The sequence below is a fragment of the Desulfovibrio sp. genome, from assembly GCF_034006445.1.
Lineage (GTDB): Bacteria > Desulfobacterota > Desulfovibrionia > Desulfovibrionales > Desulfovibrionaceae > Desulfovibrio.
This window is the reverse complement of sequence record NZ_JAVESS010000001.1, coordinates 573,480-631,150: the sequence shown is the minus strand read 5'-3', so window position 1 is coordinate 631,150 and position 57,671 is coordinate 573,480. Positions and strand designations below refer to the sequence as shown.

Below are 57,671 nucleotides of genomic sequence, written 5' to 3'. Positions count from 1 at the left end.
TGTTGCGTTGGTTATCACTTGGCCCGGAGTAGTTTTGGGTGAACACTCAAAATGACCATGGCCAGGCGATCGATATGACGCGTGAGACGACAGGCCGGTAGTTCTTTTTTGGAGCCGGGTGTCTTGTTGGTGAAAAACGGCCGGGGGCAACCGGGCGTTTTTGCCAGAAAACCAGGCGGGAGAAGCGTAGATCCGTACCGGTCTATGCCGCTTGCAAGATATCTGTAGGCTTTTGGAACTGGGGGCCTTTTGTTCCATGCCTCAGCGGAGAATGAAGGAGAACGTGAAGCCTTCGAGCCGAAGCAATGCTGACCCTGGCTATGAGACAGTTTAGGGGCACGGTTGCCAGCGGGTGCGTGACGCCCGTGGCTGCAGTTCATTGGTTACGCTTAGGTTCGAGGCAGAGCATGAGGGTGGGGGAAACGGGCGCTCTGTGGCAACATTGCGCTCTGTTAAGGGTTCTGTGTTCAAACTCAAAAATATCACTGCAGGTTATACTAGGGTAAAAGCATCAGACCGTCATGTCGGCGTGTGTGTTGCGTTGTTTTTATAAGGCTCTTGATTAACAGCCTTTTTAAATAATGACAGGCACATGATGCGCGCTTTGTACAAGGACGCGGCTCCAGACGATATACGGTCGCATGGTGTGAGACTCAGGCTTTTTCGCTCAAGACAACCGCGTAGCAGCGTGACCGTGAACCGCGATCTTTGATCTCGGTTCAATTCAAGCCATAGATTCGGTCATTCTGCTTATTGGACCCAGATAGCAAAAAAAGAATGCTTTCTGGGTGAAATGGGCTTGACAGTATCCTGCGGTAACAGTAATTTTTACTATCAAATGGAGACCGATATGGCCCAAATTCAAACAAGAATGACCCGGCAGCGCGCGGTGATTTTGGAAGAACTGCGTAAGGCAAAAACGCACCCAACCGCAGATGAGCTCTACAGCATCGTGCGTGAACGCTTGCCCCGCATCAGTTTGGGGACTGTGTACCGCAATCTCGACTTTTTGGCGGATAGCGGTGAGATCCGTCGCCTTGAAGCGGCTGGTTCCACAAAGCGTTTTGACGGCGATATTTCCCGGCATCAGCATGTGCGTTGCATCCAGTGCGGCCGCATCGGCGATGTAATGGAACCACGAGAGGCGCCTTCAGTTACGGGCATGAGTGTTGATGGCTTTTCTAGCATTCTGAATTCGCGCATCGAATATGACGGAATTTGCAAAGAGTGCGCTGGCCGCATTCGCAGCACCAGTCATTAGGAAACCTTCGCTGTTTTTTCGCCTTTCAGGCGAATAAAATTTGCCCGTCGTTGAGGAGTTGCCTCGAGGCGGGCAAATTTTATATACTCATGTGCGGGATAAGAGAACGTGCCGTAACGGGCAATTCTTGCTTTCTTAATCCTACGCATTCCAGAGCCTGTCTGGCTTGTGCGTTTATTCAAATCGGTTTATAAATGTACCATACCTGCTTAACACCAAGGAGTTTTGGAATGGCAGAAAATAGAGATAATCGTAAGGCCAAGGTGATTGAAGTTCTTAACAAAGCTCGCGCCCTGGAGCTGCACGCCATTCACCAATACATGAACCAGCATTATAGCCTGGACGACATGGACTATGGTGAACTGGCTGCCAACATGAAACTTATCGCCATTGATGAAATGCGCCACGCTGAAAATTTTGCCGAACGCATCAAAGAGCTGGGTGGTGAGCCCACAACCAATAAAGAGGGCAAAGTCGTTACCGGACAGGACGTGCCCGCAATCTATGAAAGTGACGCAAATCAAGAAGATGCAACCATTGAGGCGTACAGCCAGTTCCTTGCAGTCTGTAAGGAGCAGGGCGACATCGTCTCGGCGCGTCTGTTTGAACGTATTATTGATGAAGAACAGGCACATCTGACCTATTACGAAAATATTGGCAACCACATCGCCAAGCTGGGCGACACCTATCTTGCCAAGATTGCCGGCACGCCCTCGACCACCGGAACCTCCAGCAAGGGATTTGTTACCGGGACTCCGGCTGCTTAATAATTGTTTACAAGGGAGGCTCCATGGCTGATCCTCATGACATGTGGCGTTGCCAGATGGTGAACTGTGGTTACGTATATGACCCCGATCGCGGTGACAAGCGCCACAAGATTCCGGCGGGAACCAAGTTTGAAGATTTGCCGGATGATTGGCATTGCCCGGTTTGCGGTGCTGGTAAAAAAAGCTTTCGCAGGTTGAGCGACGAGGCCTAGGCATCGTCGCGGGATCGGTGCAAGCGCATTGATTGTTGAATAATCCCGGCCAATGGGCTGCCCCCACAAACCGGCAGGTAAAACGACCCTGAGGCCATACGTTGGCGGCCAGCTTTTCCCTTTGGGAAGCTGGCCGCTTTTTGTTGCAAGCATGTAATCTTTGAAAAAGCGTACGTGCGCAAAAGGCAGGGGAATGTGAAATTCAGCGGGGCAGGCTCCTGCGGATTTTCCCAAAAAATCTGCTTCAGATGCGCATAGATGACTGCACATCCAGGACGTAGGGCTTACTGCCAGGACGTCGGGCTTAGTGAAGCAAATTTTCGAGGATCTGTGGTTTCTTGCCTGTTCATGTCTGCCGCGTTCAGTACCGACTTTTTTTCTGGGCGCCTGGAGCCAATGGAGCAGCCTCAAAGTGCGGCAAAGGCCCAGTACCATGCCAGGACAAGAACCGCCACAGCCAGTGCTCCGGCCAGCAGTTGAGGAAGGGCGGGCCAGTTTTTTCCCAAGCGCCAGGCCTCCCATGCGCCCAAGGCCATGCCGCTGCAAAGGCCTGCAATATGCGCAGCGTAGTCAGTGCGTTCGCCTTCAGTGCCGAGCATGGCCAGGATGGCGATTCCCGCCGCGATTGGCAGGATGGCCTTGCCGCGCTGGCTGTGTTGCAGGGCCATAAATCCGGCCAATGCCCCCACTGCGGCAAAGAGTGCGGTGGAAAAGCCCATGCTAGTGACCAGGCGTGGGCGAAAAAGCACTGTCAGTCCGTTGCCCAGGATGCCGCCAGCCACAGTAAGCCACAGGGCGCGACCTATTCCGGTGAGCCGGGCAAGCAAGGGGAGGAAGATGGCGCCAAAGGCCAGATTACCGCATAAATGCGTCAGCCCTGCATGCAGGGTCAGTGCGGTGGCCAGTCGGTACCATTGTCCGTAGATGCGTACCAGAACATTATCAAGCATGCCCGCCCCTGACCATGTTTCGGGCGGAGGCAAAAGACGGGGTGCTGGCCACCAGTCCACGCGCCAGCCATGCCAGACAAGCAGGGGCAAAAGAAAAAGCGCGGCAAAGGCATAATGCCTGTGCATGCGCAAAGGCTTGGGAACTGGCGCAGGCCTGCTGCTTTCAGCAGAAAACTCGCCAAGCTCCGCAAGGGCGATGCCTTCGAGCAGGGGAGGAACATAAATTTGTTCCCTGCCCGACAGTGAAACTGTTTTGTGAGGAATGGCGCGGGCATTGAGCACCAGCAGCCAGTCGCGAAAGCGCACGTAATTGTCCGCTCCACTGGCCTGGCTGATGTTTCGCCAGAACCGTGGCAAGCTGTTGGGTCTTCTACGAATAAGCCAGCGCCCGCTGGTGGGCTTTGAAGCGCGCGAAAATGTCGGCGGCATATAGCAAAAAAGGCCCCGACAGAATACTGACGGGGCCTCAGATGCGAAAAAAGGTGCTAACCCTGCTTGCGAACCAGGGGCTTGGACACCACGCCAGAACGGATGCAACGGGTGCAGACGGTAAGGGTCCGCACGCTGCCATCGGCGAACTGGTGCCGAACGCGCTGGAGGTTGGGGTTGAAGCGACGCTTGGTCTTGATGTTGGAATGGCTGACGAGATTTCCAACCTGGGGCTTTTTGCCGCAGAAAATGCATTCCTTGCTCATACTATCCTCCGTATATGCAAAAAAGTTGTTCACTTCACATGCGGCAAAAACGAGGCCCTGCGCCGGAAGATGTTCAGCGTATGAGTGGGCGTAACCGCGCGAAGAAGTGCTATAGCTGATGCAGCACTAAAAGGCAAGAAATTTTCTCGAAACCGATGGGCACAACGGTGTGGTGTCGTTATCAGGAAAAGTTCTCTGCATCATATACCTGTCAAACTCTGGCTGATGAAGCGGGCTGCTTGCTTTCTCCTGCCGGAGGAGCCATGGACGACGCCTTGGATGTGGCCATCAGATAGATTTCATGTGGATCCAGAATCAGGATAACAGAACCATCACCCATAATGGTCGCGCCGGAAATGCCCTTGAGATCCCCAAGGTAGGCTCCAAGGGGCTTGATGACGATTTCCTGCCTTTCCAGCAACCTGTCCACAACCAGGCCAAGGCGGCGGTCATTATCGTGAATGACCACAACGGAAAGCACATCGGGGAGGGGATCACTGGCGCGGGGCAGTCCAAGCATTTCTGCCATTTCAACAATACCAAGCACCTCACCGCGCAATGTGACGGCCTTGCGGCCCTTTACGTCGGTAAGACGCTTGGCCTCGATCTTTGTCGTTTCAGACACCGCATCAAGGGGGATGGCATACATCTGGCCTGAAACATTAACCATAAGGGCATCAATAATGGCCAGAGTCAGCGGCAGGCTGAGGGTGAAGCGCGTTCCCTTGCCGACCTCGGAGTGGGTGCTGACGCTGCCCTTTAGGTTCTTGATATTGGTACGCACAACGTCCATGCCAACACCTCGGCCGGAAATGTCAGTGATCTGGTCGGCAGAGGAGAAGCCGGGCGCGAAGATGAGTTCCACAGCCTCTCGGTCGTCAAGCTGGGCGGCTTCTTCTGTGGTAATCAGGCCCTTGCGCACGGCGATTTCGCGCATCTTGACCGGGTCTATGCCCTTGCCGTCATCTTCAATTTCAATGGCAACAGAATTGCCCTTGTGGAAGGCACGCAACGTGACCTTGCCCTTGGGGGGCTTGCCTGCGGCAATGCGCACATCCTCAGGTTCAATGCCGTGATCGACAGAGTTGCGGATAAGGTGTACCAGCGGGTCTCCGATAACTTCCACCACGCTTTTGTCCAGTTCTGTTTCCTCGCCTTCCATGATCAGGTCCACTTCTTTTCCGCTTTTGCGCGAAAGGTCGCGCACGAGGCGGGGGAAGCGTGAAAATACAGAAGAAACCGGAACCATGCGTACTTTCATGATGGTGTCTTGCAGATCATCAGAAATACGGGCCATGGCATAGGTGGTTTCAGAAAGGCTTTGCGCCACGTGCGAGATGTCCACCTTTTCGCTGCTGTCTTCAAGAGAGCGGGCAATGAGGGTGTACCGGTTACGATTGATAATAAGTTCGCCGATAAGGTTCATGAGGTGGTCGAGGCGTTCGTGATCCACTCGTATAGTCGAGGAACTTTTGTGATTTTCAGCAGCAGGCGCAGCCCCCTTGGTCTGGGGTGCAGCCGGACGCGGCATGGCAGCCGCAGGAGCAGGCTGTGCGGCCGGGGCGACAGTTCTGGCGGGGGCGGCAGGGGCCACGGGGGTTGAAGCCGCGGCAGGTTTAACGGCAGCGCTTTGCCCTTCACGACTTGCGACGGGCTGGGATGCCTGGGCCGGAGCGACGCTGGCCATTGCTGTCGAAGTTTTGGGCTGGGTGTGGTCTGCGTCAGATGCCGTGGACGGGCTGTCAGATTCGTCATTTTCATCCACCGCTTTTTCAGCGCTGGAGCAGACGTCCGCCGCAACTTTGCCCTCAGCCAGCGCCTGGCGGATCATATCTTCAATGATACTGACTTCCTGACTGAGCAGGTCGATCATAAGGCCAAAATCGATGTCGCTGATGCGCCCCTGGTCAACGATGCCGGCGGTGCGTTCCGCGTAGGTCTTAATGTCGGCTAGCCCCACAAAGGCGCAGGCGTTCTTTATGGCCACAAGGCAACGGAACAGGGCGTCGATGGAATCTTTGTGGCTGCCGTTTTTTTTGAGTGTTTCCAGAGCGGCGTGTATGATTTCAATCTGCTGCTGCACGGTAACGCGGAACGCTTCCGTGTCGTCGCTTTCGGAACCGACCGGAATAATTGTGGGGGTGACCACTTCAACAGAAGAGGCCTGGTTAGCCGCCTCTGTTCCGGAATCCCTGGGTTCTTCGGCAGGCATATGGGCGCGCCCTTGCGCCGCCAGCAGTTCTTCCGGCAAGGCAATGGGGCCGCCTGCCAGGGCAGCCTGGAGCTGTCGTACCACGGCATCGGTTTCAAAGGGAGTGGCCTGCCCGGAAGCAATATCAATATTGCGAACCAGGGCTTCCATTACATCCACAACCAGCAGGAGCAGGTCGATAAGATCGTGGTTCGGAGTTATCTTGCCCTGCCGTACATTGTTAAGCAGGGTTTCCGCTTCATGGGTCAGCGCATTGAGCTCATTATAGCCAATAATGCCGCTATTGCCCTTCATATTGTGGAAAAAGCGGAAAAGGTCATTGACCAGATCATTCTGACCTGTGGGATTTTCTTCAAGATCCAGAAGCCCATTGGTGAGATTTTCTATGATCTCAATGGATTCGTCGATGAAATCTTTAAGATGTCCTTCGCCGAAGGCCGTAAGGGCATAGGGCTCGTGCGCAGGCAGGGTGCCCACCCATTCCTTGCCGGACATGCCGTTGGCATTGTCGGGCGCAGAAACGGAATCAGCCTGGGCATTCTGAGGCAATTCCGCTGCGGGGTACCCGCCAGCACTGGTTTCAGCCGGAAGGGCACCTTGTGCCTGAACATCCGTGACCGCAGGGGCGGCAGCGGTTTCGGCAACAGGAGCAGCGTCAGCGGGCGGGTTCAGAGCGGGGCTGTCGCCAGCCATAATGGCGTCGATCTGCGCCATAATGTGACCGGTTTCAACCTCTCCTTCAGAATTGTTGGCCTCAAGGTTGTCGATCATCTGACGCAGGGCATCGGTGGAGGCCAAAATGACATCCATAATTTCCGATGTGACCACCATGCTGCCTTTGCGCAGTTCGTCAAGAATATTTTCGGCCTTGTGCGCAAGCTGATTGATACGGTTTAGCCCAAGAAAGCCTGAAGCTCCCTTGAGGGAATGCATGGGGCGAAAAATATCATTGAGCAGGGCCAAGTTTCCTGGGGCCTTTTCAAGCTCCAAAAGATTGGGCTCGATGGTCTCAAGATGCTCTTTTGCCTCTGCAATAAAGTCGGCAAATAATTCTGGGTCAAAAAAATCTTGGCTCATACCCCATACCCTGCTTGACTGAAAGCGCTGTACCCTGACGGGTAATGTTGTCTTTCTTATCGGCTAACCCAAGAGCATCTTTATATTACGGACCATTTTTTCGGGCTGGGCGGGCTTGACCATATAAAGATTTGCCCCAAGGCTCATGCCGGTCTGTATATCCTTTTCCTGTCCTTCCGTTGAGAGAACAATAATGGGGATGTCCTTGTAAGCGTCCTGCGCGCGGATGGTTTTAATGAACGTGAATCCATCCATGCGAGGCATGTTGACATCGGAGACGATCAGATCAACGGGGTCCAGGCTGTACAGCTTTTCAATGGCATCAAGGCCGTCTTCAGCGGTACTGACCTTAAAGCCTTCTCCTTTTAGCACAAAGGCCACCAGATTACGGATGGTCTTTGAGTCATCGACGACCATGATATGTTTTTTCATAATATCCGTTCCTGTCCGTCAGATGTTGACTGCCGCTTTATCGGGCAAACCTGGGTGTTCGATTGTCCGATTATGCTGAAAGCAGCCGCGCACACAAAGAATGTGCGCCATAATAAAGGGCTGAGCCCTGAAAGAGCACTCAAAAGCTTGCCACACGTCATATCGATGCGAACTGTTTAGAGGTTATTTACACTTTTTGCAACGGCACAATTTTATTACAAATTTAGTGTATTAAGCTTCAAGCAGCTTTTCCACGATCATTTGTGGGTCAACAATGCCGTGCAGGTGGTCATTCACTTCGGCAAGTCCGCAAAGCAGGTCTGCGCTGGCTCCCAGTTGGACCTCGGCATTCCAGTTGATCTTGGCCTGATCCAGCATATACATAGTATGAATCTTATCAACGATAAGGCCAAGCTGCATTTCTTCACTGCCGCACACCACAATGAAACTTTCGGGTGTGTAACGATGCTGCTGATCAAGGGTCAGCAGGGCATCAAGGTGCAGCAGCGGGGTGACGCGCCCCCGCAGGTTGACGACGCCAGCTACAAAGGGCGGAGCCATGGGCAGCCGTGTGAGCGGCATATGCCGCAACACTTCAACAATCACGCAAACCGGCAGAAGAAAAATCTGTTCGCGCACATAGAACGACACCATCTGCACTGTGGGCAGTGTGGTCAATTGCGTTTTTAAACTGACGGCGGAATGCGCGGGGCGCACTGCATGATCCTCGCGCCCCTCAACGCCGGGGGTGGATATACTGCCCAGGGCTGCGTCCGGCGCTGCATCTGCGGCATCGGGCGCGTATATGGACATATCCGCCAGCGCATCAACGCCAAGATACTTTTGAACAAAAGCCTGTTCAGCGGCGCTGAGCGCAGACGATGACCCTGCCATACCCGGCGGGGTAAAACTCTGACCAGAGAAATATTCTTCAGGCGTTTTTACCATAGTTGCAACACTTCCTGCGCAAGAGCTTCATAGCAGCGTGCCCCTCGCGAATGCTGGTCAATGTCATAGATACTGCATCCCTGAGCGCTGGCTTCACGAAAACGTGTGTCAATGCCAATAATGGAGTTGAACATAGCGTGATCCATTTTTCGCTGCAAAAGCTCCAGTACCCTGGTGCATGCCTTGGCGCGCTTGTCATACATGGTGGGCAGGGCCCGGTAGAGAATGGGTCTGCCCAGCGCCTTGTTGAGTGTATGCAGCGTGTCAAACAGCAGCTTCAAACCGTGCAGCGCCAAAAAATCTGTCTGTATCGGAATTATCAGCAAGTCGGCCGCCACCAGTGCGTTTACAAGAAGTATGCCTACATGGGGCGGGCAATCCAGAATGATAAAGTCATAATCCTTGCGCACGGCCTCCAGGCTTCTGCCAAGTATGCTGCCTTTGGCGCTTCTGTCTTTAAAATCAACTTCAAGCTCCGACAGGCGAATGCTGCCAGGGGCCATATCCATACCGTGCAATGCCTGTGAGCGCAGCAGAAGCGGCCACAGCGCGGGCCAGCTTTCTTCGGAGGCCATAAAAATGTCATGCAGGCTGTAACGCACGTCCTCTGGATATATCCTGGCGTGCAGGGTCGCACAGGCATGCGGATCAAGGTCCAGCAACAGGATTTTTTTTCCCGCCCGTACCAGCGCACAACCCAGGGTCACAGCGGTTGTGGTTTTTCCCACGCCTCCTTTCTGATTGGCAACAGCCAGGATCTTGGCGCACATGTCGTGCCTAAGCCAGCTTGCGGTAGACGATGGTGCCTTTGAAATGCTCCAGCTGGAACGCACGGCTGATATTGTGCAGCGACTCTGAATGGCCGATGAGCAGTGCGCCATTGACCTCCAGGTTGTCATAGAAGGCATTGATGACTTTGCGCTTCATTTCATCGTCAAAGTAAATGATGACATTACGGCAAAAAACGATCTGCGATTTATCAACACGCCTCAACTGCTCTTTGTCGCTAAGATTTATCTGCCCAAAAGAAACGAGGTTCTTCAGTTCGGGCTTGATCTTGTATACACTGTCCTCTTTAACGAAGTAGGTGTCTACGATGGATTTTGGCGTGGTGCGCAGTGCATACTCGCTGTAGATGCCACGCCTTGCGGCGGCAAGTACGGCTTCAGAAAGATCGTTGGCCGTTATTTTGATATCCCAGCTATGGATTTCACTTCTGAGAACTTCGTGAAGAATGATAGCGAGGGTATAGGGCTCCTCACCTGTGGAACAGCCTGCCGACCAGATACGTAATTTTTTTTGTCCTTTTTGGCGGCATTGATCCAGTATATCAGGCAGCACGTTTTTTTGAAAAACTTCCAGTTGCGGCGGATTGCGGAAAAAACTGGTTTCGTTGGTAGTAACAACCTCAAAAAGCTTGTTTAATTCAGTCTTTCGACTGGCATCAAACCGGAGGAAATTGTAGTATTCGTTGTAACTTTTGAGGTTCAAATCCTTGATGCGATTGGAAAGACGGTTTTCAACCAGATATTTGCGGTTTTCGGCGATAAAAATGCCGCATTGCTGGTAAATAAAATCACGAAGCTGCAAAAATTCCTCATCCGAAATCTGCAAGTCCTTGCGAAAGGGCGAAGTAGCCTTTGTGTTTTCAACAGCAGGGGTGGGCGTGCGAAAGGCCGAACTTGGGGTGAGGGGTTGACGCAAAGGCGTGCCGGGCTGCGTGCTGCGGAAAAGAGGTGCCTTTGGCGGCATTGCCGCCTGCGGCGTCGCATTGGCCCCGGACTGGAACGCGCTGGTTCTGTTGCCCGCCGCGCCTGCCGAAGGAAAAAGGCTTGAGCCTGTCGTGCCGAAAGCGGATGCCTGCTGTGCCCCGGCGGGAGATCTTTGCGCAGCGGCGTCTTTTGCGGCAAAGGGGCTGGAAACGGAGGTTCCTGGCGGCGTCTGGGCTGCCTGGCGCAAGGGCGACGTCCAGGTGGACTGCCCCAGATTGGGTTGTCCCAGGCCAGACTGACCAACATAGGGGGAGGTGGCGCCGCCAAATGCAGAAGGCTGGGTTGGCGTGGTGCCAGCAGAACTGAAGGGACTGCTTCCCGCAGTGGTGCCAAATGCAGGTCGCGCCGGAGACGCAGCGGGGTCTGTGGGGCGTGGGGCAAATCCGGAGGGTTTGAAAGCAGATGTCGGTTGTGGCGGCTGCGTCAGACCTGCGCCAAGGCGTGACGTTTGTTCGTCAGCCGGACGCGAAAAAGCCCCAGACTGTGTAGGAGGCTTGCCCGTCGCGGATGGAGCCGTGGAAGTGGACGTTCCGCGATTTTCTGTATCGTTGGCGTTTTTGTTTTGCACGCCGTTGGGGAAAAAGGTCGGAGGCTGTGACATGGCTACTCCTGTTCTGCCTGGATGGCTGCCACCGCTTCAGCCGCAGCGTGCTGTATTTCCGGGTCTTCACTATTCATCAAGCCAAGAAGCACACTGAAGGCCACATTGCCGCCGATCATTCCCAACGCCTCAATAATCTTGTAAGAAACCATGGGATTGGCTGTTTCAAACAGTTGAGTCAGGTAGGGAACAGCATCGGCAAGTTTGTGTACGCCCAGAGCTTCAATGGCTCTGATTTTGACCCAGTCATTCTCGTCAGCAAGGGCAGAGACAAGGTGCGGCATGACTGCTGGGGTGCCTATCTGACCAAGCAGATCCACCAGGGCGATCCGCACGTCCTTGTCTTCATCAATCAGGCGGGGCAAGAAGTGGGGCAAAAAGTCTTCAGCCTGTGGCCCCAGATTTTGAAAGGCCTCAATGGCAACCTGTCGCACACGGGGCGAAGGGTCTTCAAGAGCCTGAAGTATTTCATCAAGATTTTCAGTGACACTATAGCGGCCAAGAGCGTAGATGGCCATCATGCGCTGCATGGGGTCTTCGCTGCGTGCCCTGATCTTGAACTGGCTGTTGAGTTTGGGGCTGTGAAGATTGATGCTTGCTTCAAGAGCCATTTCCTGCACATCAACATACCGGTGGTCAAGCTGGGCAAAAACGATGTCTTCCACTTCGGGGCAACCATGCTGATTACCGAAAAACACCAGTGCGCTCTTTAAAACTTCCGCGTCGTCAGAGTGTTCAATAATGGAGAGAAAGAACGGGGTATCCGTGCAGGTGCCCATCTGCGCGAGTTCGGCCACAGCCTCCCGTCGCAGATCGGGGCTTACCCGCCAGAAAATGTTTTTAAGCTCCTCAACCGGGCGTTGATCCTTCAAAAGCCGACAGGCTTCCATTGCCACGGCAATATGCTTTTCATCGTCGCTGCGCAGGGCGTCGCGGAGCATGCTGTTGTACCCAAGGGAAGCAATGGCGTGTATGGCAGCCTCATAAAGTTCGGACTGCCGCTCCACATCAAGGCCCACGGCCAGATTGATGATGGCCTCGGTGGCGTCCTCGTTGCCAATGGCGCTCAAGCCTTGCAGAGCAGCCAGCAGAATGTCTTCATCATTGTCGGTAAGCGCCTCAAGCAGATAGTCGCGCAAGCGTTCTTGTGATTTGGCGGCCAGCAGCGACAGGGAGCGCACGCTCAGAATCTGCACAATGGCTTTGACGATTTTATGCCGCAGAGGCACGCGGACATTTTCAAGCGAGCTGAAAAGCAGCGGTATGGCTTTGACATCCCCCATATCGCCCAGCGCGTCAATGATGGCGGAGCATACAAGTGGCGAGGCCTGCGGCAGCAACTTTACAAGCCCATTGGCGGCGGAAGGATCCTTGATCTTCGCCAGGGCTTCCACCACTGCGAACTGCACCCATTCTTCATCGTGCATGGCCTGGCACAGAGCGGGAACCGCCTCGGGAAAAGCAAGGTTGCCCAAACTGACGGCCGCCTGATAGCGCACGTTTACTTCCGGATCTTTAAGCAGCGCCTTTGAGAGGAGCAGAACCGCCTGGTGCGTCGGGCTGTACCCGAGAATGTCGGTAATAAAGATGCGCAGATCCGGGTCTTCGTCCTGCAGATACGGCTGCATGCTCTCAATGCTGTCACTGCCGATTTCACGCAAAATATCCATGGCCACATTGCGCACAGGGGCCTCATCGCTACGTAGCAAGGGCAGCAGGGCAGCCACCACCTGGGGGCCCCGGATTTTGCGCAAGGCGTATTCTGCCGCTTCCTGTATGCCGATATTGCTGCTTTTGACAAGCGAGCAAAGCAAAGGGATAGCTTCAAGCAAGGCCATGTCGCCAGCATTGAAAGCGGCACTGCGAATAGTGGCGCTGTCATCTGACTGCAGTGCTTCAAGTACTTGCGGAGCCGTGTCGAGCAAATTTTCCATAATAGTGCTTCCTGCTGCGCTACTGGTCAGCCCTTGACAATTGTCATGATGGCTTGGGCGATATCATCTGCATCAAGAATCTGATTGGCCAATTTGGCATCAATGACAGCCTTGGGCATGCCATATACCACGCATGAAGCCTCATTTTGGGCAATGAGGCAGCCGCCTTTTTCTCTCAAAACTTTTGCGCCTTCGCATCCGTCCGAACCCATGCCGGTCAGCATGACACCCAGGGTACGGCGGCCCATGTTTTTTCCGGCGCTTTCCATAAGCAGGTTGACGGTGGGCTTGTACAGCGCGTCACGGGGTTCCTCGGTGATGGCGACTTCAGGCAGGGGGCCGCGCATGCGCACGCTTATATGCTTGCCGCCAGGGCAGACATAGGCATGCCCGTTTTTTATGCGGTCTCCATCCACTGCCTCGGAGACGCTTATGTTGCAAACACTGTCCAGTCTTTTGGCAAAGGGGCCTGTAAAGGCGGCTGGCATGTGCTGCGCCACAAGGATGCAGGCTGCCAGATCTGCGGGCAGGGCGGACAGGATCTTTTGAACCACTGGCGGTCCCCCCGTGGAAACGCCCACAACAACGAGGTCGCGTGGTCCATGGCAGGGTGTCTGAACATAGTCCGCCGGTTGTGAATGCTGTATTCGCGGCAAGGGAGAGGCCGGCATGGGAATATTGTTGATGCGGCGGTACTTGAGACGGATGATGGCCTTACGCCGGGCCAGTGCCGTTACTTTGCGGCGCAGTTCCGACCCGAAAGAATCACGGTCATTGCTCATGTTCTTGGGGATGAAGTCCAGCGCCCCGTATTCCAGAGCCTTGAGAGTGCTTTCAGCACCGCTCTCAGTCAGCGAACTGATCATGAGCACTGGCATGGGCGTTGTCTTCATAAGGCGCTGCAACGTGCCAAGGCCATCAAGGCGAGGCATTTCCACATCAAGCGTCATGACGTCAGCATCAAGCTCTTCGGCTTTTTGCAGAGCTTCCAGCCCATCTCTGGCAGTACCGACAACCTTGATTTCCGGGTCCTGCTCCAAAAGAGAGACAATAGCGTTGCGCATGAAGGTCGAATCGTCCACCACTAAAACACGGGTCATACAGGTCGTTCGCTCCGCAAAGAATTTGTCCTTCTAAGGACGGATGTTATGTTACGTCAGCCCAAATTTTTTTACAAATAAAAAATGGCTTGCCAAAATTCAACGTCTCGCATATGTTCCCTTTCTCAACGGGATGTGGCTCAGCTTGGCTAGAGCGCAGCGTTCGGGACGCTGAGGCCGCGCGTTCAAATCGCGCCATCCCGACCAGAAAAATCAAGGGGTTACAGATAACATCTGTGACCCCTTTTTTTATCGGGGCACAGGGCGGATCTTTGCGCACACACGCAGGACCAACATTTATAATTGTTGCCGCTTGAAACTGGTGTACTATGTTGACATTGATGCCGTCATCCTGCATAGTGCCTCAACAACTGCTTCTACATTCCCTGATTGCCCCGGCATCCCCGGGGCTTTCCATTTTAGGGCTACTGGTAACGCGCTGCTTTATTGCGCAAAATTTAAAAATGGACTTCTTGGTGCCGCAGAAAAACTCACCTGCGGCCTCTGCGGTTCATTTTATTATTTTGTAAAAGCAGAACTAATTGTTTTGTTACGCGCGGCGTGTGAACAAGGCGTAGCGGCCAGGCACTGTTTATGGCTGAAAAGGCGCTTCGGCGGCTGACTAGAGCAGTTTGCCCTTGATTTCGTCAAAGCTGTCGAACAATTTCATTGCCTGAGGATTTTGCTGGGTTTGCGCGCCGTAACGCGCCACAAAGCAGAGGAACAACAAGGCTTCTTCCGGATCTGACATGCTGTTGCAAACGATATCGTAATATTCGCCCCTGTTTGCGGAGTCGAATTTTTTTACGCTTTCCGCAGCCTGGTGAAAAGTTTTAAGGAACACTTCACACATTTCGTGCCGAAACACGCGACGGGACAGGGTTTGCAGCAAGGGCGTTTCGGATCGGGTGCCCACAAGTACACCTTCCACCTCATCAATAAGCGCTGGCACTGGTGAATCTTGATCCGGACTGCCCACATCGTAACCAAGACAGTCATAGATAATGCGGCGTACGTCGGCAACAGTGTAGCGATGTTCCCTTGACTTTTTGAACTCATCCATCAGCAAAAGAAACATTCTTTCCCTGTGGTATAACAAAGCATTTTTCTTCTGCTTTTGTAGTTCCTTACGCTGTTCGCGCATTTCATCATTCTGCATTTTTATTGAAACGATGATTCCAGCAAATGCAAGACCGGAAAACAGCGTGTTCAGCACGCCGAAAGAGTCACCGAACGTGCCGGATTTGCTGAAATCTGACGTGAACAAATATAAACCCAGGGCAGAAGCAGACCAGATACCTACTACAAGCAGGGCCGCTTTCATAAAGAGTGACCATGTCACCCGATCCTGAGTCGTTTCTATATCGTGCGAGCGTAAATGGTGCGCGGCGGTGTGTTCCGGGGCCCGCCGGTCTTCAGCGCCGGAAGCGGCTTTGTCTTGTGTGCGTGTTCTCATGATTCCGTATTGTGTCTCCCGTTTCAGGTGGCATTAATATTGGGAACATAGCCTTTCGCCATCTGGTCTGCAATCCTGAATGGGCAGGAGGCGTTGTTCCTTCTGTTTTTTTGCCAGTACCCAGGTGGTTTGTCACTCTGGGGGAAGCGCATTTGCCTTGTGTGCACCCACCATGCCACTAATCCCCATATTTCCCCGGAGTACACTCCAGAATCTGACCAAAATATGGACAGGTGATCTGTATTTCACTCAAACAAAAGTATCTTGTGCGGTATGATGGACTGAATATGCTGGCATCAGTTGTCTGGGCGGAGTAGTGGTGCAAGAAAAATATGGACATTGATCCGTTCTTTGTCTGCTGTATCTATTCCCACCGTATGCCTTTGCTGATATGCTTTTCCGTGCCCCAAGCAACAGCCGTTCAAAGCACACTTGCTCCGCATGACGACGCAGGCAACCGCGCGTATGGTGCGGTTCCGCATTCGCACGGCGGGCATTGGAGCAACCATCAGTATGCCGTGTGAGGCTGTGCATGGCCAGCGGATTGCGGGCGTGGACGGACAAAGGAGCCATCAGAATAAATTCGTCAGTTATCCTACGTAAACATATAATAAACAGGAGACGCAATGGCGGCAGAAGCATGGATAGGCGCGGGCATCGTCACCGCCACGATCGGGCTTTGGGCCACGGCGAGGTTGCCGGAATACCTCGTCGCTTTACTGTTTTTTGCAACAGCCGCCATCTTGCATCTGGCTCCGCCCGACGTGTTGTTCTCGGGTTTTTCTTCGGGCGCGTTCTGGCTGGTGCTCAGTGGCTTTGTTCTTGGCGTTACTATCCGCAAGGTCGGTTTGGCAGACCGCATCGCCCGCAGTCTGGCGAGCCGGTTGACTGGATCATGGCTCCATATGGTCGGGGGCGTGGTGTTGCTCACCTATGCCCTGGCCTTCATCATGCCTTCCAACATGGGGCGCATCGCCTTGCTGATGCCCATCGTCCTGGCTCTGGCCGACCGCGCTGGACTGGTAGAGGGCAGTCGCGGGCGCACGGCACTGGCATTGGCGGTCGGCTTTGGCACCTTCCAACTGTCAGCCAGCATCCTGCCCGCCAATGTGCCCAACCTCATCATGGCTGGCGCAGCCGAAAGCGCGTATGGCATCCACCTTTCCTATCTTCCCTATCTGATGCTGCATGCGCCCGTACTCGGGCTGCTCAAAGGACTCGCGCTTGTGGGCTGGCTGTGTCTGCTGTTCCCCGCAAAACCGCAAAAAATTGCGGCATCCGGGCCCTCCCAACCGCTGAGTCCAGCCGAAAAACGCCTGAGTGTCTTGCTGCTTGCGACGCTGGCGCTGTGGATAACCGATGCCGTGCATGGTATATCGCCAGCCTGGATAGGTTTGGCGGCTGCCTGCGTTTGCGTGTTGCCCCGCATTGGCTTTCTGACTGGCGACGAATTTGCCGCTGGCGTCAACATCCGCACCTGTCTCTATATTGCCGGCATCCTGGGGCTGGCGGCGTTCGTGAACTATTCCGGGCTGGGAGCCATCATGGGCTCGTGGTTGCTGCACAGGCTCCCGCTCGATCCGTCCAGCCCGGCCAGCAACTTTGGAGCCTTGATCGCGCTGACCAGTGCGTTAAACTTCACCGTTACTGCCAATGGCGTACCAGCCTTGTTCACGCCCCTCGCGCAGCCCCTGGCAGAAGCTTCCGGTCTGCCTTTGCTGACCGTGCTTATGGTGCAGGTCATCGGCTATGCCACGCCGTTGCTTCCCTACCAGGCATCTCCCGTCGTCGTTGCAATGGGTATGGGTCAGGTGCCCGCCAGGGATGGCATTCGACTTTGCCTGGCGCTTGCAGCGACCACCTTCTTGATGCTGGTGCCGCTCGACTATGCCTGGTTCAAACTGCTGGGCCAGATTCCGCACTGAACCACTTCCCGCAAAAGCCTCAAGCGTGATATCAGCGATCGGCTCTTATCGTGGGCAGAGAGGGGGAACATTACAATAAGGCATATCCAACCGCTAAAACTGCAGCATGCCCTCGCGGATGATGAAAGTGATCACAGCCTCAATACCGGCCCCGGAAAGCATTTCGGTCAGCACATAGGGGCGTTCGCCGCGCATGCGGCGGGTGTCACGCTCCATCACGTCCAGCGAGGCATGCACCATGGGCGCGAGGTCAACCTTGTTGATAACGAGCAGGTCGGACTTGGTGATGCCGGGGCCGCCCTTGCGCGGGATTTTATCGCCGCCGCTTACGTCAATGACATAGATGGTGAGGTCGGCCAGTTCCGGGCTGAACGTAGCGGACAGGTTGTCCCCGCCGCTTTCCACCAACACCAGTTCCAGGCCGGGATGACGCGCCTGAAGCTCCTCAATGGCCTGAATGTTCATTGAGGCGTCTTCGCGGATGGCAGTGTGCGGGCAGCCGCCCGTTTCAACGCCGATGATGCGGTCGGCTTCAAGGGCGTTGTGCCGCAGCAGAAATTCCGCATCTTCGCGGGTGTAAATGTCGTTGGTGACGACGGCCATATTGTAGTGCTTGCGCAGCCGCAGGCACAGGTGGCGCAAGAGTGCCGTTTTGCCGGAACCCACAGGGCCGCCAACGCCCACTCGCAGGCAGGGTCTATTGGTCATGACGTTCAACTCCTGAAAAGTCGGGTATATTGTCGTTCGTGTCCGGCGCTGCACAGGGCAAGGCCGGGGAGACTGGAGCCGATGCCCTCATCGGGCAGGGCCGCTGCCTGAGCCGCCAGTTGCGGCACGGCAGGCATGAACTCCAGCAACAGTTTTTGCGCGGCGGTCTGGCCCAGAGGCACGGTTTTGCAGGCCACGGCCACCTGGTTTTGCAGCCAGCTCCACACATAGGCGCAGGCCGCGTCCAGCCCGGCGCGCTGCTGCGCGGCAGCATCGCAATACGGCTCCATGCTGCGTGCGTGCTGGTCGAGCATGACGGCGGCAACGGCAAAACAGGCCGTGTACCCCGCAGCGTCAGGCAGCGGCCAGGGCGGCAGCATGTTCTGATCATGCAACATACGGCGCAGGGCGCGCCCCATCTGAATTTCTTCCTGCCACAGTTCGCGGCTCTCACGCCCGGCAAGCATAAGAGCGTTCCAGCGGGCCAGCGCATCGGCATCGGCGCTGCATACTGCCGCATGCATACGCAGCAGAAGGGGCAGATCGTTGCGCGCAAAGCCCAGCCGCAGCACGCCCCAAAGCCAGCGGCGCACGCCTTCCGCAGTGCCTGCATGTCCCCGCTCCACGGCGGCAGCAAGGCCTTGCGACCAAGCAAAACCACCAACAGGCAGGGATTGCCCCGACAGATAGAGCAGGGCTGTCAGACCAAGGTGCGGCCCTTGCCATGCCGAGTAGCCACCGGTCCGGCCATCATGCGGACCGGCCTGGCCTGACAGATCTTCCGCTTGTCCCTGCATCGCGCACTGTTGAACTCGGCAGGTTCCGTCTGCCAGCGTTTTTACAGTAAGCGGCGGCTCGGAGGCCAGATCCGTCGCAAGTCCAACCGCCAGTTCAGCCATGACTGTGCCCGTGCCCGCCGTAAGCGCCGCCTTCGGGCTCAAAGGGCAGATTTTCGCGGCGCAGACGCAGACCCAGATTTTCCGCCAGTTCTTCAAGCACGTGGTCGGGCATAAAGCGCAGCCACTTGTGGCCAAGCTGCATGGCGGTGTGGCGGTTGCCAAGGTGATAGCAGGCGCGGGCCAGAGTTTCCCAGTTGGGGGCAATGCCGGTCACCACAGGTTCCGCGCGGTTGCGCACAATTGCCAGCACATCCCCGGCGCGCAGAATATCGCCCTCGCGCAGAACCTGCCCGCGCGTGAGAAACAGGCCTGCGTCTTCGCCGCTGTCCAGCCGCAGCCGCTGGCGGCATTTGCCGCGCTGCTCCCAGGTCAGGGTGAGGGTGACCGTAGGCTCCAGATTGGTTCGCTGACCCATGTTTTCGGTAAATTCCAGCATGGCCGCTCCTTCAATTTGTGTATATGCACAAGATTTGAACCAGCCTTGGGCATGGTTTGAACAGTATGGCTAGATAGTGTTGTCATGATCGTCTTTCCGCTTATTTATGCGTAAAATTTCGCCTTTTATTCCGGTTGAATAGCATTTGTGACGACACTTTCTAGAACAAAAAATACCGTTGCGCCAACGGGAGCACCTCCGCCGGAGCGCAGGTGAGTATTTCACCGTCAGCGCGGACTTCATATGTTTGCGGATTCACAAAAATGGCCGGAGTGGCGCAGTTGAGCAAAAGGTCGCTCTTGCACAGGGCGCGCGTACCCCGGCATGGGGAAAGCCCGCGCAGCAGCCCCATCTCGCGCAGCCGCTCTTTGCCGCCGTTTTCCATAAAGGCGCGCGAAACGAAGCTCAGGCTGGCGGCAGCCGCAGCCTGGCCCAATGCGCCGAACATGGGCCGGTAGTGCATGGGCTGCGGCGTGGGGATGGAGGCGTTGGCATCGCCCATGGGCGCGGCGGCAATCTGCCCGCCCTTGATGACCAGCGAGGGTTTGACCCCAAAGAAGGCGGGCTTCCACAACACGAGGTCGGCCAGAAGGCCGGGGGCCACGGCGCCGATGGCGTGGGAAAGGCCGTGGGTTACCGCAGGGTTGCATGTGTATTTTGCCAGATACCGGCGTACGCGGAAATTGTCGTTGCCGTGCCCGTGGTCTTCGGGCAGGGGGCCGCGCTGCACCTTCATCTTGTGGGCGGTCTGCCATGCGCGGGTGATGACCTCGCCCACGCGGCCCATGGCCTGCGAGTCGGACGAAATCATGGAAATCACGCCCATATCCTGCAGGATATCCTCTGCGGCAATGGTCTCGCGCCGGATGCGCGAATCGGCAAAGGCCGCGTCTTCCGGCAGGGAGGGGTTGAGATGGTGGCAAACCATGAGCATGTCCAGGTGCTCGTCTACGGTATTCACCGTATAGGGCCGGGTGGGATTGGTGGACGAAGGCAGCACGTTGGGCAGGGAGCAGGCGCGCAGGATGTCGGGCGCGTGACCGCCACCTGCGCCTTCCGTGTGGTAGGTGTGGATGGTGCGGCCACAGAACGCGGCCAGCGTGTCCTCCACAAAGCCCGCCTCATTGAGCGTATCGGTATGGATGGCGACCTGCACATCGTATTCGTCAGCCACAGTAAGGCAGGTGTCAATGGCGGCCGGGGTGGTGCCCCAGTCTTCGTGCAGTTTCAGGCCGCAAGCGCCTGCCTCAAGCTGTTCGCGCAGGGCCTCGGGCATGGCGGCATTGCCCTTGCCCAGAAAACCAAAGTTCATGGGCAGCGCGTCTGTGGCGGCCAACATGCGCTCCAGATGCCAGGGGCCGGGAGTGCAGGTGGTGGCGTTGGTGCCCGTGGCAGGGCCGGTGCCTCCTCCAAGCATGGTGGTGATGCCGCTGGCAAGGGCTTCTTCCACCTGCTGCGGGCAGATAAAATGGATGTGCGAATCCATGCCGCCAGCGGTGAGCAGGCAGCCTTCACCAGCGATAATCTCCGTGCCGGGGCCGATGATCACGTCCACATGGGGTTGCACATCGGGGTTGCCCGCCTTGCCGATGGCGGCGATGCGGCCATGGCGTATGCCAAGATCAGCCTTGATGATGCCAAGGGCCGCATCCATGATGACGGCATTGGTGATGACGGTGTCCATAGCGCCGTCAGCATTGCTGATCTGGCTCTGGCCCATGCCGTCGCGAATGACCTTGCCGCCGCCAAAGCAGACTTCATCGCCATAAACGGTGTGGTCGCGCTCAATTTCAATCCACAGTTCCGTGTCCGCAAGGCGGATTCGGTCGCCCGTGGTGGGGCCGTACAGTTCGGCATACTGGCTTCTGGGGATGCGGATCATGCTTTTTCCTCCCTGCGGATTTCGGCATCAAGCGCCCCCATGATCTGGGCGCGAAAGCCGAACACACGGCGGGCTCCGGCGTAAGGCACGAGGCGGACCTCGCGTTTCTGCCCCGGCTCAAAGCGCACGGCTGTTCCGGCGGGTATGTCCAGCCGCATGCCGCGCGCTGATTCGCGGGCAAAGGTCAGAGCCGGGTTTACTTCAAAAAAATGATAGTGCGAACCCACCTGAATGGGTCTGTCGCCGGTATTGGAAACTTCCAGCACCACCTCGTGTCCTTCCGAAAGTGCGTTGAGGGTTATGTCGCCCTCTGCCATATGGATTTCACCGGGAATCATGTGCCCCCCTTGTGTGTTCGTGCGGGTTGCCATTGCGGGTTGTTAGTGCCCGGCCCTGACTACAGAATGGGGTCGTGTACGGTCACAAGCTTGGTGCCGTCAGGAAAGGTGGCCTCCACCTGCACTTCGTGGATCATCTCGGGCACGCCGTCCATGACGTCCTCACGCGTGAGCAGGTTGCGGCACGAACCCATGAGTTCGGCCACGCTTTGCCCGTCGCGCGCGCCTTCAAGCACCGCCAGGCTGATGTAGGCCACAGACTCGGGATAATTGAGCCTGAGTCCGCGAGCCCTGCGCCTTTCCGCCAGCAATCCGGCGGTGAAAAGCAGCAGCTTGTCTTTTTCTCTGGGCAGAAGTTCCATGATGCCTCCAGTGTACGCGGCACGCCGCACTAATTTCGTCAAACAGTAAAACAGTGTGGTCACAACTTGGCTGCAAATTTTTTCAGACCAGATAACCTTTGAAATGCTACACATTTCAATTTGTCTTTTTGCCGAAAAATGCGATTTTTCGGCAAAATCCACGCCACGATGTGGCGCGCTGCACGTGGTGCAGCGTTAGGGCATTTAACACAGTTTCAAAGTGAAAATGCCCTAAAAAGCTCCGTACCAGATGCGCGGCATGTGCGGCGGGCAGCCGGTCAGCGCTGGCCGCAGCATATTCCAGGCCGTCAGCAGCAGGTTGCGCGCTTCTTCCATGTCCGGACCCAGATAACGCACCACAAGCACCTCGCCACGCACAGTGGCTCCGGCCCTCTCCCCCATGTGGGCAGGCAGGGGAACAGGCCTTGCCTGAACGGAACTGCCGCCAGCAGCAGGGCTTTGGCCGCAAGGCACAGCATCATGAGCGCCACCTGGAGTGCCACCTGGAGTGTCGCCATGAGTATTGCCAAGCGCATCGTCTGGCGCAGCATCAAAGTCGCGGCTGGGCGAGAGCAGGTCCTGCAGGGCGGCGCAGCAGGCTTCCAGCGCGGCGAGGTCATGTCCGGCGGCATCTGTAGTGTCGCCCGTACCCGCTCCGCGCCCCACGGCAAAGAGGGTGGCGGAAACCGCCTGACCGCCAAGGCCACAGGCGCATTCTTGCAGGGCATCGCCGCCTACAAAGCGCAGCACCTCATGCAGCAGGGGCAGACCTCCGCGGGTGAGGATGAGGCTCTGGCGCACGCTGCCGTGGGTAAAACGTTCATTGGCGGCAGGGCGGCCAAGGCAGATCATTTCCCAGCCAATGCAGGCGCTGGCATTGTCCAGCTCCACCGATGTACGCATTTCGGCCCGCGCCCCGTCATAGATGATGGTTTCACGCGGCAGCCATTCCAGCATACCGCCTGTAACTGTAAGATCTGTGGTCTGGCGTTGGGCCACGTTGTGCGCATCCGCAGCGTAGAACTTGGAGGCCGAGGGGGCGGTGAGCAATACGTGTGCGCCTTGCTCCAGCCGCACGGCAAGGTTCAGGTCGTCGCCGCTCACAAGGCCGCCAGGCGGATGCAGCAGGCAGCAGTGGCAGGGTTGGGATGCCTGCGCCCGACCCGGCGCATTCGTGGGCGCTGCTTCGGGATAGAATGGCCGCTGTACACGCAAGGGCCCGCTGAACTGCATTTTTGCCAGCGCGGTACGCCCTTGCCGCACCGCAAAATCCAGATCCATGCGCGCGCTCCAGCGCCGGTCAGGCGTAAAGCAGTGGCCGTGGAGATTGTTGGCAGGGTTTACGGTGGCGGCAGACATGTAGTTGCTCCTGGATTCCGCAGTGAAAATCAAACGCTCAGAAAGGCTTTGACCGTGGCGTCGTCAAGGCCGCGCATGTCGCCCTGCGAAACGATGTGGCCGCGATCCATAATCATATAGGTATCTGCCATGCGGCGGGCAAAAGGCACTTTTTGTTCCACCAGCAGCACGGTGAGGCCCATTTCTTCGTTGAGCCTGCGGATGGTTGTGGCGATGTCGCGCACAATATTGGGCTGAATGCCCTCGGTTGGTTCATCCAGAATGAGCAGGCGCGGCTCCAGCGTGAGCGCCCTTGCAATGGCAAGCTGTTGCTGCTGGCCGCCGGAAAGATCGCCGCCTCTCCGGTGCATCATTTCGCCCAGCACGGGGAAAAAATCAAAGATGAACGGAGGAATGTCCCTGGCCTTATCCTTGCGCATGGGCAGCGAGAGTTCCATATTTTCGCGAACGGTCAGCAAGGGGAAAATTTGGCGGCCCTGCGGCACATAACCGATGCCCAGGGCTGCCCGGCGCTCCACAGGCAGAGGAAGCAAGTCCGTTTTTTCAAGAAAAATATGGCCGGAACGTGCGGGCAGCACGCCCATGATGCACTGGAGCAGCGTGGTTTTGCCCACGCCGTTGCGCCCCATGAGGCAGGCGCACGAACCGGCTGTCAACGCGAGGTTGACGTCGCGCAGGATGTGGCTTTCGCCATAAAACTGGTTAAGACCTGTGATATGCAACATTACGCTCCTCCTGGAGCATGGGGCTCGAAAATTGGCTGTTTGCAGCGGTGGTTTGCCCAAGACTGCCAGCGACTGTCCACCCAGGATTGGCCAGCGGTTGACCAGGGGCCGTTTAGGGGCCATGCAGAACAACCTGTTGGAAAACTACATCTAGGCAGCGCCCAGCGGTTCACCCAGATAGGCTTCCACCACGGCTGGGTGGTTCTGCATCTCGTCCATGGTGCCCTCGGCCAGCACGCTGCCCTGATGCAACACCGTGACCCTGTGGGCAATGGCCCGCACAAATTCCATGTCGTGCTCCACCACCATGATGCTCTGTTCGCCTTCAAGGTCGTGCAGCAGATCGATGGTGCGGTCCATTTCTTCAGGCGTCATGCCCGCAACGGGTTCGTCCAGCAGCAGAAGCTGCGGTTTCTGCATGAGCAGCATGCCGATTTCAAGCCACTGTTTCTGCCCGTGCGAGAGCTTGCCTGCCTGCAAACGGGCCAGTTCCGTCAGACGGATGCGGTGCAGCACTTCTTCAATAAAGACTTTATCGTCGGCAGAGAGCCGCGCGTGGAACGTGGGCCATACCCTTTTGTCGCCAGCCAGGGCCAGTTCCAGATTTTGCAGCACGCTCAGGGCCTCGAACACTGAGGGCTTCTGGAACTTGCGGCCAATGCCGGCCTGGGCGATGGCGACCTCATCCATCTGCAGCAGGTTGCAGGTGCGGCCAAACCATGCGGAACCGGCATCAGGCCGGGTTTTTCCGGTGATCACGTCCATCATGGTGGTCTTGCCCGCGCCGTTGGGGCCGATAACGCAGCGCAGCTCGCCCTTGTCCACATAGAAAGTCAGGTCATTGAGCGCCTTGAAACCGTCAAAGCTCACGCTGATTTTTTCCATGTACAGCGCGATGTCCGGCTTGGACATCATGTGGCGCGGGGGCCGGGCACGCAACTTCAAGGGGCGCTTGTCAAAGGGGGGGTGCGTTTCTTCGTAGACGCGGGCAGCTTCGGCCACGTCGTCAAGGCTGCGCCCGTGCAAAATATCCTGCTGGGTCTTCATGCTGCGGCTCCTTCTTTGGCGGAATCGGCAGGGGAATCTGGCGTTGCGCGGTTGCGCCACTGATCAGGCAAACCAGCCAGACCCTGGGGCAGGAAGACGGTCACCAGCACAAACATGCCACCAAGGGCAAACAGCCATGCTTCGGGCATGACAGCCGTAAACCACGTTTTAAAGGCATTGACGGCAAATGCGCCAAGCACCGCGCCATAAAGCCGCCCACGGCCCCCAAGCGCCACCCAGACCACAATTTCAATGGAATTGAGGGGAGAAAATTCACCGGGGTTGATGATGCCCACCTGCGGCACATACAGAGCGCCGCCAATACCAGCCAGAACGGCGGAAAGCGTGAACACCGCCACCTGATACCGCTCCACCCTGTAGCCGATAAAACGCACGCGACTTTCCGCATCACGCACGGCCACGCACACGCGTCCAAGGCGCGATGCCGTGACAGCCCTGCACAGGATGTAGCCAGCCATGAGAGCCACGGCGGAGCAGGCGAACAGGGCTGTGCGCATGCCGTCTGTCTGCAGTCCAAAGCCCAGCAAGGTCTTGAAGTCTGTAAGGCCGTTGTTGCCGCCAAAGCCCATTTCATTACGAAAAAAAGCCAGCAGAAGGGCATAGGTCATGGCCTGACTCATGATGGAAAAATAGACGCCCGAAACCCGCGATCCAAAGGCCAGCCTGCCAAACACATAGGCCAGCAGGCCTGGCAGCAGCACCACAAGCAGCAAGGCCACCACAAAGTATTCGCTGCCCTGCCAGAACCAGGGCAGTTCCTTCCAGTTCAGAAAAACCATGAAGTCCGGAAGATTGGCATTGCCGTACACGCCGCGCGCGCCTATCTGCCGCATGAGGTACATGCCGAAGCCGTAGCCCCCAAGAGCGAAAAACGCCCCGTGCCCAAGGCTGAGCACCCCCATGAATCCCCAGACCAGATCGACGGAAAGCGCCAGCAGGGAGTAGGTCAGATATTTGCCCAGCAGGGTGACCATGTAGCCCGGCACGTGCAAGGCGCTGCCTGCGGGCAGCAGGCTGCCTGCAATCACGGCCAGCGACAGCACTGCGGTGACAGCCAGAAAATTGCGGGTAGGCGTGTTGAGCAGCCTTTCGCGTTCAAAGATGTCGGTCGCCATTTACGCCTCCACCGCACGGCCTTTTTGCGGAAACAATCCGCGCGGGCGCTTTTGGATAAACAGGATAAGGCAGACCAGGATGATGATCTTGGAGAGCATGGCCCCGCTGGCAGGCTCCAGAAACTTGTTGGCAATGCCCAGAGCCAGCCCGCCTGTCAGCGTGCCCCAGAGGTTGCCTACGCCGCCGAACACCACCACCATGAAGGAATCCACAATGTAGGTCTGGCCCAGGTTGGGCCCAACGTTGGAAACCTGACTCAAGGCCACGCCAGCCATACCAGCCACGCCGGAGCCAAGGCCAAAGGTCAGCGCGTCCACGCGCGAGGCCCGCACGCCCATGCAGCGGGCAATGGCCCTGTTTTGTGATACTGCGCGCACCTCAAGCCCCAGCCGGGTGCGGTGCATGGCCACATGGATGAGCGCAAACACGCCAAGGCAGAAAATGATGATGTACACACGGTTACAGGTCAGGCTGAAATGCTGGGTGATCTGCCACACGCCGCTCATGAAATCCGGATTTTGCACGGCCCGGTTCAGGGGCGAAAAAACCGTGCGCACGGCCTGTTGCAGCACAAGGCTGATGCCGAATGTTGCCAGAAGTGTCTCCAGCGGGCGGCCATAAAGAAAGCGGATAACGGTTTTTTCAAGAAGCACGCCCATGCCGCCGCTGACCAGAAAGGCGGCGGGAACAGCCAGAATGAGGGCAAGCCCGGGCTGGCCCGGCAATATCTGCTGCATGCCCCAGGCTGTGTAAGCCCCGAGCATGATCAGTTCGCCGTGGGCCATGTTGATGACCCCCATGACGCCAAAGGTGATGGCAAGGCCAATGGCGGCCAGCACAAGAATGGAACCCAGGCTCGTGCCAAAAAAGAGCATCTCAAAAAATTGTGCCCACTGGGCGGAAATACGCTGGAAATACAGGGCGTCGCCCGCCGCTTTGGCCACAGCCGTGTCAGATGATGCGGCAAGGGTGCGCAGGGCGTCGAGGGCGGCGGGGCTGCCGCTGCTGTCCAGGGCCGTGACGGCGGCAAGCTGCTCGGAGCGCGCGGAGCCTGGGTCAGCCGCCACGTACAGGGCAAAGGCCGCGCTGAGGTTGCCGCGCACGGTTTCGTCCTTTTCTCCATCCAGCAGTTTGTGCAGGGCCTCCGCATCGAGGGGCGGGGTGGCGCTCTCCATAAGGGCTGCCGATGCCTGACGGCGTTTGGCCGTGTCTGTGGAGGTAAGGGCCTGCGCGTTGAGGATATCCGTAATGCGCTGGCGCTGACGGTTGCTTGTGCCCACCTTGCGCAGACTGTCGGCAGACTGGGGCACGCCAAGTTCGCCCCTGGCGTCAAGGGGCCGTGCCTGACCTGCATCGTCGCTCACAAAAAGCGCTCCGGCAGCGGCATCGGCCAGCAGGGTGTTGCGCAGCAGCGCTTCCAGCAGTTTTTCGCGCAGTGGCGCGGCAAGGTTGTTGTCATCCTTTTCCAGCGCGGCAATGGCCGCATCCCTGTCCGCAACTTTGGGGCTCACGAGAGTCTTGAGCAGATCGGCTGGAAGAATGGATGGCGAAGTTTGCACCGGGGACGCGGAAGGAGTAGAAACCGCACCCCCGGCATTGCCGTCCGGTTCCGGCCCGGACGCCAGCACTGCGGGAGGCAGACTGAAAATTACGAGGCAGCAGAGCAAGAGCGCCGTGCGCATGGGAATATCCTTTAGTCTGGTCAGCCGGGACAGCGCTGCGCTGGCCCCGACCAACGTGCCGTGGGGGAGGGTCGCGGGGGCCACTGAGGCCCCCGCAGCAGGTTTCAGACGGTTACGTTCTCTATTTTGAAGCGCCGCCGCACTTCTTGGTCTTGGTATTGTAGTTGCCGCAGTTGATGGGGTCGGTCCAGTCGCCGATCAGATCCTTGGATTCGGGCAGGTAGTGCGACCACGCTTCGCCGGGAACCACGGAAGGAGTTTCCCATACCACCTGGAATTGGCCGTCGGCCTGAATTTCGCCGATCAGCACGGGCTTGGTGATGTGGTGGTTGGGCAGGACCTTGGCCACGCCGCCGGTGAGGTTGGGGGTCTCAAGGCCCACAATGGCTTTCAGAACCTTGTCCACATCGGTGCTCTGAGCCTTTTCAACAGCCTTCACCCACAGGTTGAAGCCGATGTAATGGGCTTCCATGGGGTCGTTGGTCACGCGCTTGGGGTTCTTGGTGAAATCGTGCCACTTCTTGATGAAGGCCTTGTTGGCGGGATTATCCACGCTCATGAAGTAGTTCCAGGCGGCCAGGTGGCCCACCAGAGGCTTGGTGTCTATGCCGGAGAGTTCTTCTTCACCCACGGAGAAAGCCATGACAGGAATGTCGGCGGCAGTGATGCCCTGGTTGGCGAGTTCCTTGTAGAAAGGCACGTTGGCGTCGCCGTTGAGGGTGGAAACCACGGCGGCCTTTTTACCCGCGTTGCCGAACTTTTTGATTTCAGCAACGATGGACTGCCAGTCGGAATGGCCGAAGGGCGTGTAGTTGATGAGGATGTCTTCCTTTTTCACGCCCTTGGAGATCAGGTAAGCTTCAATGATCTTGTTGGCGGTGCGGGGGAACACGTAGTCCGTACCGGCCAGCACCCAGCGCTTAACGCCGAGGTCGTTCATCAGATAGTCCACAGCGGGGATGGCCTGCTGATTCGGGGCCGCGCCGGTGTAAATGACGTTGCGCGAGGATTCTTCACCTTCGTACTGCACGGGATAGAACAGGAGGCCGTTGAGTTCTTCAAACACGGGCAGCACGGACTTGCGAGAAACCGAGGTCCAACAGCCGAAAACAGCGGCGACCTTGTCCTTGCTCAGCAGTTCGCGAGCCTTTTCTGCAAACAGGGGCCAGTTGGAGGCTGGGTCGACAACCACGGCCTCCAGCTTTTTGCCCAGAAGGCCGCCTTTTTTGTTCTGCTCGTCAATAAGCATGAGCATGACGTCTTTCAGGGTTGTCTCGCTGATGGCCATGGTGCCGGAAAGCGAATGCAGAATGCCTACCTTGATGGTGTCGTCCGCGGCCTTCGCGTTCAGCGAGCCGCACAGGATGACGAGCATGAGAGCCAGCGTCGCCAACGTTTTTTTGAACATATGGAGCCTCCTTGGAACTGTCTGTATGGCTGTACATGACGCGACGCACCCCCATGGTCGCCGCGCTGCTTGCTACTGGACATACCTAAGCAAGAGGTGTTCCAAGGATGTTTTTTTTATAATAATCTGTAATTGCATGATAATATTTTGAAAAGGGTATGGATATTAAGACATTTTTGTAAAATCAGCGGGATGTTAAAACAATTTTGTATATGACTTAGGCGGTGCTGCATGCCGCTGCCCCTTGCGAAGAATGACCGTGCAAATTCGAGCGTTCAGACCGCGGCAAAACCCATGCCCACGTTACTCAGGGGGGAGTCCAGAGCAGCCGAATTGATGCCGCCTGTTGATTTGGTGCAAGATGGTGCAGAAAAAACAACGAAAAAGGGCCTGCATTTCTGCAAGCCCTTAATTTCTTTGGTACCGGGAGCGAGACTTGAACTCGCAAGAGGTTGCCCTCGGCGGATTTTGAGTCCGCTGCGTCTACCAATTCCACCATCCCGGCAAGACGTGGGGCTGGTTTTATCCCTGCCCGTACGTGCGAAAAGCATTACTAGCGCAATGGGCGGGGGTAAGTCAAGAACCAGAGTGAAGCTGATTGCCCCTGATGTCAGAAACCCTGCAATGCCGCAGAGGTGTGCGCACCAAAAATGCGAGGTGCTGGCGCTTGGGCAGGTACCTGCAATGCGTCGCTATGGCGCTTGGTCAGGCGTCTGTTCCTCTATCCAATGCGAGGCCCGTGCAACGGCGCGGTGCCACTGGTGCAGCATTTTTTCTTTTTTGTCTTGCGCCATTGTGGGCGTGAAGCGGCGATCGAGCTTCCATTTATGGGCAAGAGCTTCTTCACTTTCCCAAAATTCCACAGCAAGCCCCGCCAGGTATGCAGCGCCAAGAGCCGTTGTTTCTGTAATGGTGGGGCGTTCCACCACCACTCCCGTGAGGTCGGCCTGAAACTGCATAAGCATGTTGTTTCTGCTGGCGCCGCCGTCCACACGCAAGGTCGTAAGGCTGATGCCAGTGTCTTTTTTCATGGCATCAATAATATCGAGCGTCTGTAAAGCAATGGCCTCAATGGCGGCGCGGGCGATATGGCCTCTTGTGGTGCCTCTTGTCAGGCCGACAATCGTACCCCTGGCGTATTGATCCCAATAGGGTGCGCCCATGCCCACAAATGCCGGAACCATATATACGCCGCCATTATCAGGGACAGTGGTTGCCAACCCTTCCAGCTCGGACGAGTCTTTGATGAGTCCAAGCCCGTCCCGGAGCCATTGAACAGCCGCACCCGCCACAAAAACACTGCCTTCAAGAGCGTAAGAACAGCCCCGGTCTGTTTGCCACGCCACTGTGGCAAGCAGGTTGTTCTGGCTTGTGGGTGGCCTTTCGCCGGTATTCAGCAACAGAAAGCAGCCAGTTCCGTAAGTGTTTTTGGCCATGCCTTCTTTCATGCAGCCGTTGCCGTATGCCGCTGCCTGCTGGTCTCCTGCAATGCCGGCAATGGGGACGGCGTGCCCAAAAAATTCAGGATGCGTCCACGCTGTGATGCTGGAAGAGGGGACAATTTCGGGCAACATGGCACGCGGTACGCCCATGATTGCCAGCAGTTCATCATCCCATTGCCGCGTGTGAATGTTAAAAAGCAGAGTGCGGCTGGCATTGGAGGGATCCGTGACATGGGCCCCACGCTTGCTGAGATTCCAGACAAGCCATGTATCCACTGTGCCGAACAGAAGTTCGCCTGCTTCAGCCCGCGCGCGGGCGCCGGGAATGGTATCAAGAATCCAGCGTATCTTGCTGCCGGAGAAATACGCGTCAAGGACAAGACCGGTTTTATCCTGAATGACCCTGGCTTTTCCTTCGGCCCGCAGCTGGTCGCAAAAGGCTGCGGTGCGACGGTCTTGCCAGACTATGGCGTTATAGATGGGCGCTCCGGTAGATTTTTCCCAAACAATGGTGGTTTCGCGTTGGTTGGTGATCCCGATGGCTGCCAGGGCGTTGCCGCTTACCTGTGCATTGCGCAAGCATTCGCGAACAACGTAACTTTGTGAGTCGAAAATTTCATTGGGGCTGTGTTCCACCCAGCCCGCCTGAAGGTAGAGTTGTGTGAATTCTTTTTGCGCGATCTGAACGATGTTGGCGTTGTGGTCAAAGAGGATTGCCCGTGAACTGGTTGTGCCCTGATCAAGAGCCAATATATACTGTGCAGCCATATGTCCTCCACCTGATTCAAAAGCCAGCGGTCTTAGAGCATTTAACACTTGAAATGCTCGCGTGCGGCAGGCAAAAGCCCGCCTACTCGCATTTCGTGGCAAGGATTTTCAGAAAAATCCTTGCAGAGCATTTAACTCATTTCATTCGTAAACTGCTCTAGCAGGGTACACGCGCAGTACCTGGTTGAACAGGGGATGTCTTTGGCCTGTGCCCCGGCATTGTTTACGAAGAGTACATAATTGCAAAGAAAGTGCCCCATGCTGCCGCTGGCGGATATGCCGCATTGCTGACGTGACATGCAGGGCGTGGCGGGGCGTTTGCGCACGGATGCAGATGCGCTCTGTGAAACGCAAATACCCCTCGGCGCTGTGGCCAAGGGGTATTTGTATGACATTGTGGCAGGGCGTAGCGTCTGAGCGCTCGCCAAAAGCAGGATTTATTAGGCGCAGAGGCGTGCGGCGGGAATAATGGTGAAATTGTTTGCCTGAAGCACCTCAACCGCCTGATCCACTTTGTCGAAGCGAAAGATCATGACAGCGCTTTCGTTTTCGCGTTGGACAAAGGCATACATATATTCCACATTTATGCCGTTGCGCGAAACCAGTTGCAGCACGTCATCAAGGCCGCCGGGCCTGTCAGAGACTTCCACAGCCACAACGCTGGTGCGGCCGAGAGTAAAGCCTTTTTCTTTAAGAACGGCTTTGGCTTTTTCATGATCGCAAACGATCATGCGCAGGATGCCAAAGTCTGAAGTGTCCGCAAGCGACAAAGCACGAATATTAATGCCTGCTTCAGCCAGTGTGCGGGTCACTTCTGCCAGGCGTCCGGCCCTGTTTTCCAAAAATACGGATAATTGTTCTGCTTTCATGACAAAATCCTTTATGTCCGGCTGGACTCAGGCTTTATGGCTGGGGTCGTCATCAGTGGAGGAAGGTTTTTTGTTTTTTGGAGTGATGTCAATTTCATCAGGCTCAGAAGAGGCCCGCCGGAAGTTGCGAATAGCCCTGCCAAGGCCGCCGCCAATTTCGGGCAGTTTGTTCGCGCCAAAAAGCAGAAGAACAACTACCAGTATGAGCAACAACTCTTGCACGCCAATGCCAAACATGCGGCAAGCCTCCGGTACGGGTTGGGCTGAAAAAGCCGTATTTATTCACAGGATCATAAGCTGCACGGGTGGGAAGGTCAAGGTGTCTGTGCCAAGAGGATGGAGCGGGATGTGCGGCAGAAGCTGGCAGAAACAAGCGCGGGCCGTCACTAAAAGTGACGGCCCGCGTGTTCTTTGCGTGTGTCTAGGCTGTTTACACGATACCTTCAGCCAGAGCGGACTTGGCAACGAGTATGGTCATATTGTCGCTGGTAAAGGCCACATAGTCACTGGACATGCTGCTGGGGGTCTGGCTGGCGCTTTGGCTCCAGTCTGACGACAGCTCAATTTTTTCATTACCATTCAGAACCACGCCGTGGCTTTCAAGGCTGGACAGACTGGTCAGGCCTGTGCCGCCATCCGTCACAAATATTTCAACATTCTTGACGGGATTGGCAGCAGGGTTGGCGAACAGGCTGTCGAGCGTATCCTTGTCTGCGCCTATCATCATGTCAATGCCGGCGCCGCCGTCCATAACGGTGTTGTTGGCGTTGAACACAAGCACATCATTGCCATCGCCGCCGTAGAGTTCGTTTTTTCCGGCCTCGCCATCAAGATAGTCATTTCCGGCGCCGCCAAAGAGCGTGTCGTCGCCAAGACCGCCATAAAGCATGTCGTTGCCGTTGCCACCGGAAAGGATGTCATTGCCGGAGCCGCCATGAAGCACGTCATTGCCGCTGCCGCCAAAGACCACCTGCGGGCTGGTTGCGCTTTCATCACCAAAAGGCCCGCTTGCGTGGTTATCGACATTCAAGTGCACTTCAACCTTGCCGGAATCGCTATTCGTCCAGACACCGTCATTGACCTTGTACTGGAACTCGTCCTTCACGTCCTCGCCATTGGCGTACATTTCGGCCAGCTTTTTCAGCACGGCCGTATCGTCGGACATCGTGTACTTGTACTCATACCCATCGCCAGTGCTGTTGGTGATAAGTTCAAGTGTTCCAAATTCACCATCTATTATAGTTGATGAACCGGAAACCGTGACATCGGCGCCATGACTGTCTTTGAATACATAGCTGAGGTGATCGCCATCCTGGTCTTTGAAGGACAAGGGATCATTGTGAAACGGAATTACGTCTCCAGCCGGAATGACGCCGTTGATGAGGGTCAGGGGCAGCGTCACATCCTGGCCCACAGGCGCATGGTTTGTGCCTGTGTAGCTGATTGTCACGTTGTCCGACGTATCACTGGCTCCATGCTGGTCTGTCACCTTCACCGAGAAATCAAATTCTTTGGTTTCGGTGGAAGGAATGCTGCCTGTCTTGGAAGGATCAGGTTCAAAGGTGTACTTCCATTGTTTTTCGCCGTTGCTTGCCTGTTCATAGAGCAGCGTGAGCTTTCCATCAGGAAGGTTGGATGTAAAATGCGCTGGATTGTTGGGATCCGCCACAAGTGCATGTTCCGTTCCGTTAACAATAATGGTGAGGGTATGCGTATCCTTCGTGTCCGGATCTGTGACAGTAATGGTGCTGTTCGCGCCATTCACGGAAATCACAGGTTTGTCATTAGTGCCTATAATGTCAATGACGAGGCTTCCTGTACCTTCGGCTCCATACGGGTCGCGCACAACAAGGTTAAAGGTGTCCTTGTCAGTTTCCTCTTCTCCCAGAGCCTTGATGGCGTTGGGGTTGGTCACCTTGTATTCATAGTGCGTTTTGCCGTTAGCATCTACGGTAAGCGTCAGCTTGCCATATTTGCCTTCCAGTTCGGTGACGTTCCGCTCGCCAAGTATGGAGTCCTCCACCCTGATGAAGACCTGCGTGGCATCGCCGTCAGCGTCAAGGGTAACAACTTCACCGGTAAGCGGCGTATATTTGTCGTCACTGCTTTGCGCAAAATCAAAATCGTCCTTGTTCAGAGGATCGGCGGTGTAGTCAGGATGTTTATCACCAGTGAAATCAACAATGATGGGCGTGGTATTGGTGCCCATGATGTTGATGTTCAGGTCGGCCGTGGATTCATTGCCGTGCGTGTCCTGAACCACAACAGTGCCGAGGATGTTGAGTTCCTCGCCAACGCCAAGTTTGGCGATGCCGTCAGGCTTGCCCTTGAAGGTATAGAGACCTGACGTGTCGTTAATACTCAGGGAACCCATCTCCACAGCGCCAGGAGTAGAACTTGAAGTGACTTCCCAGCCTGAGGCGGTCTTGACAGCGAATATTGTGACCTCGGTTGCGTTACTGCCGCCATCCTTGATGCTGTACTTCAAGTTGTCGTAGTCGTCCGCATCCGCATCATACCCCAGTGCCTTGCCATGCACGGTATAGTCAGCGTCAGTACCGCCCTGCTTTTCCTTGACGACAAGCAACGCGCCAGACCCGGCAGGTCCGGTTGCCGCAAGCGATCCGTCCACACCGTAGAGGTAGAGCATGGGCATATCGTCAGTGCCCTGAATGTCTACAGTGATTTCCTTGTAGGTGACGCCGCCCTTGTCGTCTCTGACGATGACCCTGAATTTTTCACTAATGGATTCAGGCTTCGAAGACGGGTCGTTGGGATCTGCCCCGTTCAGAGCCTGAACCTCGGGGCTGGCACTATTCAGCTTGAAGTAATAGCTGCCGTCAGCGCCCATAACCAAAACACCGTACTTGCCAACCACCATGGATCCTTCGCCGCTGCCGTCAGCGTTGGCCACGCTGTAGGAAAGCTTATCTGCATCGCTTCCGGGGAAAGGCATATCAGGGTCGGTTGCCGAAACCGTGTTTGTGTCGCTGATAATCTTGCTATCCTCAATGACGTTAAGATCGTCAGCCTTGGTGATTACCGGGGCATCGTTTTTGGCATCCAGGGTGACATTCAGCGTGTGGTTCGCGTTTGCCTTGCCGTCGCTGATCTGGATGGTCACGGAATCCTCTACCTGCCCGCCAAAGTTGTCATTTTGATAGGCGGGATCAAGCGTGTACGTATACTCGAAATGCGAGTTTCCGTTAACGACCGTCTTGGTGATGGTGTATACGCCATACTGGCCCTGAACTGTGTAGGTATCCGTGCCAGTGGACGTAACGCCGTCGCCTTTGAGGATAAGGTTCTGGCCTTCCACCATATCTAGGTCTTTGGCCTCAAAGTTGCCGGTCGTGGTAGTATTGGCCCATATGCCGCCAGAATTTTGCGTCAGGCTGCCGTCGGACGAACTCACCACAAAGGGCAGATCATTGGTGCCATTCACGGTGATTTCGATAACCGTTGAAGTGCCGTCTTTGGCAGTAACCGTGAATTTCTGCACTATATGGTCTTCTTGACGAAGCTTCTGCACGTCAGGGTGGTCGTTATTCAGGGTGTAGGTATAAGTACCGTCTGGCTTGAGAGTAATGGTGCCGTACTTGGTGACAATCATATTGTCTGTGGCTTTGCCGCCCGTGTCTCCGCTATCAGAGGACGTAAAGCCCGTCAGCTTGAGGCCAGCATCATAGTAGCCGTCGCCGCCCACCTTGCCAGTGGCAGTATACGTATCATCTTCCGTGACATGGTTCTGCTGATCTTTCAGCTCAGAGCCAGGATGCGAACCGCCGCCCTCGCCCGGATCGGGATTGGGAACAGGAGTCCCCGAGCCGCCGCCGTGATCCGCATCAGGGCCAGCCACCTTGATGACAAGCTTGATGGGTTCTTCAGACGTGGCATTGTGGGGATCACGCACATAGACATCGAAGATTTCTTCCGTAATGGCTTTAGAGTCTCCGGCGACAAGGTTTTTGTAGTTAGCGCCGTACTTGTCCAGGGTATACTGATATGAACCATCGCGCTGGATAATAAGCGTGCCGTATTCGCCGACAATCTCCTGCACCAGGTTGCCCTGGGCTTCTCCAGTGGTGGCTTTGCCGTCAACAGCAAAAAAGACGAGTCTGCTCTGATCGCCGTGGTCGACGTCCTTGACGATACTTTGCGATTGGAGCGATCCGTTTACCGTAAGGTTTCCACCATTAGTCCTATCCCAATGGGCCATTTCGTCGCTGTCTATAACAACGGCATGGTCGCCTCGCTCGCCAAAAGTGAACTTGGAAGTGACCTCCTGCCCGGTAAGGGTGTTAGTGTAGGTCACCGAAACGCTGCCGGATGTTTCTGAGGTCACCACCGGAGCGTCATTGGTGCCATTGATAGTGATCACCAGGTTATCTTTGGTCGTTTCGCCAGCGTGATTTTTTCCCGAACCGGTTACGGTGACAGGCACGGTTATGACCACGGACTCCCCGATGGCAAGGTGGTTGATGGGCGCCGCGAGCTTGTCGCCATCCATGAGCGGTTCAAAGGTGTACTTTCCGTCCGGCCAGAGCGTAAGCGTACCGTAACCGTTGATGGTGTAAACCGAAGATCCGTCGCTGCCGGAAACAGGGCCGCTGATGTCGCCGATGTTCGCGCCGTCGTCTTTAGCCGCAACGGGAAAGCTCACAGCCGGTTCGTCATACGTATACTTATCAGAAACGCCAGAACCAGGAGTTGGCCTGTCTGAAAAGTCCGGGTCGTCCACGTGGAGCTGCCCCTTGACCACAAAATCTGTATCAGCAGGTCTTCCGTTTTCGGGGTGGTTAGCGCCAAGGTGGTGCACATGCCCGTGGCTGCTCGTGCCGTCATAATGCAGGTAGTAGTAGGTCTCGCTGGGCAGGTCCGAGCCGTCCACGCCGTCTTCCTTGATGCTCTCCTCATGGCCCTTGAGAACGCCTGGATCGTCATTGCCGTTGATGGTGATGACGATGGGCTTTACTTCGGAGTATGCGCCATTGGGGTCTTTTACGCGCACGTAAAAGGTGTCTTCTGCGGTTTCATTGTTGTTGAGCCAGGTGAGATCATCGGTGCGGGTATAGGTAAACGCGCCCGTCTGCTGATTGATTTCGAGAATGCCGTACGTGCCCTGGACAATAAAAGTGTCGCTTTTGAGGTCAAAGTTGGCTTCATCGCCAAGGTCAGGACCGCGCAAAGCCTCGTTGGAAACGGATTTTCCAGACAGCAGTTTGACCAGCGAGAAAGTAAAGCCGTCACCCGCAGAAACAACTTCAGAATGCCATGTCTGGTCTGTCGGGTCATACGTGCCGGCATCCTCATAGTCCGTAATGGCAATTTGTCCCTTGAGGATCTTGCCGTCGACGTTCTTGTCGTAGTGTTCTTCCATGGACAACTTATCAAGAGTGCCAATGTCAATGATAGGTCTGTCATTGGTGCCTTGCACTGTGATGTCGGCAGGCGTGGTGTTCACAGGCGGGCCTGTGATGACATGATTGTCGTCGGTTTCATACACCTGCACTTTAAAGTCGTCGGTCAGCTTTTCATTGAAATTAAGCTTCTGCACATCGGGATTGTCGTTGTCGAGTTCATACGTATACTTGAACGGGGGCGTGTTGTCGTGTTCTCCGTCCTCCTTGGTGCGCTCGATAATGAGCTTTCCGTATTTGAGCTCGATTTCGATGGAGTCCTTCCCGCTCATGAGCGTGTTGACGTCATGACGTTCGCCGTTGCCGTCTACAATAACGTAGTGCATCGTGGCATCAGCGCTGGGGTTGTTCAGGGCTTCCTGGTCGCTCTTGTCAACATCGTGGGCGTAGATTTCGCCTTTGGATTCGGGCTGTCCCTTTTCTTCGTTCTGGTACTGTGCCTTGTACACAGTGTCCTGACTGTCGGTAGCTCTCACGAATCCGGCAGGCATAACGCCGTTTTCCACAACGATGCCACGGCCGCCGGAAATCCCGGTGCTGGTGGGATCATCGCTGCCGACCACTTCAAAAATAAGCTGCTTTTCATCATACGCGCCAAACTGGTCACGGATGGTGATGGTGAAGTCGTCCTGACTGGTTTCATTTTTGCCCACAGCGGCGGCGCGTATGGGGTCTATCACATAGCGGTACGTGTAGGTGTCGTCGGTATGGTCACTGCCCGATGAGGTGCGCACAACATACAGGTCACCGTACAGTCCGCTGACCTTGATGGTGTTGTCGGATGTACTGCTGGCCAGATCAATGCCGTCCGCGTGAGCGGCAGTGTTTTCTACCTTGATGTCGAGGCCATTTTTCATGTCCAGCACATCCATATCGTGGATGGCCAGCTTGCCCGTGGCTACCTGGACAGTTTTGTCATCCTGGAAGATGCCGCCAATGACGCCGGTCATGGCGGTATTGTCGTGCGTGATGGTGAGTTTTGGAACGTCGTTGGTGCCCACAACGGTAATGACAATCTGGCCATTGCCTACGGTGGTGGCTTGTCCGTCGCTTACCGTGGGCGAAAGAGTTATGATCTTTTGCTCGCCTTCGCTCAGTTTGTCAGCGGGGCCGCCAGTGGCATCATTGAGCGTGAATTCAAAGGTTCCATCGGCATTCATTTTCAGAGTGCCATAGTAATTGTCGCCGGGGACCTGGTCGGTAACGGTGCCGTCGGCAAGATAGTAAACAGTGGTTGAACCGTCAGCAGCCGCCGCAATAGGCGTGCCGCTTGAATTGGCCATGCCATACGTCAGCTTGGCGTTATCGCCAAAGTCCACGTCATTGGCTTCGACGTGACCGGAGAAGGTCAGCTTGTGCTCCCCATTGGGTGTGGTGGGGTCAGTCAGATTGGCGTCGCCGACGTCCGTGGTAGGAGTATTTTCCGCGGGATTGGGGAAGAGATTATTGTCGGGGGCGTACACGCCGCTTTCCTTGACAGTGCCCTTGCTGCCATCAGTAAAGTAGGGAGCGTCATTGGCGCCAACGATTTGAAGCTTCAATGGAATGTCATTCCATGCGCCGAATTCGTCCTTAACAACGACTTCAACCTCCACAAGCATTGTGTCGCCCTCGTTCATGCCCTGAACGCAGGTGGAGCTGTTCTTGAGGGTAAAAGAATAGGACGCGCTGTTGGTGGCGCTGTTGGTGGTGATATTCAGCGTGCCGTAATAGTCTGTGGTGTTCAGCGCGTGAAAGTCCGCTTCGGTGAGCAGAACATACCCGTCAGTACCATTGGGCACGACATAAAGCTTGCTGACCATCTCCTCCTGGCCAGAAGAGTCCGTCACCTTGAAGCCATAGCGCAATTGCGCGTCGTTGTCGTAGTCAGTGGCGGCTATGGAGCCTGTAACCTTGACGTTGTCATTGGCGCCGCTGGCATCGTTGACCTTGCCGGATTCCTTGATGCTTTCCTGGTTCACGCCATTTTCGTCGGGCAGCATCTGGGCATTGTTCCAGTGGGCGGCATCACCGGTAAAAATCGGGCGGTCATTGGTGCCAATGATATTCACGTCAATGGTGTTGTCGCCGCCCACGGGGATGCTGCCGTCACGCAGGTGGTCAACATCAAAGTCTTTCAGGCCATGCTCGTCCTGCACGGAAGGTCTGAACTGCAAATGCACTTTCTGGCCTTCAGCAAGGGCGTTGGTTTTGCCTCCGGCCTCAGTGCCGCTAAGGGTAAACGTATAGCTGCCTGACGACGTATCAAGGCTGAGATCGCCATATTCAGTATGGTAGATGGTGATGTTGGGATTGTTGGAGTCAGTCGCAATGCCCGTGACGGTTACAGGCAGTGTCCCATCAACAAGGCCAACAACACTGCCAACAGCTATGGCACTGCCAGAATTGTCAGTGATGCTGTAGGTCAGCACGCTGTCGTGGTCAGGATCGCGCGCGATGATCTGGCCTTCAATGCTTGTTTTGTGTTGATCCGGCCCGATACCGCCAGCCTGGGTGGAAGCGTTTTCATTGGGATCAAGCGCGTTGGTGGTGTCCTTTTGACCGTAGCTACCGGCAAAAACGCCGTCTTCTTTCAGCGTAACGTCATCAACTCTGACAATGTCGGGCGCGTCATTGGTGCCTTCAATGATCACATTGATGGGCTGTGTTATGCTGGTATTGATGCCGTCGGTGATGGAGACAACAATGCTGTCAGTGTGGACTTCGCCCTGTTTCAGCGAGTCTGCGTTGCCGTAGTCTTCATTGTTCAGGGTGTAGGTATAGTTGTAGGTCACATTTGAACCGGCGTTGGAAGGCGTAATGGTAAATGTGCCGTAATCTGTGGTGATGGTGGTGGTGCCTAAGGCATTAACGGCATAGGACGCCCCGTTAATGATAACAGAAGCGCTGAGAGTGTCGCCATCAGGATCATTGGCAGTAAAACTGCCGCTCATGGTAGCCACGCCAGGTTCGGGAACAAAATTACCGGAAGGGTTTTTAACCCAGCCGGATTCCTTGAGTGAAATGGATATCAATTCGCCATCGGTGTTCAGAGTCGGGGTCTGGTTGGCCAGCGGCGCACTCAAAAGGTTTTCAGCGGCGACAGGGGCAAGGGTAAAACCATAGTCAAGCCCATCAAGATGATCCAGGCCGCTTTGCAGGCTACTGTCAACATATTCGCTGTAGTGGCTGTCGCGCCCAGCGGTGGCAGGGCCAGCCGCAGGCATGAGGTCCGGGCCCATTGCGGCAAAAAAGTCTGCGCTGCTGACGAGCTGACCGTCAACTTCAAAGCTGGGGGCAGTGTCCTTGGTATATTCCGTGTAGAAATTTTCGACACGGACGCTGGATCCGTCGTCAAAGCGGAACAAAAGGTCATTGCCAGAGCGCTCAAGGGTTGCTTCGTCAGCAGGAAAAGTCAAAGCAATCCGTGCATCGGGTTCAGCTGGCACAAGGGCCTGCTGCGAAGCCGCCGGACGAGTAATAGTAACAGTACGCATGGATGCCTCCAATAAACTTTTTCGCGAACTGAAAAACAGCTCGAGCGAAAAGGCTAGCTGTTCGCACAAAAATAGTGCGAAAGTTGGTTGCCCGAATCGGGCCAAAGTAGGGGATAAATAGGGAGCAGGCGAAACCTGCTCAAGGCTGGATGCCAATTAAAGGGCGGCATCGCCTCGTGTTCGTCGGGTGTGCATTGGCAGATTTGACGAACGCAGTGAAAAACCGTGGGCGGTAAATAGAAGCTATTATCAAAAGCTGATTTGAATATACGCAGTTTATAAAGCTAGTCAAGGCTGAGACATCATTGTTTTACCAATTGCTGATAGTAAAAACTATGTGAAGAGCAAAATTTTAATTATTGTATTTAGTGTGTTAAAAAAAGAGTTCCGTTAAAATTGAATCATTGTTTTGCGTTAATGTAGTGTTATTTTTTATAAAATACTCAATAGGAAACCTGTATTTTTTTAGAGTTTCTAAATATCGTTTATCATAATAATACATGAAGATATAGGATGCGAATGAAGTGACAGGCCGAAAAAAATTGTTCTTGAGAAAAAATATCAACTTGTACAGAAATCGCAGAATTGTGAAAAATACTGCCGCTGCACGTTATTTTTAAGGGTGAAGGGGGGATGGTGGTGACAAACACGCACATGATCGGTGGCTCTGATGTTTTTGTATGAATAATTTGTAAGTTAGCTGCAATCTGAGCGTTATTTCTATGATGTTTTGTCACATGTGTATCGTTGGGCCTGAGAGTGCCCTTGGCCCCTACCTTTTCAATAACAGCCCATATTATTTCTGTATTTGCCTGCGTGCTGTGTACGTTAACCTATTCACAATGTGTAGGGATAAAAGTGACCAAAATACTAGGTATATTGATGAGAATACGAAAATGCCCTTATGATCAATTTCATGAAAAAGTGTCGAGAAATTGCAAAAAAGGCATGGATCGGGTCGTGACGTGGTGATGGGACAATCGACAGAGTAGCAGAACGAAGTTTTATGCTCCAGGCGGCCCATCCCCCACACGAAACAGCCAACCTTGTGGGAGGTTCTGTTATGGAAAGCTTAAAGAATGCTCTGTCTGCTGCTATTGAATTTGGCGAATGTGTTTTTGTCACCGAAAAAGAACGCGGCAATATCGGAATCATCCCAAGAGGCGTCACTACTGACTGCGTTTTATGTGATATCGTATCCGTTTCGCGTTCCTGCGATGCGCAAAAGAGAAGGGTAAAACTGGATCTTGGGGATCTTCAGCTGGTTTAGAGGTGCTGAAGCTCGGCACCTTGGTCGGCTGCAAATAAAAGCGTTATACCTACAAAACGCCCAGCTTGTCGTGCCGCTCCGTAGAGTATTATGACAAGCAAGGTGCACTTTTTTGTAGCGAGTCCGTCGAGATTGCAACATAACGCCCGGCCAGTGAAAATCCTGGTCGGGCGTTACACGTATCTGCGGTGTGACGCGCAAGTAGAATCTGTAGATGTTGGATCAGGCGCCGTACCCTGGAGACTCTATATCGCAGGGTTTGAAGGCTTCCGGTTCACGCGTGACGGCAAAAACAGTCTGTGACTATGCCTTCAACAACCGTCTGCGCACATGGCCGCCAGAGTATTTTACTTTGCGAATGTTCTAAAAGGAGCCTTTGCGCGGTGGATTTCCGGAAAAATCAGCAATAGCGTAGTCGGCATGCTCGATGCAGAACGTGGTGAAATCCGGGTTGTCCGCTGTGCCGTAAATGCTTTTGATCAGCGGCTGCTCGGACAAAATGCGCTCTTTCACGGCATGGCTGTCTTCAAAAGAAACCTTTCCGGTAATGCGAACCCAGGTCATGCTTGGGGTGACTGCGCAAATTTCAACAGCGGAATTCATCTCAAGCTGTTTGAACACATCTTTGGCTCTGGATGTGCAGAACCACAGTTTTCCGTCCTGCTCGAACTGGTACTGAAACGCCCGCACATGCGGTTCATTGTTGCAGGACGTGGCAATAAAGCACATGGGCGATTCGGACAGAATCGTGGAAACTTCTTTTACTGCATTGCTCATGGTAATCCTCTGTTGCTTTGTTAGGTTTAATTGTCTTTCAGGTTCTGGAGAATTGTTTCGAGGCATTCAATACACTCTATTTGTTTTTGAGTGTCGATGCCCATCCAAATTTTACGCAAAAGTTCAACGGAAACTTCATCCTGCACCTGGCGCATGGCCTCTCCCTTTTCTGTCAGGAATACCAGCTGAGCCCGCGCATCTTGTGGATCGGGTTCACGGCGGCAATAACCTCTGTCTTCAAGTGTGGTTATCAGCCCCGTAACCGTATTCTTTTTTCTGCCAATGTGTTCCGCCAGCTCATTCATTTGCATCGGACTTTGCTTGAAAAGCGCGTTCAAAACCGCGCCATGAGCTGGAAGTATGTCGGTGATGCTGCGTTCTGACAAAGAACTGAGAATCAGTGTATTTGCCTGCTCCCTGATGGCGGCAACCATGGCGATAATCGCGCCGGGGTTGTTTTGTCTTTTCATGGCCCCTCATTTGTTCGTAGGCGAACCATTTCGGGTTTCTTTTTAGTTCGTCCACGAACATAAGTCAATAAATTTTTCAAAAAAAATTGCGAATTCATGGCGGAAATTCATTACCTTTTATGCCGCAACCTGGCCATCCTTGCTTTCAGCTTCAAGCGCATCCAGGCATACCATCATAACAAAGGCTTGATGGAAGCTTGGGGAAGTACCAATGATGTTTGATGCCATCACGTTATGTCACTAAGATATGGTGCTGCGTGCCAGAGTGCTGCATGTCCAGCACTGGCTGATTACGGCAGCAGGGCAGTTGTGGCAAGAAGTTATGGGGCAGCATGTTCACGTTCGCTCGCACCTGGAGCTGGCGACAATAATGGCGTGGTCAACATCTGCATTGGAGCGCGTTGGGTACTAGAGGCCGTCTAAAGCAAAAAGCCCACGAGTCATTATCAGACACGTAGGCTTTGCCAAAAAATTTGATGGAGCAGGTTGGCTGCGAAACGGGTTCTTCAGCCGAGGTTATACTAAGAGGTTGCAAGGCGGCCAGTGTCGCGGCTTGTCACCAATCATATTTGATCACAGAGCATTGGAAGAAGCCAGGATGCGTGCCGTCAACGTACACTTACTTGGGCAGTAACGTATACAACATCACTAACCAGTAACCTCGCAGGTGGTTGTCTGTATCGCGCGCTGGCGCGCTCAACTGGCTAAAAGCATAATTAAAAAGGGCCGGGTTTTCCCGGCCCTGTACGTTAATGTTCCCACTATCGTGGTGTATGGCCATAGCTAAAAATAGCCTAGGCTTAGAGAGCTTCTCATCGGCATTGTTGGCCAAGCTTCATGAGCTACAAGCCAAACTAGCAGGGCGGACTTTCCTCATCTTGGGAGATGTTCTTGCACATAGCTGAATCCTCCTTGTGATGTATGAGGATGCTCTAGAGCTTGATTAATTCATGCTGAAAATCCGCATAAAAGGCAAGTAAAATATATCTATTAATTATAGCTAATTAAACAAAACATGCTGTTTTCACATATAAAAAAACACAGGAGCAACTATCTTGGCCTGGTTGGGCCGGGTCATGACGATTTGTTGCCACAGGGGCATGCCAAAAGGATTGGGGTAACAATCCTGCTTTCGGCAGTGCGCAACGTCATGGAATAAACTGGTAGATCGGCTAGTTGTCAGTCGAAGACTTCCGCTGGCCGCGTGCGGTACTACCGTGAACGGCTTGCCCTCCTGTTCCATAACTTGTATAATAAGATCACCATCTTTGGCTCTGACATATAGGGGCAGAGGCTTTCGCGCGTTTTAGAACCAGAAAATTTTTCTCGGTAGGTAACGTTATGTCTTATATGAAAAATATACTTTATTTCATATTAACATTTATTGTTATTTACATAATTTTTAGTAAAGTATCACAAGTTATTCCGTATAATGGTGATGATTGGCGCTATCTTTCGCAGTATCGTTCACTCTTGCCGAGCATAAAAGAATGGAATCCGGCCCGTATTTTTCCTGAGATAATGTTCCCAGCGCTTGGATATATATCTTCACAAATCGTAAATGTTATCGTAGGAAATTATATTGAATCAATTTCTTTAACGTTTACTTGCTTTGTTGCGTTATTTGTGACGGTTTTATGTGCGTCGATATATTTATTTAGTCAAAATTTTATTCAAGATTATAAGACATCAATGTTTGCAGTGCTATTGTTTGTTATATTGTCTTTTTTTATGTTCAAAAGCAAAAATCAAGAGAACGTTTATTTATTTTATTCAGAAACATTGACTGCCATGACGTACTATACAATGGCAAATATATTAAACTCAATAATTGCCGTTTTTATTTTGTACGGAAATTTCTTTAACACACGTAAATTTAACGACAAGTATTATGCGATTGGAATCATAGTTTTTGTCATATACCTTTCACAATTTTCGCTAACATTTTCCAGTATCATTGCAGCATCATGCGCTTTTTCAACGATATTGTTGCGGGTTTTGAATGAAAACCACGTCGGCATGTTAAATAAAGTACGCTCATATCTGCAGCACCTTACGCTATTTGACGGTGCTCTCTTTTTTATCCTCGCTTGCTGGTTAAGCGCTGCTTGCTTCGACATGATGGGGGCACGCTATGCAAGCCTTACCGTGCATGGATTTAATTTTATGGCAGCATTCAATTCCTTTTACGATTTGCTGTATTCCATGCGGTTGGTGATGCAAGGCATAACACTTACATCTGTTTTTTGTACTATTTTTTTATTGATGTATAGAAAGTCAAAAAAGATTTATTCACAACGAGATACTATAACTGGGCAAATATTCTTTATAGTATGCTTGTCTTCCATTATCACATTTTCGCTATATATCCTTATTTGCGCAAAAACAGACCCATGTTTTGCTTCAAGAATATCTGCTGTTTACGGAATATTCTTTTTTCAAACGCTGCTCACTGTTTTTTGCATTGTGTATCTGCTGGCAACAATTCCTGTGCTTAAAATTTTTGCTCCTATTTTGCTCTGTTTCTTATTTATTGAGACCACTAATTCCGAAAAAACATGGGCCACCCAGTCTACACCTGATCAACGTGCCATTGTGGACAAATGGATAGCTGATGCTCGACAAGCTGATGCAAACGGAGAAAAAAGCGTAACGATCATCGTCCCCAAAGCGGAATGGCCACATCCCAAGGAATGGTTCGGAGACGTTCTGGGGCATACACTTTTTTCGCACGGTATTACGTCACGCCGTATGCACATCAGTCTTAGAGAAGACATTTCCGCGCAGTAAGGCAATCAGCAAAGGTTGTGTCTAAGTATGCAGATTTTAGGCCCTGCTTGTCTGCAATAATGTTCCTATAGGCTGCTCACCCTTCCCTCGCTCGATTCTCTGCCGTCAGGCCCTCTTTTCGACGGTTTGTCGTGCCGGTTTCGAATGCCTGAGGGCATTGACCAAAAACGTATCTTGCCAGCCGTAGCACATGCTCTGAGTGATTTTATATTCACTACAAAGGCTTGCCCCAGAGCGCCCCTGCAATCCTTCAAGTGCGATGCGGGCATTACTTTTACTGTCCCAAATACGGCGTTTAAGTTTCCTCCAGGGCTGGAAGAAAGCTGACTTAAAGAGCTGCCTTGATAATGGGCAGTATAGATGGTGTTGCAGGCTGCGGCTCTTGACTTCCACAATTGTCTGTAGGAAGCATTTTAAAAGAAGAGGGCTTGCCGTAGTCAACGCCGGATTTTTGATGGCGCTCCGCACTGGACGCCTCCGGCACTGCGGAAGCTCTCTCTTTTTGTTCTCTCCCCAGCCAGTCTTAAAGCTGTTTGGTCTTATCCTCAGGAAGCATGTCACTTAGACTTTGTCTTTATTATTGACTCCAAACGCGACTCCGTAATTGATACCAAATATTTCAGCGGTGGCGTTAAACTGCTGGCCGTAGATGACCTGTTTAAAAACGCGCACGGTATTGGCCGCCGTGAGGTTTTAAAAAATCTGGGGCAGACATTGTCCTGTCATATCATGTGATTGTTGACTTTGTGCAGGGCGATATTTGAAGGAAATCGAAAGGGCATGCCTCAAGCTCCCCAGGCACGAAAAAGCTGGTATCAACTTTATGAAAATCGCATATGCCACAAAAAAACAGATTACTGCCAGATGCCTGGCAACTAAATGGGACTACTCAGAGTGCAATGCCTACAAAAACAAAAGGCTCACGAGTCTTTATGAGACATCGTGAGCCTTGCTGAAATTGTTTGATGGTGGAGGCGGGGGCTATAGAATTAATTTCCTATCTCTCTTGTTTGTAAAGGAATAATTTAAGGATAGCTGGCTTAATGCCCCCAAATGTGCCCCCAGCGTGATAAAGTAGGGGAGAGTGGGGAGCCAGTTCGATTCCGCCGCCTGTATGGGCACTTTAATATTTAGTATCCGTGTTGTCGCTATGATCATCTTTTCCAGCCACAATAATGGTAACCCATTCTTGCGAGTCATCACTGTCATATTCAAAGCCATCAAGGCCGTATTGTGCGTTTGTTATTGTTTCCAGTGCAATAAGAAAATTTACAATATAAACAAATGCAGTGATAGGTTCATTCCATATTAACACATTGAATAATAATGCTGAAATGCCAACTATTATCGTGCTTCTAATGATAGATGTGAGCGAAACGCAAAACAAAATGCATTCTTTTTGTATTCTTTTAAAAAATAAAGGTGTTGGTTTAAATCTATAAATCACATACATTGGAATTAATATTGAAAGTAGGATGAGTAAAAGTTCAAGTTTCTTCGCTTCTATTTCAGTTAACATATGTGGCATGTTTGCAGAAAATGTAACAGACAAGGCCAGGCCGATGAGCAGCCTGTGAATGAAAAATCTTAAATCTTTCCGAACATTCACCAGCGTGAGCATATCTTTAAGAGACATTCATTGTTTCTCCATCATTGTTTCTCCATGTTTCACTCCGGCAACCTGTACCGCCCATTAACCACGATCACCCGCCTGCTCGCCACAAGCTGCTGTACGGTTCGCGGCTTCTCATCTTCGTCCACGTCAAGCTGTATCGCAATGAGCCGTTCAAACCGGGCCAGTATCGCTTTGCCTTTGTTCTGGTCCTCATACCGGGCATCACGCCGCCACGTCAGGCGAACGCCCTTCGTGCCGTCCTTGCCAGTGACAAGATGTGGCACAGCGCCGCAGTTGATGAGCTTCAGGAGTGGATCGTAGAGAAGGGCCATGAATCAATTATAAGGATGAGCGTGAGGAATGGAAAGGGCCGCCCATCGCTGAGCGGCCCTTTCTATTCGGCTACACATCCGGCTTTTCCGGCCAGGGCGTTTCATCGCCGCCGCCGTCAAAAGGCGCGCCTTCCTGCGCGGGCAGATCGCGCAGCGCCTGACGGTATGTACGGATATTTCCAAGCTCTTCCGCGCCGATGGGGTAGTCTGCCAACAGGTATTTGTCTGTGGCGGTGACGCGGGCATTACGTTCATTGCGCAAGCGCTCAAACAGTTCTTCGACTATGAGCGGGGGCGGCAGGGGCGGCGTATCGCTCCAACCTTCGGGCAGTGGGCCAAAATCTTGAATCAAGAAGGGTTCATCGTTGACGTATCCGCTTTTTCCGCGATGGTCTTCAATTTCAACCCATTCCCCGTCCTTCTCACCAAAATGAATTCCATCTTTCTCCGCAGGAAGCTCTTTCCTCAAAGCATTGAGGGGAGGAAAGGTTCCCGGTGTAGCGTACATAGAATACGTGTATGGGTGTAATGGGTGTGTGTTATCAAAATAATAATTTTGCATAATTATACTCCAAGGAATATTGCGGGCGTCATGCCGACGTTAAGAGGTCTGGTCTCCTCACCGCCAGTTGCACCAGTTTGAGAATCTGTAAAAAACGGAACTGCAATACTGCCATCTCGCAAATAGTTTCCAGGGCCACTATTATACGTGTGAGTGTGTGAAGCAAACATATCCACCTGTACACTGCCTACCACTCTCGTCGTTCCATCTACCGCCCGTAGAAAAAATCCACGTCCATTTGTGTAGAACAACTTAGGTATGCTGATATTTGACCCAGTGATTACAATACCCCAAGCAGTTTTAAAAGCTGTTGAAAATGCATTTAACTCAATACCAACTGCACTGATAAGAGGATACAAGTCACCGTTACCGCAGTACCAACCAGGGCAATATGTAGCGAGGTCTGCCGGAGCAAACGGTAGAAGACGTATATCACCACGAAACAAACCCGGAATCCACCCCACAGCAAGCTTCCCATCACTACCAGCCAGCGGCACAGCGTTGGGCGCGGGAGTCACGGTGACGGTATCAGTGATGGCTTTTGCGGCTGCGGCTGTGGCTTCCACATCAGTAACGCGCTGCACCAGATGCTCAGGCACTGCTGCTGCTGCATCTATGGCAGACTGCGCGGCGGCTGCGGCACTCAATGCCGCTGAATCGGCCTGCGCTGTGGCGGCATTTACAGCCTCTGCGGTTGCAGTCTGCACTGTCTGCGCTGCCGTGTTGGCACTCGCGGCGGCATTTGTGGCGCTCTGTTCAGCGGCAGTCTCTGACGCATGTGCGGCTCTGCCGGCGTTTTGCGCCTCATCACGGGCGGCATAGACCCCTGCCAGCAAATCCCCCGGCGTGCTACCGCCAGCTTCTTCTTCACGCGACACTTTAACCGCTCGTTTCACCTCCCCGGCGATTTCCTGCACAATGAAGGTAAGTTTGTCGTCGGCCTGCATGATGTCTGGCGTGTATACGGCCTGACCATCGACCCACGGAATTTCCTGAGTAATGTCCGTTTCGCGGTAGATGGCCAGTTTGGCCCCAACAGGCAGGGCAGTGTTTGCAGTTAATGTCTGGCCGGAAACGGAATACCCGGGCCCCAAGGACATAGTGACCTGCGTACCGCAATATACGTAGTAGGCGCGGACGTCGTCGTCTTTTATGTACGGGAAGGTCAGCGGGTATTGCTGCCCGGCCGCGCCGTTTGTCACGGTGTACACAATGCCCGTAGGCGTGTTGTCAACTGACATATTGACTCCTTTTTATTGTCAGGCTTGCACCTGGGACTGCTGGGTGGTAGGCAAAAACATGAACATCATTCTGCGCCTTCTTATTCTGCTTATTGCTATTTTCTCGGCAATGCCTGTTGCCGCTGGTGATGGTGAGGTTGATGGAAAGGTGAGGAAACTGATTGTTTCTGACGCCGCTAACAAATTGAGCGGTGGAGAAATGGATTACCATTCTGGAATATATAGTGAATTGCGAAATAGAGGGTTCTCAGATTCAGAGATTCGTGAATACATGCGCCCTATCCTGGAGCAACATGGATTTTCAGAAAAAGATATTGTTCGTTACTTCAATCTGTTTGATGTAAATTATCATGGCGGCGAAGGGCGAAGACTTGAAGATCAGAAGCGGATTGTTGAAAGCTTAATCAATTAGACTTCATGTCATTGGACTGTGAATGATATGAGATTAAAAAAACTAAAGCGCAGAGCATCGATTTTTATCCAGGACATTATAAAATTAAAATGGATGCTTGTTGTTTTTGTAGTTATTCCAAACATATCTTTTTTAATATTTATTAACAATTTAAACATAGACAAGTTTATTGAATTTAATCAGGATATTTTACTCTTCTTATTGTCTTTTTTTGTTGTTGCTTTTTTCTATGCGCTGACTAGGGATGATCCGCAGAAGATGTCTGAGCCTGCTGGATGCCTTTTGTTTACTATTTCAGCATGTATTTTTGTTGTGTTATCTTTTTTAATAAACATTTTATTTCATCATTGACATTCACTTCATTTTGTGGCGTTCTCTCCGCAGGTGCTGAAAACACCCCCTTGGCGGCCACGCCATTTCCGAAAGTCAATGGCTTTTTTTGCGCCCTTTTTGGGGCTATAATTGAATCCATTGCCGGGCGTGGACGAATAAAATACCCGTAAGGGAAATTACTCCGCAGCTCCAAGGGCTGTTTTCAGCGCCCGGCATTCTCTTTGTTTGAGAATGTCTCCGTGAACCTGAAAAGTTCCCTTGGAGGCTCATATGAGTCAGGCTCAACTTCTCGCTTCCCCGTTCCAATTCAACGACTTCCCTATCCGCACACAGGTCGAAGGCGACCAGCTTTGGTTTTCCATTGCTGATGTCTGCAAAGCCCTTGATATCACTTGGAGCGGCGCGACTCTTAAGCTGATTCCGAGTGACTGGCAGAAGTTGTTACGACTCAACAACTTCTCAACATCTCGGTCACTTAGGTTTATCTCCGAACCAGCCGTGTACAAGCTGGCCTTCCGCAGCAACAAGCCCGAAGCCGACGCCTTCACAAACTGGATAGCGTCCGAGGTGGTTCCGGCCATTCGCAAGACGGGGAAGTATGAGGCGAAGCCTGCACCCAGAAAGAAAGCCTTGGGCCGTGGTGTTACAGCGCTGCCCGTACCTGAGGCCGCGCCTTACACTTGCTTGTCAGGCGACGTGGATCCGGGCCGCAAAGACGCCATGCGGCGCATCCAAAAAATCATCTGGCAGCTTCATGCGGCCGTTGACGTAACCCGCATGTTTACGCACCCCAAGGGCCGCATTCCGATGGATACAGAGCACTACGACATCATGTTGAGTCTATTCAGGGTTGCTGATGCCAATCTGGTCGGCGCGTACAATGCGCTTGAAGCCGGGCATAAGTTGGGCACCATGCGGTAGCGCTGACCAACCTGCCAAATTGCGAAATCTGTCAATAAAGGGGCCGGGCCCATATCCCGGCCCCCTTTCCTTTCCTGCAATCCCTATGCGATTTTCAATGAACTGTGATCCTACTGCCTTTCGGCGCGGCCCTTCAGTTTTTCAACGTCATCCTGCAAGGCTTCGAATACCTGATTCCCGAATCTGGCTATTTCAATGGCCTGAAAATACATGCTGTCGATCATCTGTCGCTTTTCGTCTGGCGTCATGTCTGGGGCCTTGCTTATAAAATCTATGGTCTTCGTGATCTCCGAGAGTGCCTTGTGTGGACCATCCACGGCTTGATATACAGAATACGGCAGCAGATTTGCCACGTCGTCATATTTGAAATCCTTGCTCAGAGCGTTGATGCTTTTTAGGTAGCCTGTGGCTTCGTCGTAGTTGTCAAAGAATCGCTGAATGCTCTCCGCCCCCATGCTTGGATGGCGGATCACAAAGGCCCGCACAAAGGGGACATCTGCCAGAGTGGCTGCGGGCTTTACGGGATCAGCAACAATGCCAGCCTTGCGGGACATGGCGTCCACGGCTTGAAGGGCATACATGCCCAGGCCGCCCGTCCAGCCGCGGATGTAGTTTTCCGCGCGGGCAGGGGAGAAGGTGTTCATCTCTCTCACTGGCGGCAACGTGCCGACAAAGCTTGAAAGAGCCTTTGTCAGTTCTGTGGTATTGTTGGTGTATTGGTATTCCGGCAGCAGCCCCTCTCTGTTCTTGGGAATAATAGGGCGGTCAAAGGGCAGCGACCTGTTTGCAAATGCCTCTATTATCGGGGCAAAGGCGGTTGGCACAAGGTTGGGCGCGGAAACATCCAGCATGGACTTTCCGAGTCCACGGAAAGCCTCTTGCCTGGCCGTATCCACGCTGCCGTATTTGCCATGCGCTGCGTCGAGAATGAATTCCGTCGCGCGCTCGAGAGTTGATCCAAACATGACGCCTTGCTCAAACGGCTTGGGGATGCGCAAGAGAACCTTGTTTTCTCCTTGCCCGATAGGCGTAATCCAAAACATATCCCTCTGCGCGCGCGGAACCTCGGCAACGTCGTTGTCGCCATAGTTGTTGATGGCGTTGAGTATGGACGGAATGCCAATGAACAGCGCTGTACGCACGAGAAAGCGCCGGGGGTTTTCCACTGCTCCGCGCGCTGTTCTGTCCAGCCCTTGCAAACTGGCATTGAAAAATGCGGTTATGAGGTTGAACGAGGCCGTCAGCTTGCCCCGGCGCGAAAAGTCCATAATGTCCCGTGATTCATAGGCGGCCTGCATCAGCCCAGCCTTGTCATTGCCGTGCTTTTGCACGCCTTTGCCGAACTCTCCCAAGCGGGTCATTTTTTCTGAAAGCTCAGAGCCTAGGCGCAGTAGCTCCAAAGGATTCTTGACCACATTCCAAACGTGCTCTGTGTAGCCCGTTGCCGCAATATCTTTGAGCGTGGTTTGAAGGGTGGTTCTGTCCATGCTCACAAGGCTGGCCTGGTCGCCACCGGCTTTCACCCAATCCCAATAGACGTTATCCTTGGTAACTGCGCGCTTTAACCCCTTGGCCGTGTCCAGCCCTGGGATGAAACCTGTACGGGAAAGGACGCCTGTGGAAACGGCATCACGAATAAGATTGCGAACCATAAAATCAGGTGTAAGCGTGGCGCCGGCTCGCAGCATTTTTGCCGGAATGGAGATAAGCTTCACCAGCAATGGCACGCTTTCTGTGTTCAGGCCGTTCATCACCTCGGCAATTTCTGGGGCCGCCTGATACACTTCGCGCTTCCCGTCACGGAAAACGGCGATCTGGCTTTTTTTGTCCAATGTGGCGGCGTTCTGCCAGAATGTGAGCATTTCCCCCATATCGGCAGATTCAGCCAGTGCTTTTATTGACGTCTTCACGCTGGGATTGATTGGGCCAAGGGAGTCAATGAACGCCTTGCTCACATCTTCGACTCTGACCTGCACCGCAGCTTTTGGCGTGGGCAATTTTTCCACCAGCCAGCCCGCCCCATCGGTTTTACTGGCAAGGTCTGTGAGGGCGCGGCCAATGCCGTTCTTTTCCGCAGCTTCAATCATGGCGTAGGTGTTCTTGATTATGGATTCCAGCGGGTCAATAATGTCACGCCCGCTGCCCTTGATGCGCCGTATGGGATTGCGTCCAGTAAGCGATTTTCCGCCCCCAAGAAAGCCATCGACATTTTCCATGACGCGGAAGAAGGGGACATAGTTTTGATTCATTTCCCGCATGGCGGCAGCCGTTTCCGCGCCGAGCAATCCAGAATCCACGAGGTAATTCACAACATGGTTCTGGTATTCGTCCAGCTCACGGGCCAACGGCTCATACTTTTCGTTCAGTTTTTCAGCCGTCGCGCGCATAGCCTCAGGACGGATGCCGGATTTTATGCCCCGCCCCTCAAGCTCAAGCCCACGCCGTGACACAAGGTAGGCTCTGAATTCGTCCAGGTTTTCCACCGCCCGCAAGGTCTCGGCCAGGGGCTTGCCTACATTCTCCCAGTTGCCATAGGTGAAGGGCGAGTGCTCAATAAAGTGTGTGGCCTTGCCCTTGGCCCCGGCAAACGTGCGGGCCAGCGTGTAGGGGTTTATGTCAGCAGGCAAATCCTTGCCTTCTGCAAGAATAGCTGTGGCCTTTTTTAGGGGGTACAGGCGATCAACAAAATTGGTGTACACCTTGTCCCATGTGTCCTTTGAGGTCAGGCGTGAAATAAGCCCCTCGCCTTCACGGCCCTCAATGCTGATGTGTGAAAGAACCTCTTGGGCGGCTGGCTGGTCTGCCCATCGCTTGACCGCTTCGCGCGCGTTTAGAAGGGCCTTGCCGAAGTCTGGCGCGCGGTCAACAAGCAGTTTCTCAAAGTGCTCGTAAAAGCGTGGGGCGGACTCCAGCGCATCCTTGGGGTCAACCACGTACTTGGCAACGAATTCCGCGAATCCTTCCGGCAATGCAGACTGGCCGGAGCGTGGCTTTGTGGCAATGGGGGCAAGTTCATCACGGAAAGCCCGCAGTGGGGCGGCTGAAATATCGCCAAAAAGCTGCTTCTGAATGTGATGCCCAGCCTCATGCACGACGGTGGCTACGTCATTGGCTGTGCGGGTTCTGATAACTTCTGGCGTTATTTTGTAGATGCCCTCGGCCTTTCTGCCGGATGGCCCCATTTTGCCCGTGCGGATGGGCACTTCAAGGGCATCGGCCAGGGCCTGAACCACACCAGAAAGCGGCACGCTGTCCGCATGATTCAGCGCGGATTCGGGCAGCACTGGCTTGTCTTCAGCAGTGGGGATGCGGGTGCCGCCGCCGAAATTTTGCAGGGTGTCCGGGTTTACTTTCTGATCGACAGAACTTATATTTAAATCATCAACCGTGGTTGATTTTTGAGAAGGCTTAGCATCTCTTGCGTCGGGTCCAACCGCCGTCGTTTCGGGCGATAAAGAGGGGGAAGCCTTCTCTTTATTATTACCCTTCCAAAGGGATAGGAAAGCGAGTTCTTTTCTCCCTGTGCGCAACTCCTCCACAACGTATACAGACCCGTCGATCTGCTTTTTGTACATCAGTCCTGGAAAACCCTTGTCTGTCGTGATGGCCGTTACAGAATCGTAACCCTTCACAACATCTGGAATCTTCAAATAGTCTTCTGGTACAATAGCTTCTTGCCCTCGCGCACTTTCGATTGCGGGATTACCGTGTTCGTTCATGGCATGGCGCACTTCGCGGGAGTCGATGGAATGCACCATGCCTTCCGGTATGGTAATGCCGGAATCAGCGGAAAGCTTGGCAGCGTCAGTCTTGCGCAGCATATTCCAGTGCAGGCGATCTGGAGTCTCCCCGGAAAAGGCCTTGGCGACCGTTTGGCTTATGCCCTCCTTGACAGCCTCCGGGCCGGCACGCTCCAGCAATTCGGCCTTGGCCCAGTTGCGCGGCAGGTAGTGCTGCAATTCCTCCGACGGCACATCTTCGTTGCGAATCAGCCTTGTTTTGGTTTCTTCTGCAAACGCCCCCGGAATATCCCGGTTGATGGCCAGAATATCCTGCTGCACTGTCGGGTCGGTCTGCGCAGCCTGTGCAATTTCTTCCGGCGTTTTCCCTATCTTGGCGTAGATGTCTCTGATTTTGGGTGTAGTTTCTTGAGCAATTTTCTGCACATGGCGCACGTTGCTTATACCGTGCAAGGTCACAACCAGCAGGCCAGCATCAACGAACTCTTGCGGGTGCGGCAGCCTGCCTTCAAGGGCAGCGCCCGCCGTCGGCATGGTGGCAACCTCGGCGGCAACCGTGGCGGCGCCTGTGCCCACAGAGCCAAGACCAGCGGCAGTTGCGCCAAGGCCAGCCAGCTTGCCAGCACCGCCGGTCAGCCCGCCAATGACTGCCCCCTTTGCGCCACTGGCAAGGGCATCAGGGACAGCCGAAAGATATATGAAGTCTTCGGTATGGCCGTCTGCGATGCGCTTCGTGTAATAGGTGCGCAGGCCCTCAGTAGTCGCCATGGCCGAAGCCGGAATGGTTACGGGCGCAGCCGGGCCCCCAAGCGAGCCAGCTACGCCACCGGCCACAAGGGCGGGGATGTCGCCAACTATTTGCCCGACACCCATGAAGAGCCTGTCCGCCCATCCCGCACTGTTCATCTGTGTTTCGTTTACGGCGTCGGGCATTTTTTCGCGCGCCCACAAGCCGGACACAGAACCTTGCAGCCCATGCTCAAAGTATGCGCCCAGGCTGGCCTGTGCCGAAACTTCCTGCTCGCCAGAAGCGATTTTGTGCTGGTTGAAATAGGCGTTGATTTCCTGGTCGGAATACCCTCTCTCGATTAGGCGAGGGGACATATAGTCTTGAATTTCAGCATCAGAAAAGCCACGAGAGCGCAGCTCTAAATAAAAATCGGGGCTAGATTCTTGCTGAACTGGGCTCTGGCTCATTCTTCACCCCCCATAGGTGAACGCTTCAAATTGGTAGAGATATCTTCATTCGCAGCCCGCTTTGCCCCCACCGGCTGCGCCGACATCTTGTTCCTGATGGCCGAAACCTGGTCAGCCATCGTGAGTTGATGCCGCTGCATGATTCCGGGTAGGATGTAATTCTTTGACTGCGGGTTCAGCAGGTCGAGCACATTCCCCTTGGCCTGCGCCTGCTCGATGGCGTCTTGCAGCTCGCGCTGCGCGGCAAAGTGGGCGAGGGCCTGTTCTGGCGTGCCATCGGCGAGCATGGATTTTTTGAATGCGCCATCAAGGGCATTGAATGCGTATTTGATAGCTGCGCCCTGCGGCCCCTGGACATTTTCCCGAAGTTTGATCAGTTTTTCCTTGGTCGCAAACGACACTTTTCCGGCGGCCACGCCTCTGGCAATATCAGCCTCTGTGACGGGCTGGCCGCTGGCGATTCTTTTTTTGATGTCCACGACAAAGCCGGGATCGTCAGTGTCCAGGGTTCCGTTTTGCAGGGCCTTGAGAAAATCCAGTTTCGTCTTCCCGTCGATGTTGGGGTCATCCCTAATCGTTCTGTATGCTGCGTCAGGGTCTGCCTGGCCGCCAAGCCCGAGGCCCAAGTTTACTGCCCCTGTGAGAGCATCGCGGTCATAGTCGTCGCGGGCGCGCCTTTCAGCCGCGTTCTTATGCGCCCAATGCGTGTTC

Annotated in this window: 43 protein-coding genes and 2 tRNA genes (1 of these 45 only partly in view); 10 read left to right on the top strand and 35 right to left on the bottom strand. The window is 54.0% G+C overall.

Annotated features, from left to right (window positions below; genetic code table 11):
* Positions 1–850: 850 nt before the first annotated feature.
* From RBR41_RS02655 to RBR41_RS02645, 3 genes are all read left to right on the top strand, one after another.
* Positions 851–1,261 (top strand): transcriptional repressor, encoded by a 411-nt coding sequence (locus tag RBR41_RS02655; protein ID WP_320350791.1) that lies wholly within the window; start codon positions 851–853, stop codon positions 1,259–1,261.
* A 230-nt stretch (positions 1,262–1,491) separates the two neighbouring features.
* Positions 1,492–2,028, top strand: coding sequence for a bacterioferritin (locus RBR41_RS02650; RefSeq protein ID WP_320350790.1), 537 nt, complete (start codon positions 1,492–1,494; stop codon positions 2,026–2,028).
* Positions 2,029–2,051: 23 nt separating this feature from the next.
* Entirely contained in the window at positions 2,052–2,240 is a 189-nt protein-coding gene (locus tag RBR41_RS02645; RefSeq protein WP_179981591.1) for a rubredoxin, read from the top strand.
* Positions 2,241–2,647: 407 nt separating this feature from the next.
* Here RBR41_RS02645 and RBR41_RS02640 read toward each other — a convergent pair whose 3' ends face one another.
* The 9 genes from RBR41_RS02640 to RBR41_RS02600 all read right to left on the bottom strand — a co-directional run bounded on the left by RBR41_RS02640 (position 2,648) and on the right by RBR41_RS02600 (position 13,961).
* Complete coding sequence (locus RBR41_RS02640; RefSeq protein WP_320350788.1) at positions 2,648–3,619, bottom strand: rhomboid family intramembrane serine protease; 972 nt, start codon at positions 3,617–3,619, stop codon at positions 2,648–2,650.
* Positions 3,620–3,675: 56 nt separating this feature from the next.
* Entirely contained in the window at positions 3,676–3,885 is a 210-nt protein-coding gene (gene rpmB, locus RBR41_RS02635) for a 50S ribosomal protein L28 (protein ID WP_179981593.1), read from the bottom strand.
* A gap of 211 nt (positions 3,886–4,096) precedes the next feature.
* Positions 4,097–7,174, bottom strand: a complete 3,078-nt coding sequence (locus RBR41_RS02630) for an Hpt domain-containing protein (RefSeq protein ID WP_320350785.1) — start codon at positions 7,172–7,174, stop codon at positions 4,097–4,099.
* Positions 7,175–7,237: 63 nt separating this feature from the next.
* The gene (locus RBR41_RS02625; RefSeq protein WP_012625008.1) at positions 7,238–7,606 is read right to left on the bottom strand and encodes a response regulator; all 369 of its coding nucleotides are present in this window, start codon (positions 7,604–7,606) and stop codon (positions 7,238–7,240) included.
* 231 nt (positions 7,607–7,837) lie between these two features.
* Positions 7,838–8,554, bottom strand: a complete 717-nt coding sequence (locus RBR41_RS02620) for a chemotaxis protein CheW (protein WP_320350779.1) — start codon at positions 8,552–8,554, stop codon at positions 7,838–7,840.
* On the bottom strand, positions 8,548–9,324 hold the full coding sequence (locus RBR41_RS02615) for a ParA family protein (protein ID WP_320350778.1): 777 nt from the start codon (positions 9,322–9,324) through the stop codon (positions 8,548–8,550). The genes RBR41_RS02620 and RBR41_RS02615 overlap by 7 nt, the downstream gene beginning before the upstream one ends.
* 7 nt (positions 9,325–9,331) lie before the next feature.
* Positions 9,332–10,168: a protein-glutamate O-methyltransferase CheR gene (locus tag RBR41_RS02610; RefSeq protein ID WP_320350834.1), complete on the bottom strand. Its 837-nt coding sequence runs from the start codon at positions 10,166–10,168 to the stop codon at positions 9,332–9,334.
* 761 nt (positions 10,169–10,929) lie between these two features.
* Positions 10,930–12,861 carry a HEAT repeat domain-containing protein gene (locus tag RBR41_RS02605; RefSeq protein ID WP_320350776.1) on the bottom strand — a complete coding sequence of 644 codons (1,932 nt, stop codon included), beginning with the start codon at positions 12,859–12,861 and terminating at the stop codon, positions 10,930–10,932.
* Between the two features lie 26 nt (positions 12,862–12,887).
* Positions 12,888–13,961, bottom strand: a complete 1,074-nt coding sequence (locus RBR41_RS02600; RefSeq protein WP_320350774.1) for a chemotaxis response regulator protein-glutamate methylesterase — start codon at positions 13,959–13,961, stop codon at positions 12,888–12,890.
* Between the two features lie 129 nt (positions 13,962–14,090).
* Here RBR41_RS02600 and RBR41_RS02595 point away from each other — a divergent pair.
* Both RBR41_RS02595 and RBR41_RS02590 read left to right on the top strand, forming a co-directional pair.
* Positions 14,091–14,168: transfer RNA gene (locus RBR41_RS02595), tRNA-Pro, on the top strand.
* Positions 14,169–14,274: 106 nt separating this feature from the next.
* Complete coding sequence (locus RBR41_RS02590) at positions 14,275–14,583, top strand: hypothetical protein (protein ID WP_320350772.1); 309 nt, start codon at positions 14,275–14,277, stop codon at positions 14,581–14,583.
* On the opposite strand, the gene RBR41_RS02585 is transcribed toward RBR41_RS02590, so the two are convergent.
* Positions 14,584–15,417, bottom strand: coding sequence for a hypothetical protein (locus RBR41_RS02585; RefSeq protein WP_320350771.1), 834 nt, complete (start codon positions 15,415–15,417; stop codon positions 14,584–14,586).
* Between the two features lie 626 nt (positions 15,418–16,043).
* Here RBR41_RS02585 and RBR41_RS02580 point away from each other — a divergent pair.
* Positions 16,044–17,342 carry an SLC13 family permease gene (locus tag RBR41_RS02580; RefSeq protein WP_320350769.1) on the top strand — a complete coding sequence of 433 codons (1,299 nt, stop codon included), beginning with the start codon at positions 16,044–16,046 and terminating at the stop codon, positions 17,340–17,342.
* Positions 17,343–17,435: 93 nt separating this feature from the next.
* On the opposite strand, the gene ureG is transcribed toward RBR41_RS02580, so the two are convergent.
* The 17 genes from ureG to RBR41_RS02495 all read right to left on the bottom strand — a co-directional run bounded on the left by ureG (position 17,436) and on the right by RBR41_RS02495 (position 41,300).
* The gene (ureG, locus tag RBR41_RS02575) at positions 17,436–18,050 is read right to left on the bottom strand and encodes an urease accessory protein UreG (RefSeq protein WP_320350768.1); all 615 of its coding nucleotides are present in this window, start codon (positions 18,048–18,050) and stop codon (positions 17,436–17,438) included.
* A gap of 5 nt (positions 18,051–18,055) precedes the next feature.
* Entirely contained in the window at positions 18,056–18,949 is an 894-nt protein-coding gene (locus RBR41_RS02570) for an urease accessory protein UreF (protein ID WP_320350767.1), read from the bottom strand.
* Positions 18,942–19,385 (bottom strand): urease accessory protein UreE, encoded by a 444-nt coding sequence (gene ureE / locus RBR41_RS02565; RefSeq protein WP_320350766.1) that lies wholly within the window; start codon positions 19,383–19,385, stop codon positions 18,942–18,944. The genes RBR41_RS02570 and ureE overlap by 8 nt, the downstream gene beginning before the upstream one ends.
* Positions 19,386–19,545: 160 nt before the next feature.
* The gene (ureC, locus tag RBR41_RS02560; RefSeq protein WP_320350764.1) at positions 19,546–21,267 is read right to left on the bottom strand and encodes an urease subunit alpha; all 1,722 of its coding nucleotides are present in this window, start codon (positions 21,265–21,267) and stop codon (positions 19,546–19,548) included.
* Positions 21,264–21,605, bottom strand: coding sequence for an urease subunit beta (locus RBR41_RS02555; protein ID WP_320350763.1), 342 nt, complete (start codon positions 21,603–21,605; stop codon positions 21,264–21,266). The genes ureC and RBR41_RS02555 overlap by 4 nt, the downstream gene beginning before the upstream one ends.
* A gap of 59 nt (positions 21,606–21,664) precedes the next feature.
* Positions 21,665–21,967 carry an urease subunit gamma gene (locus tag RBR41_RS02550; protein ID WP_320350762.1) on the bottom strand — a complete coding sequence of 101 codons (303 nt, stop codon included), beginning with the start codon at positions 21,965–21,967 and terminating at the stop codon, positions 21,665–21,667.
* Positions 21,968–22,198: 231 nt separating this feature from the next.
* Complete coding sequence (locus RBR41_RS02545; protein ID WP_320350761.1) at positions 22,199–23,326, bottom strand: urease accessory protein UreD; 1,128 nt, start codon at positions 23,324–23,326, stop codon at positions 22,199–22,201.
* Between the two features lie 29 nt (positions 23,327–23,355).
* Positions 23,356–24,051 carry an urea ABC transporter ATP-binding subunit UrtE gene (gene urtE / locus RBR41_RS02540; RefSeq protein WP_320350760.1) on the bottom strand — a complete coding sequence of 232 codons (696 nt, stop codon included), beginning with the start codon at positions 24,049–24,051 and terminating at the stop codon, positions 23,356–23,358.
* Between the two features lie 150 nt (positions 24,052–24,201).
* Positions 24,202–25,098 (bottom strand): urea ABC transporter ATP-binding protein UrtD, encoded by an 897-nt coding sequence (gene urtD, locus RBR41_RS02535; protein ID WP_320350759.1) that lies wholly within the window; start codon positions 25,096–25,098, stop codon positions 24,202–24,204.
* A complete protein-coding gene (gene urtC, locus RBR41_RS02530) occupies positions 25,095–26,234 on the bottom strand; it encodes an urea ABC transporter permease subunit UrtC (protein ID WP_320350758.1) in 1,140 nt (379 codons plus the stop codon). The genes urtD and urtC overlap by 4 nt, the downstream gene beginning before the upstream one ends.
* Positions 26,235–27,917 (bottom strand): urea ABC transporter permease subunit UrtB, encoded by a 1,683-nt coding sequence (gene urtB / locus RBR41_RS02525; RefSeq protein ID WP_320350756.1) that lies wholly within the window; start codon positions 27,915–27,917, stop codon positions 26,235–26,237. It abuts the gene before it with no gap.
* Positions 27,918–28,038: 121 nt separating this feature from the next.
* Positions 28,039–29,292: an urea ABC transporter substrate-binding protein gene (gene urtA, locus RBR41_RS02520; RefSeq protein WP_413785125.1), complete on the bottom strand. Its 1,254-nt coding sequence runs from the start codon at positions 29,290–29,292 to the stop codon at positions 28,039–28,041.
* Between the two features lie 451 nt (positions 29,293–29,743).
* A tRNA-Leu gene (locus tag RBR41_RS02515) sits at positions 29,744–29,830 on the bottom strand.
* A gap of 187 nt (positions 29,831–30,017) precedes the next feature.
* On the bottom strand, positions 30,018–31,535 hold the full coding sequence (gene glpK, locus RBR41_RS02510) for a glycerol kinase GlpK (protein WP_320350751.1): 1,518 nt from the start codon (positions 31,533–31,535) through the stop codon (positions 30,018–30,020).
* A gap of 440 nt (positions 31,536–31,975) precedes the next feature.
* On the bottom strand, positions 31,976–32,404 hold the full coding sequence (locus RBR41_RS02505) for an ACT domain-containing protein (protein WP_320350749.1): 429 nt from the start codon (positions 32,402–32,404) through the stop codon (positions 31,976–31,978).
* A 27-nt stretch (positions 32,405–32,431) separates the two neighbouring features.
* Positions 32,432–32,641 carry a twin-arginine translocase TatA/TatE family subunit gene (locus RBR41_RS02500; RefSeq protein WP_320350747.1) on the bottom strand — a complete coding sequence of 70 codons (210 nt, stop codon included), beginning with the start codon at positions 32,639–32,641 and terminating at the stop codon, positions 32,432–32,434.
* A 193-nt stretch (positions 32,642–32,834) separates the two neighbouring features.
* On the bottom strand, positions 32,835–41,300 hold the full coding sequence (locus tag RBR41_RS02495) for a VCBS domain-containing protein (protein WP_320350745.1): 8,466 nt from the start codon (positions 41,298–41,300) through the stop codon (positions 32,835–32,837).
* A gap of 1,063 nt (positions 41,301–42,363) precedes the next feature.
* On the opposite strand from RBR41_RS02495, the gene RBR41_RS02490 reads away from it, so the two are divergent.
* Positions 42,364–42,570, top strand: coding sequence for a hypothetical protein (locus RBR41_RS02490; protein ID WP_320350743.1), 207 nt, complete (start codon positions 42,364–42,366; stop codon positions 42,568–42,570).
* A 363-nt stretch (positions 42,571–42,933) separates the two neighbouring features.
* Here RBR41_RS02490 and RBR41_RS02485 read toward each other — a convergent pair whose 3' ends face one another.
* Complete coding sequence (locus tag RBR41_RS02485) at positions 42,934–43,347, bottom strand: pyridoxamine 5'-phosphate oxidase family protein (protein WP_320350741.1); 414 nt, start codon at positions 43,345–43,347, stop codon at positions 42,934–42,936.
* 26 nt (positions 43,348–43,373) lie between these two features.
* The gene (locus tag RBR41_RS02480) at positions 43,374–43,817 is read right to left on the bottom strand and encodes a MarR family winged helix-turn-helix transcriptional regulator (RefSeq protein WP_320350739.1); all 444 of its coding nucleotides are present in this window, start codon (positions 43,815–43,817) and stop codon (positions 43,374–43,376) included.
* Positions 43,818–45,158: 1,341 nt separating this feature from the next.
* Here RBR41_RS02480 and RBR41_RS02475 point away from each other — a divergent pair.
* Positions 45,159–46,607, top strand: coding sequence for a hypothetical protein (locus RBR41_RS02475; protein WP_320350737.1), 1,449 nt, complete (start codon positions 45,159–45,161; stop codon positions 46,605–46,607).
* 1,123 nt (positions 46,608–47,730) lie between these two features.
* Here RBR41_RS02475 and RBR41_RS02470 read toward each other — a convergent pair.
* The 4 genes from RBR41_RS02470 to RBR41_RS02455 all read right to left on the bottom strand — a co-directional run bounded on the left by RBR41_RS02470 (position 47,731) and on the right by RBR41_RS02455 (position 50,357).
* Positions 47,731–48,243: a hypothetical protein gene (locus RBR41_RS02470; protein WP_320350735.1), complete on the bottom strand. Its 513-nt coding sequence runs from the start codon at positions 48,241–48,243 to the stop codon at positions 47,731–47,733.
* 32 nt (positions 48,244–48,275) lie between these two features.
* Positions 48,276–48,554, bottom strand: coding sequence for a hypothetical protein (locus RBR41_RS02465; protein ID WP_320350734.1), 279 nt, complete (start codon positions 48,552–48,554; stop codon positions 48,276–48,278).
* 70 nt (positions 48,555–48,624) lie between these two features.
* On the bottom strand, positions 48,625–49,116 hold the full coding sequence (locus RBR41_RS02460) for a tail fiber assembly protein (RefSeq protein WP_320350733.1): 492 nt from the start codon (positions 49,114–49,116) through the stop codon (positions 48,625–48,627).
* Between the two features lie 2 nt (positions 49,117–49,118).
* On the bottom strand, positions 49,119–50,357 hold the full coding sequence (locus RBR41_RS02455) for a hypothetical protein (protein ID WP_320350732.1): 1,239 nt from the start codon (positions 50,355–50,357) through the stop codon (positions 49,119–49,121).
* A 58-nt stretch (positions 50,358–50,415) separates the two neighbouring features.
* Here RBR41_RS02455 and RBR41_RS02450 point away from each other — a divergent pair, with 58 nt between their 5' ends.
* Together RBR41_RS02450 and RBR41_RS02445 are read left to right on the top strand one after the other, a co-directional pair.
* The gene (locus RBR41_RS02450; RefSeq protein WP_320350730.1) at positions 50,416–50,769 is read left to right on the top strand and encodes a hypothetical protein; all 354 of its coding nucleotides are present in this window, start codon (positions 50,416–50,418) and stop codon (positions 50,767–50,769) included.
* Between the two features lie 603 nt (positions 50,770–51,372).
* Positions 51,373–52,023, top strand: coding sequence for a Bro-N domain-containing protein (locus RBR41_RS02445; RefSeq protein ID WP_320350728.1), 651 nt, complete (start codon positions 51,373–51,375; stop codon positions 52,021–52,023).
* Between the two features lie 110 nt (positions 52,024–52,133).
* Here RBR41_RS02445 and RBR41_RS02440 read toward each other — a convergent pair whose 3' ends face one another.
* Together RBR41_RS02440 and RBR41_RS02435 are read right to left on the bottom strand one after the other, a co-directional pair.
* The gene (locus tag RBR41_RS02440) at positions 52,134–56,867 is read right to left on the bottom strand and encodes an LPD38 domain-containing protein (protein WP_320350727.1); all 4,734 of its coding nucleotides are present in this window, start codon (positions 56,865–56,867) and stop codon (positions 52,134–52,136) included.
* A gap of 89 nt (positions 56,868–56,956) precedes the next feature.
* Positions 56,957–57,671, bottom strand: partial view of a hypothetical protein gene (locus RBR41_RS02435; RefSeq protein ID WP_320350725.1) — the 3' portion only. 1,520 nt of this gene lie beyond the right edge of the window; only the last 715 of its 2,235 coding nucleotides appear in the window; the start codon falls outside the window, past its right edge; it ends in the stop codon at positions 56,957–56,959.

Excerpts from the sequence above, each read along its gene's own strand:
- RBR41_RS02465 (WP_320350734.1), bottom strand. The coding sequence starts at position 48,554 with ATGGCCCTTCTCTACGATCCACTCCTGAAGCTCATCAACTGCGGCGCT.
- RBR41_RS02580 (WP_320350769.1), top strand. The coding sequence starts at position 16,044 with ATGGCGGCAGAAGCATGGATAGGCGCGGGCATCGTCACCGCCACGATC.
- RBR41_RS02490 (WP_320350743.1), top strand. The coding sequence starts at position 42,364 with ATGGAAAGCTTAAAGAATGCTCTGTCTGCTGCTATTGAATTTGGCGAA.
- ureG (WP_320350768.1), bottom strand. The coding sequence starts at position 18,050 with ATGACCAATAGACCCTGCCTGCGAGTGGGCGTTGGCGGCCCTGTGGGT.
- urtE (WP_320350760.1), bottom strand. The coding sequence starts at position 24,051 with ATGTTGCATATCACAGGTCTTAACCAGTTTTATGGCGAAAGCCACATC.
- RBR41_RS02545 (WP_320350761.1), bottom strand. The coding sequence starts at position 23,326 with ATGTCTGCCGCCACCGTAAACCCTGCCAACAATCTCCACGGCCACTGC.
- RBR41_RS02450 (WP_320350730.1), top strand. The coding sequence starts at position 50,416 with ATGAACATCATTCTGCGCCTTCTTATTCTGCTTATTGCTATTTTCTCG.
- RBR41_RS02500 (WP_320350747.1), bottom strand. The coding sequence starts at position 32,641 with ATGTTTGGCATTGGCGTGCAAGAGTTGTTGCTCATACTGGTAGTTGTT.
- urtB (WP_320350756.1), bottom strand. The coding sequence starts at position 27,917 with ATGCGCACGGCGCTCTTGCTCTGCTGCCTCGTAATTTTCAGTCTGCCT.
- RBR41_RS02470 (WP_320350735.1), bottom strand. The coding sequence starts at position 48,243 with ATGTCTCTTAAAGATATGCTCACGCTGGTGAATGTTCGGAAAGATTTA.
- urtC (WP_320350758.1), bottom strand. The coding sequence starts at position 26,234 with ATGGCGACCGACATCTTTGAACGCGAAAGGCTGCTCAACACGCCTACC.
- RBR41_RS02445 (WP_320350728.1), top strand. The coding sequence starts at position 51,373 with ATGAGTCAGGCTCAACTTCTCGCTTCCCCGTTCCAATTCAACGACTTC.
- RBR41_RS02650 (WP_320350790.1), top strand. The coding sequence starts at position 1,492 with ATGGCAGAAAATAGAGATAATCGTAAGGCCAAGGTGATTGAAGTTCTT.
- RBR41_RS02645 (WP_179981591.1), top strand. The coding sequence starts at position 2,052 with ATGGCTGATCCTCATGACATGTGGCGTTGCCAGATGGTGAACTGTGGT.
- ureE (WP_320350766.1), bottom strand. The coding sequence starts at position 19,385 with ATGCTGGAATTTACCGAAAACATGGGTCAGCGAACCAATCTGGAGCCT.
- RBR41_RS02480 (WP_320350739.1), bottom strand. The coding sequence starts at position 43,817 with ATGAAAAGACAAAACAACCCCGGCGCGATTATCGCCATGGTTGCCGCC.
- RBR41_RS02605 (WP_320350776.1), bottom strand. The coding sequence starts at position 12,861 with ATGGAAAATTTGCTCGACACGGCTCCGCAAGTACTTGAAGCACTGCAG.
- RBR41_RS02555 (WP_320350763.1), bottom strand. The coding sequence starts at position 21,605 with ATGATTCCCGGTGAAATCCATATGGCAGAGGGCGACATAACCCTCAAC.
- RBR41_RS02460 (WP_320350733.1), bottom strand. The coding sequence starts at position 49,116 with ATGCAAAATTATTATTTTGATAACACACACCCATTACACCCATACACG.
- urtA (WP_413785125.1), bottom strand. The coding sequence starts at position 29,292 with ATGCTCGTCATCCTGTGCGGCTCGCTGAACGCGAAGGCCGCGGACGAC.
- RBR41_RS02475 (WP_320350737.1), top strand. The coding sequence starts at position 45,159 with ATGTCTTATATGAAAAATATACTTTATTTCATATTAACATTTATTGTT.
- RBR41_RS02550 (WP_320350762.1), bottom strand. The coding sequence starts at position 21,967 with ATGGAACTTCTGCCCAGAGAAAAAGACAAGCTGCTGCTTTTCACCGCC.
- RBR41_RS02505 (WP_320350749.1), bottom strand. The coding sequence starts at position 32,404 with ATGAAAGCAGAACAATTATCCGTATTTTTGGAAAACAGGGCCGGACGC.
- RBR41_RS02455 (WP_320350732.1), bottom strand. The coding sequence starts at position 50,357 with ATGTCAGTTGACAACACGCCTACGGGCATTGTGTACACCGTGACAAAC.
- RBR41_RS02440 (WP_320350727.1), bottom strand. The coding sequence starts at position 56,867 with ATGTCCCCTCGCCTAATCGAGAGAGGGTATTCCGACCAGGAAATCAAC.
- glpK (WP_320350751.1), bottom strand. The coding sequence starts at position 31,535 with ATGGCTGCACAGTATATATTGGCTCTTGATCAGGGCACAACCAGTTCA.
- RBR41_RS02620 (WP_320350779.1), bottom strand. The coding sequence starts at position 8,554 with ATGGTAAAAACGCCTGAAGAATATTTCTCTGGTCAGAGTTTTACCCCG.
- RBR41_RS02600 (WP_320350774.1), bottom strand. The coding sequence starts at position 13,961 with ATGACCCGTGTTTTAGTGGTGGACGATTCGACCTTCATGCGCAACGCT.
- rpmB (WP_179981593.1), bottom strand. The coding sequence starts at position 3,885 with ATGAGCAAGGAATGCATTTTCTGCGGCAAAAAGCCCCAGGTTGGAAAT.
- RBR41_RS02655 (WP_320350791.1), top strand. The coding sequence starts at position 851 with ATGGCCCAAATTCAAACAAGAATGACCCGGCAGCGCGCGGTGATTTTG.
- RBR41_RS02570 (WP_320350767.1), bottom strand. The coding sequence starts at position 18,949 with ATGGCTGAACTGGCGGTTGGACTTGCGACGGATCTGGCCTCCGAGCCG.
- RBR41_RS02495 (WP_320350745.1), bottom strand. The coding sequence starts at position 41,300 with ATGCGTACTGTTACTATTACTCGTCCGGCGGCTTCGCAGCAGGCCCTT.
- RBR41_RS02585 (WP_320350771.1), bottom strand. The coding sequence starts at position 15,417 with ATGAGAACACGCACACAAGACAAAGCCGCTTCCGGCGCTGAAGACCGG.
- RBR41_RS02485 (WP_320350741.1), bottom strand. The coding sequence starts at position 43,347 with ATGAGCAATGCAGTAAAAGAAGTTTCCACGATTCTGTCCGAATCGCCC.
- RBR41_RS02630 (WP_320350785.1), bottom strand. The coding sequence starts at position 7,174 with ATGAGCCAAGATTTTTTTGACCCAGAATTATTTGCCGACTTTATTGCA.
- RBR41_RS02625 (WP_012625008.1), bottom strand. The coding sequence starts at position 7,606 with ATGAAAAAACATATCATGGTCGTCGATGACTCAAAGACCATCCGTAAT.
- urtD (WP_320350759.1), bottom strand. The coding sequence starts at position 25,098 with ATGAAGACCCAGCAGGATATTTTGCACGGGCGCAGCCTTGACGACGTG.
- RBR41_RS02615 (WP_320350778.1), bottom strand. The coding sequence starts at position 9,324 with ATGTGCGCCAAGATCCTGGCTGTTGCCAATCAGAAAGGAGGCGTGGGA.
- ureC (WP_320350764.1), bottom strand. The coding sequence starts at position 21,267 with ATGATCCGCATCCCCAGAAGCCAGTATGCCGAACTGTACGGCCCCACC.
- RBR41_RS02640 (WP_320350788.1), bottom strand. The coding sequence starts at position 3,619 with ATGCCGCCGACATTTTCGCGCGCTTCAAAGCCCACCAGCGGGCGCTGG.